We start from the raw sequence: 57,671 nt of genomic DNA, 5'->3' as shown, positions 1-57,671 counted from the left end.
AATGCCGCGACAAGTTCCCGGTCGGTCTCGCGACCCCGGCGACGATCTCGGGCTATGACGTCGCGCTGCCGCAAAAGGCCGGCTGGACCAACCGCACCTCGTACGTGATCGGCAAGAACGGCAAGATCGCCTATGTCCTGTCCGACATGGCGCCGGCCGGGCACATCACCGGCACGCTCGCCGCGGTGAAGGCGCTGAAAGCCAAGAAGGGCTGATCCGGCTACCCTCGCAGCATTGAAATGGGCTCCCCGGCGAAGGCCGGGGCCCAGTCGGGAAGGCCACGATCATCTCGCGAGGCCGCGCGCCTCCGTCGTTCCGCTCCTGGGCCCCGGCCTTCGCTGGGGAGCGCCCAAGCGGATCGCCGTCCCGGCGTCAGCCCAACCCCGCCGCCGCGATCGCCGCCAGCGCGGCGGCGAGGCGCGCGGGGCCCTGACCGCCAACGATCGCATACCGCAGGCCGCGCCGGTCGAGCTCAGCGCGCGACAGATCGAAGAAGCGCTGGCGCTCGGCCACGCTGCCAAACATCCGCGTACCGTCGTCGATCCACGGCAAATCGATATCGAGCAGCAGATACAGGTCGGCACTGCCGTGCCACGCGTCGAACCACGGATCGCGACGACCGAACAGCATGTCGGCCCACACCGCGGTCATCAACGGATCGGTATCGAGCAGCAGTGGGTCCGCGCCCGTCGCCAGCGCCGCAAGTGTTTGCGCATCGTGCTGCTGCGCGATCTCGACCAGATCGGCCATCGTGAACGCGGTTCCGTGCGTCTCGGCGAAGGTGCGGCCGTATTCGGGCACGAAGATCGTTCCGAAGTGCGCCGCCAGTTGCGGAATCAGCGTCGATTTGCCCGTGCTCTCGGGACCGTGCAGGCAGATCGTGCTCATGCGACGACCGCCGTCCGTCGCGCGACGCGGCGCCAGTCGATCAGCCCCCAGATCGCGAGCGCGAGGAAAATCGCATAAAGCAGCATCGTCAGCTTCAGGCCCTTGGCCGCGTAAAGCGCGACCGAGCCGATATCGACCGCGATCCACAGCCACCAACTCTCGAGCTTGCGCCGCGACTGCAGGATCTGTGCAACGACGCTGACGATCGCCAGCGTCGCATCGAGCCAGGGGAAGGACGCATCGGTGAAGCGGAACATCGCATAGCCCCAGCCCGCGCTGCCCACCGCCGCCGCCGCCAGCCACAGGAGGCGCTCGCGGTCCGGCAGGGTGCCGACCGCGATCTCGCCGGTTTGGGCTTTGACGCGCGACCAGTTCCACCAGCCGTAGATTTGCACGACGAAGAAGAACACTTGCAGCAGCGCGTCGCTATAAAGCTTGGTATGGACGAAGATGACTGCATACAGCGCGACCATCGCCAGCCCGAAGACGTAGTTCCAGATGCTGCGCAGCACGACGAGCGTGACATTGGCGAGCCCGAGCCCGAACGCCAGGATTTCCAGGGTGGTCATGCCGCCCGCGTAGCAGCGCGATTGCGCCAGCGTCGAGCATTGCGCGCACGCGGGGCGATTTTCCGCTTGATAGTCGCGAGACGGGGGTCTACGCGCTGCGCCCTGCAATGTGTCGGGGCGTGGCGCAGTCTGGTAGCGCACTGGTCTCGGGGTCCAGGGGTCGTAGGTTCGAATCCTATCGCCCCGACCATTGCAGCATTGGCCCCGAACAGCCGTGAGCGCGTCTCCGGCAGGCACCTGCGCAGACACCTCCAATGTCGAACGGCAGCGCGCCCGAATGGGGTGCCGTCGAAAACTGTGTCGGGCCAGATGAAGCGTTTGTCACCTTGGCGTCGCGATTGTGCCATGCCAAAGCACCGATGCGAGCCTAATCTTTTCACCCTGAGGACACCGATCGCATGAGCCGCTCGCCCGTTTTCTACGATGCTTCGGGACGGCGCCGCCGGCGGTTCGCCATGGCGGTCGCGGCGTTCGTGCTGCTGGTGGTGATGGCGGTGGCAGCGCTCGCGATTTCGATCGGTGCGGTGCCGCGCGCGCCCTTGCTCCCGGTCGAGGCCGAGCACGCGGCGATCACCAAATTGCCGCCGCCGCACGAGCCGCTGCTGCGCCGCGCGCGCCACGGGCTTAGCGGCTATGCGCGGCTGCTCGGTGCACCCGCGCGCGGCGTCGGGGTCGATCAGCCGCTCGCGATCGCCTTCCATGTGCCGTGGGATCCGTCCTCGACCGCGTCGCTGCGCCGCCATATCGGCGAGCTCGACTGGCTCGTGCCGGGCTGGGTGTCGGTGTCGGGCCCCAACCATCACATCACCGTGTTCCGCGACACCGCGGGCCGCGAGATCATCAACCGCGCGAGCCCACGCCCGCTGATCCTGCCGATGATCCAGAATGCGATCGACGGGAAATGGGATGCGGCCGGCATGGAAGCGCTGCTGCGCGACCCCAAGCTGCGCAAGAAGTTCCTGGATACGCTCGAGCCGTGGCTCGCCGCGAACGGGGCAGGCGGCGCGTTCTTCGATTTCGAGGAGCTTTCGCCCAAGGGACAGCAGGATTTCCTCGCCTTCCTGCGCGAGACCAAGGCGCGCTTCGCCAAGCGCAATTGGGTGATCGGGATCGCGGTGCCGGTCGGCGCGGCGGAAGACGAAGCGGGCGGCGAGCCCGGCTGGAACATCGGCGCGTTCGCCAAGGTCGTCGATCGCGTCGTACTGATGGCCTACGACCAGCACGAGATCAGCGGCGAGGCCGGGCCGATCGCATCGCAAAGCTGGTTCGAGCAATCGGTGTCGCGCGCGGTGCGCGACGTGCCGCGCGACAAGATCGTCGTCGCGATCGGCAATTACGCCTATAACTGGCACGACGGCACGGGCGAACCGCTCGCGATCGACGAAGCCTGGGAAGCCGCGCGCGAATCGAGCGCCATGCCGACCTTCGACCGGCAGAGCGGCAATAGCGGCTTTGCCTATGAGGAAGCGGGCAGCCGCCACGTCGTGTGGATGCTCGATGCGCCATCGGCGTACAACCAGATGCGCTGGCTGCAGAAAGTCGGTTTGAGCGGGATCGGGCTGTGGCGGCTCGGGTCGGAAGATCCGGGGCTGTGGTCGATCTTCGGGCGGGCGCATCGCACCTTGCCTGCGGCCTCGGCGATCGAGAACATTCCGGCGGGTACCGATGTCGATATCGACGGCAGCGGAGAGATCCTCAAGATCGCGGGCGTCCCCGTCAAAGGCGTGCGTCGCGCGCAAGTGACCAAGGACGGCGCGATCGGCAACGTCACCTTCCAGACGTTGCCCTCGCCCTATGTCGTCGCGCGGACCGGCTACAAGCCGGGTCTCGTCGCGCTGACCTTCGATGACGGGCCCGACCCGACCTGGACGCCCAAGATCCTCGACATCCTCAAGCAAAAGAAGGTGCCCGGCACCTTCTTCGTGATCGGCGAGAACGTGCTGACGCAGCGCAGCCTGATCAACCGCATGGTCGCCGAGGGGCATGAGATCGGCAGCCATACCTATACCCATCCCAATCTGGCGGGCGCCTCGCAGTCCGAGACGACCTTCCAGCTCAACACGACGCAGCGGCTGTTCCAGGCGTTCACCGGGCACACGCTGCGGCTGTTCCGCGCGCCCTATTTCGGCGATGCCGAGCCGAGCACCGCCGACGAAATCGATCCGGCGCTGATGGCGCAGGATCGCGGCTATATCTCGGTCGGCCTGCACGTCGATCCGGGCGACTGGAAACGGCCGGGCGTCCAGTCGATCATCGACGCGACGGTCGACGAAGTCACCGACCCCAACGGCAAATGCGATGCGGCCAATCCCGACCCGCAGTGCAGCCGCAACATCGTGCTGCTCCACGACGCCGGTGGCGACCGCTCGGAAACCGTCGCCGCGCTGCCGCAGATCATCGACCAGCTGCGCGCCAAGGGGTACACCTTCGTGCCGGTGTCGGCGCTTGCGGGGATTCCCAAGTCGGTCGCGATGCCGACGCTCTCGCCGTCCGACCGCGCGGCGGCGGAGACCGATCTGTTCATCTTCTCGGTGCTCGGCGGCGGCGTCGTCGCGCTCGGCTGGATCTTCTTCTTCGCGATCAGCATCGGCATCGCGCGCGCGGTGATCCTGTCGCTGCTCGCGCTGATCCAGGCGCGGCGCGAGAGCAAGACGGTGTTCCCGGCGATCGACCCCAACCGCTTCGTCACGGTGATGATCCCGGCGTTCAACGAGGAACTGGTGATCGAACGCGCGGTGCGCGGCGTGCTCGCCTCGACCGACGTGCGGATCGAGGTGATCGTGATCGACGATGGATCGAGCGACGATACGAGCGAAGTCGTGACCTCGGCGTTCGCGGGCGATCCGCGCGTACGGTTGCTGACGCTCGAGAATGGCGGCAAGGCGCGCGCGCTCAACCAAGCGCTGGCGCTTGCGACGGGCGAGATCGTCATCGCGCTCGACGCCGATACGCAGTTCGAGCCGACGACGATCGCGCGTCTCGCGCGGTGGTTCGACGATCCCAAGATCGGCGCGGTCGCGGGCAACGCCAAGGTCGGCAATCGCGTCAATCTGCTCACCAAGTTCCAGGCGGTCGAATATATCACCGCGCAGAATCTCGAGCGGCGCGCGCTTGCGCGGATGAACGCGATGACGGTGGTGCCGGGCGCGGTCGGCGCGTGGCGGCTGGCGGCGATCCAGCAAGTCGGCGGCTATCCGGACGATACACTTGCCGAGGATCAGGATCTCACCATCGCAATCCAGCGCGCGGGTTGGGCGGTGACCTACGACCAATACGCCATCGCCTGGACCGAATCGCCCGAGACGATCAAGGGCCTCGCCAAGCAGCGCTTCCGCTGGGCATTCGGCACGCTGCAATGCCTGTGGAAGCATGGCAGCATCATGGCGACCGGCCGCCCGGCGGGCCTCGCGCGCGTCGGCTTGCCGCAGGCGATCCTGTTCCAGATCGTCTTTGCGGCGATCTCGCCGATCATCGATCTCGCGCTGATCGTCAGCTTCGTGATGACCTATATCGCGGTGCAGGCGCATGGCTGGGCGCAGACGCAGCACGACGTCGACAAGATGCTGCTCTATTGGCTGGTGTTCACCGCGATCGACTTGCTCGCGGCGACGGTCGCCTTCGCGCTCGAGCGGCGCGAGCAGTGGCGTTTGCTGTGGCTGCTCATCCCGCAGCGGATCGGCTATCGCCAGATCATGTATTATGTCGTGCTGAAGGCGATCACGCAGGCGTTGCGCGGGCGCAGCGTCGGCTGGGGCAAGCTGGTGCGGACCGGGCGGGTGCAGGCGCGGTAAACGCGCCCATCCGCCTGTGACATAAGCGCGACATTCTAAACCGAAATCAAACAACTGGCGCAGCTTCGGGCGATGGCCGCTATCCTTCGCGCGCCGCAGGTTGCATCGCACGCCGAGTGACGGGTTCGGTGTAAGGCAAAGCGATGATCGTGCGGACATTCCAAGCAAGTGCGGCGGCGGGTGTGCTCGCCGCGCTGCTGCTGCCGGCGGGCGCGATGGCGCAACAGGTCGATATCGGCGCGCCCGCACCGCCGCCGACTGCCCCGGAGGCGCCCGCGGCGAACGATACCAAGAAACCCGCGACCGAAGCGCCTGCGGCAGCACCAACGCCCGCGCGCTATCGGCCGAACCATCTTGCGCACCCGCGCGATACCTCGCCCGGTTCGCAGATCGGCGATACGCAGAGCGCGGCACCGCCCGGCCTGTTCGGCGACTGGCGCAACAGCCGCACCTGGCTCGGCGCGCGCGGTGTCGACGTATCGGCGCGCTACGCGTCGGAGACCGCCTACAACCCGACCGGTGGGCGGCGTCAGGCGATCACCGAGACCGGCCAGTTCGACATGGGCGCCAAGATCGACATGGGCAAGCTCGTCGGGCTCGAGGGCGGGACGTTGCAGGCGACGCTGACGTGGCGGCGCGGCGACAATCTGTCCGACGTCGCCGGGCTGGGCACGCTCCAGCAAGTGCAGGAGGTCTATGGCCGCGGGCAGACCGTCCGTGTCACCGAATTGTGGTACGAGCAGAAGCTCGGCGATGCGGTCGAAGTGAAGCTCGGCCGCACCAATCCGGGGTCGGATTTCGCGGTCTTCTCGTGCCACTTCCAAAACCTGACCTTTTGCGGCGCGCAGCCGGGCAATCTGGTCGGCGATTACTGGCAGAACTGGCCGGTCGGGCAGTGGGGCGCGCGCCTCCACGTCGATGTGCGGCGCGGCGTGTATGTCCAGGCAGGCGTCTATGAGGTCAATCCGCTCAACCTGAAGAACAACTTCTTCGTCGCACGCTGGCACGGCGCGACGGGGGTGCTGATCCCGTTCGAGGCGGGGTGGACGCATGGCGGCGATGGCGGCCATGTCGGATCGTACAAGGTCGGTGGCTGGTACACGACCGCCAATGGCACCGACGTCTATCGCGACATCAACCGTCGCCCGATCGCGATCACCGGGCTCGCCCCGCTCGAACATTCGGGGCGCTATGGCGGCTATGTCAGCGTGCAGCAGCAGATCACCGGCACGTCGAAGGACGGCAAGTCACTCGACGGGCTCGGCGTGTTCGCCAATTTCACGCAGACCGACCGCGCGACCGCGGTGACCGACAATCAGGCGGTGGTCGGAATGTTCTACAAGGGGCTCGCGACGTGGCTGCCCGGCGACGTGCTCGGCGTCGCGTTCGGGCGGACCAACGTCAATGGGCGCGCGGCCGATACCGACCGGCTGACCCCGGGCAAGCCGGTGCGCGATGCCGAATATGCCGCCGAACTCTATTACAGCGTGACGCCGCTGCCGTGGCTCGAGCTGCAGCCCAACGTTCAGTGGATCCACCACCCCGGTGGCGTGCGCAGCGCCGACGAGGTCGTGGTGCTGGGGTTGAAGGGCGCGATTACGTTGTAAGAGAGGGGGAGGCGCCTTGGTCGCGCCTCCCCCGTGTCGCTTACTTTGCGAGCGCGTCGAGCAGCTTGTGCGCTGCAGCCGCCGACGAGGCCGGGTTCTGGCCGGTGATCAGCAAGCCGTCCTGAACGACGTGGACGCCCCAGTCGCTCGTCTTCTCATACTTGCCGCCAAGCGCGGTGAGTTCGTCCTCGACGAGGAAGGGCACGATCTTGGTCAGACCGACGGCTTCCTCCTCGCCATTGGTGAAGCCGGTCACGCGCTTGCCCTGGACGAGCGGCGTGCCATCGGCCGCCTTTACCCGGCGCAGAGCGCCCGGTGCGTGGCAGACCAAGGCGACGGGCTTGTTGGCCGCGACGAACGCTTCGATCAAGCCGATCGAGGTCGCATCCTCGGCCAGATCCCAGAGCGGCCCGTGGCCGCCGGGATAGAAGACGGTGTCGTAATCGGCCTGGTCGACCGAATCGAGCCGGACGGTGTCCGCGAGTTGCGCGGTTGCGGCGGCATCAGCCTCGAAACGACGCGTGGCGTCGGTCTGGCTGTCGGGCTCGTTGCTCTTGGGGTCGAGCGGCGGCTTCCCGCCGGCGGGCGAGGCGAGCGTGATCTCCGCACCCGCATCCTTGAACACGTAATACGGCGCGGCGAGCTCTTCGAGCCAGAAGCCCGTCTTCTTGCCGGTGTCGCCCAATTGGTCGTGCGACGTCAGTACCATCAAAATCTTCATGTCGGCTGCTTTCTGATCGCGGATCCAGTGCACGGACGCGGCGAATGTGCCGGGCGGACGTGTTCGCCCATATCCCGCACCGCCGTGGTCGTTTCCGTGCCCCCAGGAAATGGGCGTGGCGCAGCGGTGGCGCAAGGGGCGGGGGGCTTTTTGGGAGCCTTTGGGGCAAGCGCGAGACCACGCCGTCCTGCCCACCTGTGCAGCGCGGCGGCGGCGACACCCTTTGGGGGTGACACCGCCGCTCCGACAGGTGCTCAATAGGCGGCCGACACCGTCAGGAACCACTGTCGCGGTGCGATCGGATAGGCCGAGTAGCTGTTGGTCGCCGATCCGATCGACAGCGTCGAGACGCCCGTCTTGTCGAACAGGTTGGTGACGTTGAGCGAGACCTCGAGCTTGCGCAGCGGGGTGGCGCCGTCCGGCACCTTCGCCGCGAGCCGCAGCGAGGTCAGGAAGTAGGACGACACGCTCGCGTCGTTGGTGAAGGTGGCGAAGCGCCGACCGACGTAATCGCCGATCATCTGCACCTCGATCGGCCCCAGATCGAGCGTGGCGACGGTCTTGTTCATCCATTTCGGCGTTCCCGGCAGCTGCTTGCCGCAGGTCGGCACGACGCCCGCCGTGACGAGATAGCCGCCGATGCACGTGCCCGTCGCAGCGCCGATTCCGGTCGCGGTCGAGGTATAGTCGCTCTGGTATTTCGACAGATTGTACGACGCCGCATTGTACAGCGAGAAAACGCGGCCGAAGTGCAGCGTGAAGGCCGCGTCGACACCGTCGGTATGCACCGCGCCGACATTGACCAGGATCGAGGTTCCGCCGGTGATGCCGCCGCCGGCGATGCCGCCCGGATTGGTCGAGATCGCGAGCAGGCGATTGTTGAACACGACGTGGTAGTAATTGACCTGGGCTTCCAACCCGCTGAGCACGCCATCGAAGCTGCGATGGCTGCGCACGCCGCCTTCATACGTCCAGCTGCTCTCGGGCTTGCCTTCGCGTGCGAACGCATCGAACGCCGCCTGGCTGCCGGTGAACCAGGGGCCGCCGCCGCCCGCGAGATACGCCTGATACTGGCGCAAATTCTTCTGGACGTTGAAATAGAGCTGCTCGTTGCGCGTCAGATCATAGGTCGCGCCCGCCGAGGGGAGGAACCAGCGCAGCGTGTTGATCCGGCCTTGCGGAAGGCCGCCGGTGAGGCCCGAAAGCGACCCGAGGACGGGCTGCACGGGGAAACGGCCATCGGCCCATTGCGCGCTCGTCTTGAACCCGGCCTGGAGCAGCAGGCGATCGGTCGCCTGCCAGGTGTCCTGCAGATGCAACTGCAGCTGGTTGATCCGCGCCTCGCCCTGATATTGCGTGAAGAGCGGCTGCGCGACGTCGAGCGGGCGGATATAGGGCGTGCTCGAATCGGGGTTGGTGACGCTGACGCCGTACCAGCGGCGCCACTGCGTCGTGCTGTTGCGTTCGAACCAGCCGCCGAATTCGATCGTATGCGCGCCGAGCTTGGCATTGATCGCCGAGATCACGCCGCCGCGATCGATGCGATATTCGGTGGTGCGCGTGACCAGGCCGGACCCGCCGGTCGCCGCGACCAAGGCGGCGCCGGCGGCACTCTGCTGTGCGGTCGTGCGTGCGGTGCAGGCCGCGGGCGCGACGCCGTTGCTGTTCGCGCCGAAGCGGCAGTTGGTCGGCAAGCTGGCATAGCCCGGGTCGAGATAGGGCTGGATCGTCGTGATCGACTGCCCGAGCGGCCCCGCGACGACGCCCGCGCCGTCATTGTGATGGTAATAGCCCGTCGTCGACCAGGTCACGTTCGACGAGAGATGCGCGTCGTAGCGCAGATAGCCGAGGAAATCGGTGCGCTGCGCATCCGAATAATAATTGCGGTAATTGCTGCCGACCGCCGCCGGCGAATTGCCCTGCGCGCTGAGATACGACGTCCGATAGGTCGTGAAGTCGGGGTAGAAGAACGGCTTGGTGTAGGGCGTGTAGAGCTGCACTGCGGTGGCGGTGCCGCCGGCCGACGGCTTGAAGAAGACGGTCGAATCCTCGTTCGGCTGCGTCATGTCGTTATAGTCGAAATAGGCGGTCAGCTTGCCGATGCCGTCGTCGTGGACGAACTTGGCGTTGACCTGATAGCCGCCCTGCTTGCCGTTGAAGTCCCACGCGCGTGCGTCCTGGCGCGCCGCCGAGACATAGGCCGCGTTGCCGTTGCCGAACGTGCCGCTGTCGATCCGCACGAAGCTGCGCGAGGTCGAATAGCTGCCGACGGTCTGCGCGGCCTGAATGCCGAATGTCTTGAGCGGATCCGACGAATAGGTCTCGACCGTGCCGCCGAGGTTGCTGTTCGAGGCGGTTGCGAGATCGCCTGCGCCGGTCGAGACGATAACGCGGCCGACATTCTCCGAAATCACCGCGCGCTGCGGCGACAGGCCGTTGTAATTGCCATAGCTCTGGTCGCCGAGCGGCAGGCCGTCCATCGTATAGCCGAGCTGCTGCCCGCTGAAACCGTGGATGAAGATCTGCGCGTTCTGCTCGTTATAGCCCCACGGATCGGCGGTGATGTAGAGCACGCCCGGCAGCGTCTGGATCGCTTTCAGTGGCGAGATGCCCGGCAGGATCTTCTGCATTTCGCTGCCCGGCAGCGCGGTGGCCGAGCGGGTCGCCTTGGCGGTGACGACGATCGCCTCCGCCGCATCATCTTCAGCGGGGGCGGGCGCGGGGTCGGCGATCGGAGCCGCCGGCGTCGGCGGCGCGGTCTCGGCGTGCGCGGCGGTGAGTGGCAGGCCAGCGGCCAGGCTCGCGGCAAGCGCGAAGGTCGAGACGTAGGATTTGATCATGGAAGGCCCCCTGGATGTGCCGCTGCACTTGAGGGCGCCCTACGGGATGGCTGTGACGGTTGGACGGCAGTTTTCCAGCAGTTTCATTGCCGTCGTGCGTCAGACTCGTGACACGGCCTGCCGAAGCCGGGTGCCGCGATGCCCCAAACGAAAACCGCCGCCCGGGTTTCCCCGGACGGCGGCTCTCAATGCATCAGGTGGTAACCCGAACCCGGAGGATCACTCCTTGTTCAGATACTCGCCGGCATCGGCATCGGTGCCGGTGCCGCTCGTCACGACCGCGCCGAGCGCATCGTCACCCGTGCCGCCGGCATCGCGCGTCGAGCGGGCGAGCTCGGCGTCATGCTCTTCCTTCGCCGAGTTCGGCGCGACGATCGAGACTTCGGCCATGCGACGCTGCGAGACGCGCATCGCCGCATCGCGCGACGAAGCGGTGACGCGCAGGCGACCCATGCCCGCACCCGTGCCGGCCGGGATCAGACGACCCACGATCACGTTCTCCTTGAGACCCGTGAGCGTGTCCTTCTTGCCCTGCACCGAAGCCTCGGTGAGCACGCGCGTCGTTTCCTGGAACGATGCCGCCGAGATGAAGCTGCGGGTCTGCAGCGACGCCTTGGTGATGCCGAGCAGGACGGGCTTGCCCTGAGCCGGACGCTCCTTCTTGCCGATCTTGGCGTTCATCTCGTCCATCTCGTCGCGATCGACCTGCTCGCCGGCGAGCAGCGTGGTGTCGCCACCGTCGGTGATCTCGACCTTCTGCAGCATCTGGCGAACGATCGTCTCGATGTGCTTGTCGTTGATCTTCACGCCCTGAAGTCGGTAAACTTCCTGGATTTCCGACACGAGATATTCGGCCAAGGGCTCGATGCCGAGCACTTCGAGAATGTCGTGCGGATCGGGCGAACCACCGATCAAATTGTCGCCGCGCTTGACGTAATCGCCTTCCTGCACGTCGATGACCTTCGACTTGGGCACCAGATACTCGACGACCTCGCTGCCGTCCTCGGGCTGAATGCCGATCTTGCGCTTAGCCTTATAGTCCTTGCCGAACACGACACGGCCCGAGACCTTTGCGATGATCGCATTTTCCTTCGGCTTGCGCGCTTCGAACAGCTCGGCAACACGCGGCAGACCGCCGGTGATGTCGCGCGTCTTGGCGCTTTCGCGGCTGACACGCGCCAGGACGTCGCCGCCCTGAACCATCGCGCCATCCTCGACCGAGAGCGTTGCGCCCGCGACCAGCATGTACCGGCCGGATTCCTCGGCGCTTTCACCCGTGAGGGTCAGGCGCGGACGAAGATCCTCCTTCTTGCTGGCGATGCCGCGGTTTTCGGTCACGACCCGCTGCGAGATGCCGGTCGCTTCGTCGGCCTGCTCGGTGAGCGTCTTGCCCTCGATCAGATCGACATATTTCACGATGCCGCCATTCTCGGTGATCACCGGCATGGTGAACGGATCCCATTCGGCCAGACGATCGCCCTTCGACACGATGTGACCGTCGTCGAACAGCACGTATGCGCCGTACGGGAGACGATGCACCGCGCGCTCGCGGCCATCCATGTCCATGATCGCGACTTCGCCCGAGCGCGACAGCACGACGCGACGGCCGCGCTGGTCGGTGATGGTGCGCAGGTCGCGATATTCCATCGTGCCGTCCGAGAGCGCCTCGAGGTTCGACTGCTCGTTGAGCTGTGCCGCACCACCGATGTGGAAGGTACGCATCGTCAGCTGCGTGCCCGGCTCACCGATCGACTGGGCGGCGATGACGCCGACCGCTTCACCGATGTTGACCGGGGTACCGCGGGCGAGATCGCGCCCGTAGCACTTGCCGCACACGCCGATCTTGGTCTCGCAGACGAGCGGCGAGCGGATCTTGCACGACTGCGTGCCGATCGCCTCGATCTGCAGGATCATCGGCTCGTCGAGCAGCGTGCCCGAGGGGATGACGACCTCGCCGGTCTTGCTGTCGATGATGTCCTCCGCGGTCGTGCGACCGAGGATGCGCTCGCCGAGCGACGCGATCGTCGAGCCGCCCTGGACGATCGCGCGCATTTCCAGCGCGCGGGTCGTGCCGCAGTCGAGCTCCATGATCACGCAATCCTGCGACACGTCGACCAGACGACGCGTGAGGTAGCCCGAGTTCGCCGTCTTCAACGCCGTATCCGCGAGGCCCTTACGAGCACCGTGGGTCGAGTTGAAGTATTCAAGGACGGTCAGACCTTCCTTGAAGTTCGAGATGATCGGCGTCTCGATGATCTCGCCCGACGGCTTGGCCATCAGGCCGCGCATACCGGCAAGCTGCTTGATCTGCGCCTGCGAACCACGCGCACCCGAGTGGGCCATCATGTAGATCGAGTTGATCGGCTTCTCGCGACCCTTGTTGGGGCCGTCCTCGTAATGCTTAACCGCCTTGATCTCGTCCATCATGGCGTTCGCCACCTGGTCGCCGCAACGGCTCCATGCGTCGATCACCTTGTTGTACTTCTCCTGCTGCGTGATCAGGCCGTCCTGATATTGCTGCTCGAAGTCTTTCACCAGGCCCTTGGTCTCGTCGACCAGAGCGATCTTGGCGTCGGGAATGATCATGTCGTCCATGCCGAACGAGATGCCGGCCTTGAACGCGTGCTTGAAGCCGAGGCTCATGATCGCGTCGGCGAACAGCACCGTGTCCTTCTGGCCGGTGTGACGATAGACCTCGTCGATCACGTCGCCCACGTCCTTCTTGGTGAGGAGGCGGTTGACGGTATCGAACGGCACCTTCGACGACTGCGGCAGGCACTCGCCGAGCAGCATGCGACCAGGGGTGGTCTCATAGCGCTTGAGGTACTGATTGCCCTTTTCATCGGTCTGCGGGACGCGGCTGATGATCTTGGTGTGCAAGGTGACAGCACCGGCTTCGAGCGCCTGATGGACTTCCGACATGTCGGAAATCATCATGCCCTGGCCCGGCTCATTCTCCTTGAGCATCGAGAGGTAATACAGACCCAGCACCATGTCCTGCGACGGCACGATGATCGGCTTGCCGTTGGCGGGCGAGAGGATGTTGTTGGTCGACATCATCAGGACGCGCGCTTCGAGCTGTGCTTCCAGCGACAGCGGCACGTGGACCGCCATCTGATCGCCGTCGAAATCGGCGTTGAACGCCGAGCAGACGAGCGGGTGCAGCTGGATCGCCTTGCCCTCGATCAGCACGGGCTCGAACGCCTGGATGCCGAGACGGTGAAGCGTCGGCGCACGGTTGAGCATGACCGGATGCTCGCGGATCACCTCGTCGAGGATGTCCCAGACTTCCTTGCGCTCCTTCTCGACCCACTTCTTCGCCTGCTTGAGGGTCATCGAGAGACCCTTGGCATCGAGACGGGCGTAGATGAACGGCTTGAACAGCTCGAGCGCCATCTTCTTGGGCAGGCCGCACTGGTGCAGCTTGAGTTCCGGACCGGTCACGATGACCGAACGACCCGAGTAATCGACGCGCTTGCCCAGAAGGTTCTGGCGGAAGCGGCCCTGCTTGCCCTTGAGCATGTCGGACAGCGACTTGAGCGGACGCTTGTTGGCGCCCGTGATCGTGCGACCGCGGCGACCGTTATCGAACAATGCGTCGACGGCCTCCTGCAGCATGCGCTTCTCGTTGCGGACGATGATGTCCGGCGCGCGGAGCTCCATCAGGCGCTTCAAGCGGTTGTTGCGGTTGATCACGCGGCGATACAGATCGTTCAGATCCGACGTCGCGAAGCGGCCACCGTCGAGCGGCACCAGCGGACGCAGCTCGGGCGGGATGACCGGCACGACTTCGAGGATCATCCACTCGGGGCGGTTGCCCGAATCGATGAAGCTCTCGACGACCTTGAGGCGCTTGATGATCTTCTTGGGCTTGAGCTCGGACTTGGTGACCGCGAGCTCCTCAAGGAGCTCCTTGCGCTCGCCCTCGAGATCCAAGTCCTGCAGCATAATGCGTACGGCTTCAGCGCCGATGCCGGCCGAGAAAGCGTCTTCGCCATATTCGTCCTGCGCGTCGAGGAGCTCGTCCTCGGTCATCAACTGATACTTTTCGAGCGGGGTGATGCCCGGCTCGATCACGATATACGCTTCGAAGTACAGCACGCGCTCGAGCTGCTTGAGCTGCATGTCGAGCAGCAGGCCGATGCGCGACGGCAGTGACTTCAGGAACCAGATGTGCGCGACAGGTGCTGCCAGCTCGATATGGCCCATGCGCTCGCGGCGGACCTTCGAGACGGTGACCTCGACGCCGCACTTCTCGCAGACGATGCCCTTATACTTCATGCGCTTGTACTTGCCGCACAGGCACTCGTAATCCTTGATCGGACCGAAGATGCGTGCGCAGAACAGGCCGTCACGCTCGGGCTTGAACGTGCGATAGTTGATGGTCTCGGGTTTCTTGATCTCGCCGAACGACCAGCTGCGGATCTTGTCCGGGCTGGCGATGCCGATCTGGATCTGGTCGAAGGTCTCGGCCTTGACGACCGGGTTCGCGAAATTGGTCAGTTCGTTCATGGATGAACAGCCTTCCTAGAAATTCTTTGCCCTCGCCCGCTTTCGCGGGAGAGGCTGCGCAGACTTGGGTCGCGGTCTTCCCGCGGCCCTAGTCGAAGCCTCACCCAACCCTCTCCCGCGAAGGCGGGAGAGGGCTAGGCCGGCATATTACTCCGCCGCGATCGCGACGCCGTCGGTGTCGAACTGCTCGGTGGTGGTGAGCTCGATGTTGAGACCCAGCGAGCGCATTTCCTTGACGAGCACGTTGAAGCTCTCAGGGATACCGGCCTCGAACGTGTCGTCACCCTTGACGATCGCCTCATAGACCTTGGTGCGCCCGACCACGTCGTCCGACTTCACCGTGAGCATTTCCTGCAAGGTGTACGCCGCGCCGTAGGCCTGGAGGGCCCAGACCTCCATCTCGCCGAAGCGCTGACCACCGAACTGCGCCTTACCACCCAGCGGCTGCTGCGTGACGAGCGAGTACGGCCCGATCGACCGGGCGTGGATCTTGTCGTCGACCAGATGGTGGAGCTTGAGCATGTAGATGATGCCCACCGTCACGCGCCGATCGAACATGTCGCCGGTGCGACCGTCGAACAGCTCCGACTGACCCGACGAGTGCAGACCCGCCAGCTCGAGCATGTCGGACACATCGGCTTCGCGCGCGCCGTCGAACACGGGGGTGCCCATCGGCACGCCGGTCCGCAGGTTCTGCGCGAGTTCGATGATCTGGCTCGCATCGCGTGCCTCGATGTCCGCGGCGTAATGCTCGCCGTACACTTCGAGCAGTCGTGCCTTGACCGCGTCGGGCATGTCGCCCGCTGCGGGTTCGGGGTTGGCCTCACGCCACTCTTCGAGTTGCGTGTAGATCTGCTGGCCGAGGTTACGAGCAGCCCAGCCGAGATGCGTCTCGAAGATCTGACCGACGTTCATGCGCGACGGCACGCCCAGCGGGTTGAGCACGATGTCGACCGGGGTACCGTCGGCGAGGAACGGCATGTCCTCCGCCGGCAGGATCCGCGAGATCACGCCCTTGTTGCCGTGACGGCCGGCCATCTTGTCGCCCGGCTGCAGCTTGCGCTTCACCGCGACGAACACCTTGACCATCTTGAGCACGCCTGGCGGCAGCTCGTCGCCACGCTCGAGCTTGTCGCGACGATCCTGGAACTTGTCCACGATCACCTTGACGGCATCGTCATACTGAACCTTGACCGCTTCCAGATCGCTCTGGGTCTTGTCGTCGGCGACAGCGAACTTCCACCACTCGTGACGGTCGACCGAGTCGAGCACGTCCTGGTCGATGACCACGCCCTTCTTCGGGCCGTTCTTGGGAACGGCGGTCGCGGTCTGGCCGAGCAGCATTTCCTTGAGGCGCGACCAGGTCGCACGGTTGAGGATCGTGCGCTCGTCGTCCGAGTCCTTCTTCAGGCGCTCGATTTCCTCGCGCTCGATCGCCATCGCGCGCTCGTCCTTGTCGATGCCGTGGCGATTGAACACCCGGACCTCGACGACGGTACCGGCAACGCCCGGCGGCAGGCGGAGCGACGTGTCGCGCACGTCCGAGGCCTTTTCACCGAAGATGGCGCGGAGGAGCTTTTCCTCCGGCGTCATCGGGCTTTCGCCCTTCGGCGTGATCTTGCCCGCGAGAATGTCGCCCGGCTCGACCTCGGCACCAATGTACACGATGCCCGCTTCGTCGAGGTTGCGAAGCGCTTCCTCGCCGACGTTGGGAATGTCGCGCGTGATGTCTTCCGGCCCGAGCTTGGTGTCGCGCGCCATCACTTCGAACTCTTCGATGTGGATCGACGTGAACACGTCGTCCTTCACGATGCGCTCGGAGATGAGGATCGAATCCTCGTAGTTGTAGCCGTTCCACGGCATGAACGCGACGAGCGTGTTGCGGCCGAGCGCGAGCTCACCGAACTCGGTCGACGGACCGTCGGCGAGCACGTCGCCCGCCGTCACGACGTCGCCCACCTTCACCAGCGGACGCTGGTTGATGCAGGTGTTCTGGTTCGAGCGCTGGAACTTCATCAGCGTGTAGATGTCGACGCCCGACTGGCCGGCATCGATCTCGCCGGTTGCGCGGATGACGATACGCGCCGCGTCGACCTGGTCGACCACGCCCGCACGCCGTGCGGAGATGGCAGCACCAGAGTCACGCGCGACGGTCTCTTCCATGCCGGTGCCGACGAACGGCGCCTCGGCCTGGACGAGCGGCACGGCCTGACGCTGCATGTTCGAGCCCATAAGTGCGCGGTTGGCGTCATCGTTTTCCAGGAACGGAATGAGCGATGCGGCGACCGAGACGAGCTGCTTGGGGCTGACGTCCATCAACGTGATGTTGTTCGGGATCGCCATCAGGAATTCGCCAGCCTGACGCGACGAGACCAGTTCCTCGACGAAGCCGTTCGACGAATCGAGCTCGGCATTGGCCTGCGCGATCGTGTGCTTGGCCTCTTCCATCGCCGACAGATAGACGACGTCGTCGGTGACCTTGTGGTCGACGACTTTCCGATACGGCGTTTCGATGAAGCCGTACTTGTTCACACGGCTGAAGCTCGCGAGCGAGTTGATCAGACCGATGTTCGGGCCTTCCGGCGTCTCGATCGGGCAGATGCGGCCATAGTGCGTCGGGTGAACGTCGCGGACTTCGAAGCCGGCGCGCTCACGCGTCAGACCACCCGGTCCAAGTGCCGACACGCGGCGCTTGTGGGTGACTTCCGACAGCGGGTTGGTCTGATCCATGAACTGCGACAGCTGCGACGAGCCGAAGAATTCGCGGACCGCGGCAACCGCAGGTTTGGCGTTGATCAGGTCGTTCGGCATCACCGTCGACACGTCGACCGACGACATACGCTCCTTCACGGCGCGCTCCATGCGGAGCAGGCCGACGCGATACTGGTTCTCGAGCAGCTCGCCGACCGAACGGACACGACGGTTACCGAGGTTGTCGATATCGTCGATGTCGCCCTTGCCGTCCTTCAGATCGACCAGCGTCTTGATGACCGCGAGGATGTCCTCGGTGCGCAGCGTGGTGACCGTGTCCTCGGCGTCGAGGTCGAGGCGCATGTTCAACTTCACACGGCCGACGGCCGACAGATCATAGCGGTCGGGATCGAAGAACAGGCCGCTGAACAGCGACTCTGCGGTCTCGAGCGTCGGCGGCTCGCCGGGGCGCATGACGCGGTAGATGTCGGACAGCGCCTGCTCGCGCTCCTCGGCCTTGTCGACCTTGAGCGTGTTGCGGATCCACGCGCCGGTCGCGATGTGATCGATGTCGAGCAGTTCGATCCGGTCGATGCCGGCCTGGTCGAGCAGTTCGAGATTCTCGGCCGAGACTTCGTCGCCGGCTTCGATGTAGATCTGGCCGGTGGTCTCGTTGATGAGATCATAGGCGCTGTAGCGGCCGAAGATTTCTTCCGTAGGGATCAGCAGGTCGGTGAGACCGTCCTTGGCCGACTTGTTGGCGGCGCGCGGCGAGATCTTCTGGCCGTTGGGGAACACCACTTCGCCGGTCTTGGCATCGATGATGTCGTACATCGGCTTCTGGCCACGCCAGTTCTCGGCCTGGAACGGGATGATCCAGCCACCCTGGCCGCGGACGAAGGTCACGCGGTTGTAGAACTGGTTGAGGATCTCCTCGCCGGTCATGCCGAGCGCGTACAGCAGCGCCGTCACCGGCAGCTTGCGCTTGCGATCGATGCGGACGTTGACGATGTCCTTGGCGTCGAACTCGAAATCGAGCCACGAACCGCGATACGGGATCACGCGCGCGGCGAAGAGATACTTGCCCGATGCGTGCGTCTTGCCGCGGTCATGGTCGAACAGCACGCCCGGCGACCGGTGCATCTGCGAGACGATGACACGCTCGGTGCCGTTGATGATGAAGGTGCCGTTGCCCGTCATCAGGGGCATGTCGCCCATGTAGACGTCCTGCTCCTTGATATCGAGGACCGAGCGCGAATCGGTGTCGGCATCGACCTCGAACACGATCAGGCGCAGCGTGACGCGCATCGGGGCGGCATAAGTGATGCCGCGCTGGCGGCACTCGTCGGTGTCGAACTTGGGGGGCTCGAGCTCGTAATTGACGAAATCGAGTTCGGCGGTGCCGGCGAAATCGCGGATCGGGAAAACGCTGCGCAGCGTCTTCTCGAGACCCGAGACATAGCCGATCGACGGATCGGAGCGGAGGAACTGTTCGTAGGATTCGCGCTGAACCTCGATCAGGTTCGGCATCTGCACCACTTCGTGGATGTTGCCGAACACCTTGCGGATCCGGCGCTTTGCCGTGCCGCTCTCGGCGCGCCGCGTGGGCGTGCTACCGTCGATTGCCTTGGTTGCCATGGAGTTTTCTGCCCTCAAGCCTGAAATTCGGCCCGGAATCCACCGGGCGGGCGTGCAAATCGGAAACGACAAAAAGCCGCGTGTTGTCCGCGCAAGCGGAAAACAGCAGCTTTCATGCGTCTCGAGAAACCCTAACCATCAATACGATCGATGCACTGCGCGACGGCACATCATTTCCCGACGGTTTTGGTTGAGTGAGCGATATAGGTCGACGGCGCGAGCGTGTCAACGCAGTCGCGTGGCGTCGGGGGGGGGCTGCGGCGAACCGCTCGGCGCAGCAATCCTTGGCAGGCGGGGTTTTATCGCTATGCCCGGCGCTGTGAAACGCTTTGTCTTTGTATCCCTCCTCGTCGCCACCAGCCTGACGGCGTTTGGCAGCCCCGCGCTCGCCCAAAACAGCGTGCCTGCGCAACCCTTGCAGGGGCTCGATTCGTTCAGCCTGCCGTCGAACCGGCCGGCGCCGCGGATCTCGCCGACACCCGAGCCGACGACCAACCCGCGTCCGGTCGAGACCCAGACCGTCGCGCCGCCCGCCGTGGCGGCGACGGCCCGCGCGACCACGACGCCGCGCGCGACCGCGACGCCGGCGCGCGCCACGCCCACGGCGCGCGCGACGCCAGCGCCCGAGCGAACGCCAGCACCGCGTGCCAGCGCGACACCAACGCCAATTATTCCGGCGGCTCCGGTCGCCGTGCCGACCGTCGTGCCGTCGCCTGTCGCCGCGATACCGCCGACCCCAGCCCCGACCCCAGCACCGACGCCGCAGTCGAGCGCGGCAGCGGCGGCAGCGATCGCGCCAGCGGAAGGCGCAAGCGCGTGGCTGTGGCCTGCTGTCGGGGGCGGGCTCGCGCTGATCGTCGCGACTGGTCTGGGACTATGGTGGCGCCGGCGTGGCGCGCAGGACGTCGTGGCCTATGAGGACGAGCTCGTGGCCGAACCCGTTGCGCCAGCGGGTGTCGAATTCGCAGCCGTCGCGCCGGAAGCGGCTCCTCCGGCTGTGCCAGCAGCAAGCGCGGTTGCGGAGGCTCCTCTCCCGGTCGCGGTCGTGCCCGATGCCGCCCCGGCCGATCGCGCGTCGATTGTGTTCGAGCTGACCCCGAAGCGCGCTGGCACCAATTTGCTGAGCGCCGCGGTCGAATATCTGATCGTGCTCCGCAACACCGGCGATGTCGCAGCGACGGGGGTTCGGCTCGACATTCGCTTGCTGAGCGCGGGACAGCGGCAGGATGCGGTGATCGAGGCGCTGTTCGCTGCGCCGATCGCGCAGCCGATCACGACCCCGTTCGATCTGCCGGCTGGCGTCTCTGTCGAACTCGGCGGCATGGCGATGCATCCCAAGGCGACACTCGAGGTGATGGACGTCGGCGGCAAGGCGCTGTTCGTCCCCGTGCTGACGATCAACGCGCACTATGCTTGGGCGGGCGGCGGCAGCGGCCAGACCGCGCGCTCCTATGTCATCGGCATCGATCGCGGGGGAGGGGGCAAGCTCGCGCCGTTCCGCATCGATAGCGCTGCGCGGATGTACGATACGGTGAGCGCGATCGAATACACCGTGTCAGCATAGGATTTCCGCTCCCGCGCTTGGGGGTGCGGTGCGGGTCGGAACGAAAAAAGGGGCGACACCGCATGGTGTCGCCCCTTTTTCTTGGGCAAGCCGTCATGGGCAAAGCCCATGACGTCGGACGCGGCAAGCCGCGCCGGCCGGCTTCGCGGGAGTGCGATTTAGCCGAGGCTAAATCGTCGCTCCCGCTTCAGCTCACTTGACCTCGACGGTCGCGCCGGCTGCTTCCAGCTGCGCCTTGATCTTGGCGGCTTCGTCCTTCGACACGCCTTCCTTGATCGCCTTCGGAGCCGACTCGACCAGCGTCTTGGCTTCGGTCAGGCCGAGCGCGGTGATCGCACGGACTTCCTTGATGACGTTGATCTTCTTGCCGCCGTCGCCGGTGAGGATGACGTCGAATTCGGTCTGCTCTTCAGCAGCCGGTGCTGCAGCGCCGCCGCCAGCAGCAGGAGCCGCTGCAACAGCAGCAGCGGCCGAGACGCCCCACTTCTCTTCGAGCAGCTTCGAGAGATCAGCTGCTTCGATGACGGTCAGGGCGGAAAGCTGGTCAACCAGCGCGTTCAGGTCTGCCATGTGTATTCTCCAGTAAAATCAGTTCGGGTTTGAAATCTCGAAGCGCCTGAAATCAGGCGTCCGCCGTGTCCTTTTCCGCATAGGCGGCAAGCACGCGCGCGAGCTGGGCAGCTGGCGCCTGCGTGATCGTCGCGAGCTTGGTTGCAGGAGCAACCAGGAGGCCCACGATCTTCGCACGCAGTTCATCCAGCGACGGCATCGTCGCGAGGGACTTGACACCTTCTACGTCGAGGACGGTCGCACCCATCGCACCACCAACGATTTCGAACTTGTCGTTCGTCTTCGCGAAGTCGACGGCCACCTTGGCAGCCGCGACGGGGTCGATGGAGGTGGCCAGACCGACCGGCCCGGTGAGCATTTCGCTCAACGAAGCATAGTCGGTGTCGGCCAGTGCGATCTTGGCAAGCTTGTTCTTCGAGACCTTATAGCTCGCCCCTGCGTCACGCATTGCGTTCCGCAGCTTGGTCGACTGAGCCACCGTCATGCCGAGGTTGCGGGTGACGACCACCACGCCGACTTCGGCAAAATTGTGGTTCAGCTCGGCGACGAGCTCGGTCTTTTGAGCGCGATCCATGCCATTCTCCACGTTTGGCCGTGTCGCTTGCGCGGCACGACCGGTTACAAACCGGGCGCTGTTGCACCCGGAATTGTCCAGCGATGGGGAATGGGAGCGTCGCCCCGTTTGATGGAGGGCGGCAGACCGGTCGCGGCTGGGCCGAGAGCGGTTGTAATCCTGGTCCCCGTCTCGGCAGGAAATTAAGACCGGGCAAATCCCGATCACCTACTGTCTTGGACGGTCCCGCCGCGCCGAGGCGTGACGGGAGAGCGCGGCCTTTAGCGGATGAGCGGGGAAAGTCAACGCCCGCCTGATCGTCACACCCGCTTTCGCCGGGGTGCGGACGGCGGTTTTTCTTCGACTGCCTGTAGCTTTTGCATCGAAACTGCGGAACACTCGGTGTCAAGGACCGCACGAGTCCATGCAGGACGGAATCGAAAACCGCTTTAAGCAGGGGGCCGATTCAATGACCGAAGCTACCATCACCACCGCCGCAACGCTCGGCGCCGAGGCGCAGGACGATCTGCTCACCCGCGGCTTTGCGCGGCGCGATCTGGCGCGGATTGCCGCGGTGTTCGGCGTCGGCGCGCTGGCCGCGTCGGTCGGGCGACCGGCGTTCGCCTCGGGCGGCGTGCCCGATCCGGCGCCGACCGCCAAGGTCCGCATCGGGGCGAACGAATGCTGGACCGGCCCGCTTGCCCCCGGCCAAAAGGCCGCCGCTGCGATGATCGCGATGGGCAACCGCTATTCGCCGCATGACGAGCGAAGCGATTTCATCAAGGCTGTCATGTCGGTCGAGGGTGTACCGTTCGACCATGTCGCGCCCTGGCCGGGGTCGAGCGATCCGCTCTGCCGCGCGGTCGTCACCTATTGTTCGCCGACCAAGGGCCTCGTCACCGCCGACCCGACCTTCGAACTCGCCGGGCGCACCGCCGCATGGCTTGGCGCGCCGGTCAAGGCGGTGCCGCTGACTGCCGAGTATACGCACGACGTCAAGGCGATGCTCGCCGCCAACCCCGATGCCGGGCTCTATTACATCTGTACGCCCAACAACCCGACGGGCACGATCACCCCGCTCGCCGACATCGAATGGCTGATCGCCAACAAGCCGGCGGGATCGATGGTGCTGATCGACGAGGCGTATACGCACTTCGCCGGCGTGCCCGTTGCCTCGTCGCTCGCGGTAAAACATCCCGACGTGATCGTGATGCGCACCTTCTCCAAGCTGTTCGGCATGGCCGGGCTGCGGATGGGCTATGTCATCACCAACCCCGCCAATCTCACCAAGATGATGCGCTATGACGGCGGGATGCAGTCGGGCGCGTTGCCCGTCACCAGCCTGGCGTGCGCGACCGCCAGCCTGACCGCCGCCCCGCTGATCGCCGCACGCCGCGCCGAGATGCAGAGCGCGCGCGGGCTGACGCTCGATCATCTCAAGGCGCGCGGCGTGAGCGTGTTTCCGACCAACGCCAACATGTTCATGATCGACTGGAAGACGCGGGCTGCCAAGGACATGCAGGCGGCGTTTCGCAAGCAGAGCGTCGAGATCGGGCGGTCGTGGCCGATCTGGCCGACGGTCAGCCGCGTCACCGTCGGTTCGAGCGCCGAGATGAAGGCGTTCTGCACTGCGCTCGACAAGGTTATCGCGTAATCCTACCGCCTGACCGTCACCCCGGGCTTGTCCCGGGGTCTACCGTGACGCGCGCGCTGGGGTCGGGGTGCGTGCATCCCGGTGGGCCCCGGCACGGGGCCGGGGTGACGGTTGGGGGGCGTCTACGATTTCTCCGGCACGTCCTGCTCGATCCGCGTGTACCAGCGCGGATGGCCCGCCGCGTCGCGTTCGATATCGGGGACGCCGTGCGGGTCGTCTCCCGTCTCGACCCAGCCCGCGCCTTGGCAGTGGTTGCAGATCGCGCGCTTGCTGCGGAAGCTGACCAGGTCGATCTCGAGGTTCCACTGGCCGTGCCCCTTGCACACCGGGCACGCCGCATCGAGCGCGCCGTTGCGCGGCTGGAGCGGGATGATGTCGAAAGCGTGAGGGGATTCGGGGTCGGTACATTCGACGATCTGGCTGGCATGCGGCATCGCGGTAGTTTCTCCTTTCCGCAGCCAACGTGCTGCGGCGGTGTCGGCTCCGCCGCTAGCGTGATTTTGCGGCCGCGGGGAGGGTGGTCTGCGCGGCGATTGCGCGCGCCGCAGGCCGGCCCCACGAAATCATGTCGGGCGTGCAACAATCCGGCGGCGTCTGGGTTTCAGACGCGTGACGACACCTTCAGACCCCCTGCCGCCATCCATCCAACCCGCCAAAGGCTGGCACCGCCCAGCGCTCGCGATCGGCGCCGCCCTCGCTGCTGCGATCGGCGTGCTCGTGCTCGCGCTCGGCGCGTTCCCGGTCGGGCTGCTGCGCGGCGTGGTCGAGAACCGCGTGTCCGCCGCGCTCCACACCAAGGTCGCGGTCGGCTCGGTCACGCGCGATGGTGTCTTCTCCTACACGCCGGTCGTCGCGCTGCGCGATGTGCGGATCGCGCAGCCGGCCTGGGCCGGGCAGGGCGATTTCGTCCGCGTGTCGGCGCTGCGCGTGCGCGTGCCGGTGCTGGCGCTCCTCACCGGGCGGTTCCGGCCCGACCGCATCGCGATCGACGGCGCGCGGATCGCGCTGGTCCGCGACGCGAGCGGGCGCGCAAACTGGGAGCCCGACGGCAGCAAGCCAAAGCAAGGCGGAGCGAGCCGCCCGAGCCTCTCCGACCTCAGCGTCACCAACACGCAGATCGTGCTGCGCGATGCCAAGCGCCAGCTCGTCGTTGCAGGCCCGCTGTCGGTCGATGCGACTCACGGGTTGCGGCTCGCGGCGAAGGGCAGCTTCCGCGATACCCCCGCGACGCTCGCGCTGACCGGCGGTCGGATCGCGGGGATCGACCCGACCGCGCCATACCCGTTTGCGGTGAAGCTTTCCTCCTCGGCGCTCGATTTCGCGGCGCAGGGGACGATGCGGGGCGTGCTCGACACGCGCCACTTCAGCGCGACGCTGCGTGCGCAGGCACCGACGCTCAAGAACCTCGATTATCTGATCGAGGCGGGGCTGTTCGGGACGCAGCCGATCGACCTGAACGGCACGATCCGCCACGATGTGCGCGACTGGTATATCGACCGGCTCGCCGGCACGATCGGCCGCTCGCGCCTCACTGCGCGTGCGACCGTCCACAAATACGGCATCCGCACCGCGATCGACGCGCGGATCCACGCGTCGCAATTCGATTTCGACGATCTCGCCGACAGCAAGGGGCGCGCCGAAGCCGCAGCGCGGCTCGCGCGGATCGGCCCGCGCGTGATCCCGCCGACGCGGATCGACCTGTCGAAGCTGTGGAAGACCGACGGGACGATCCGCTTCGCGGCCGATCATGTGCTGTCGAAGGGCGGCACGGTGTTCGACAGCCTGTCGGGCACGCTCAACCTCGACAATCGGATGCTGACCGTCAGCGATGTCGTTGCCACACTCGCGAACGGGCGGATGACGGGCACGATCCGCGTCGATCATCGCAGCGGCTTGCCCAAGCTCGCGATCGACATGCGGCTCGCCGGGGTGACGCTCGAGCGCCTCGTCGGCAAGCCCGACATGATCGGCGGACAAGTCCGCGGGCATATCGTGCTCAGCGGGCAGGGCGAGACGGTGCGCGAGGCGCTCGCGCACGGCAGCGGCAAGGCGGCAATCGTCGCGACGCAGGGGCATGTCCAGCGGATGATCGCCGATGTGCTCGGGCAAAGCCTGAGCGGTGCGGTCGCGCATGCGATCAGCGGGCCGAGCGAAACCGTCCCGCTGCAATGCCTGATCGCCGACTTCCGCGGTTCGAACGGTGTGCTCGTGCCGCGCCCGCTCGAAATCGATACGGGCAGTTCGGTCGGGCGCGGGACGGGGCGGATCGTGCTCGACGGCGAACGGATCGCGCTGACGCTTGCGGGCACGACCAAGAGCCGCGCGCTGTTGCGGATCGCCGATCCGATCCAAGTCGGTGGCACGCTGAGCGCGCCGAGCATTTCGGTTGCGGGTGTCGGCGCGAGCGACAAGCCGAGCGCCGGGGGCGTGTTCAAGGTGCTCGGGCGCTCGCTTGGCCAGGCGCTCGGCATCACCAAGATCGATCCGAGCGCGGGCGGGTCGACGCCGCAGCGCTTCGATTGCCAGGCGGCGGTTACGGCGGCGCTGCGCTGAACACAAAAAAAGGGCGGCCCGGAGAACCGGACCGCCCTTTCTTTTAGCAGACGCGATTAGGCGTGCTGCAGGTTCACAGCCGACATCTTGCCGCGCTTGTCCTGCTCGAGCTCGTACTGGACGCGCTGGTCCTTATCGAGCGTCGCCATGCCGGCGCGCTCGACGGCGGTGATGTGCACGAACGCGTCTTCGCCGCCGCCTTCAGGCGCGATGAAGCCATAGCCCTTGTCTGCGTTAAAAAACTTTACGGTTCCGATGGTCATAACATGATCCTTCTTGTGGGGCCGACGCGAAGAGCCGCGTCAGCGGTTGCCGAAATCAGCAGAGAAAGAAGGAAGATGGTGCCGCAAAGCGCCCTAGACCGTCGATTTGCGAACTGTAGCAACGCCTATGTAGGGCAGGTGGCGGGGAATTGCAAATCGCGCTCGAAATCATGCGCGTCCCTCCTCCTGCACGGTGGGGCTTAGATAAAAAAAAGGGCCGGGGTTTCCCCCGGCCCTCAATTCTTTACCGAAAGTCGGAAGGCTTACGCCGCCGAAACCTCGGCGACGTCGACCTTGATGCCGGCGCCCATCGTCGAGCTGACGGCGACCTTCTTGACATACTTGCCCTTGGCGCCGGTCGGCTTGGCCTTGACGATCGCGTCGACCAGTGCGTCGAAGTTCGCGCGCAGGTCTTCCGCCGGGAACGACGCCTTGCCGATGCCCGAGTGGATGATACCGGCCTTCTCGACGCGATATTCGATCTGGCCGCCCTTGGCAGCTTCGACCGCGGCCGCGACGTTCATCGTGACCGTGCCGAGCTTCGGGTTCGGCATCAGGCCCTTGGGACCCAGGATCTTGCCGAGACGACCGACGATGCCCATCATGTCCGGGGTCGCGATGCAGCGATCGAAATCGATCGTGCCGCCCTGGACGAGCTCCATCAGGTCTTCCGCACCGACCACGTCGGCGCCAGCGGCACGGGCTTCGTCGGCCTTCGCGCCCTTGGCGAACACGCCAACGCGGACGGTCTTGCCGGTGCCCTTGGGCAGCGTGACGACACCGCGGACCATCTGGTCGGCGTGACGCGGATCGACGCCGAGGTTGAGCGCGACTTCGATCGTCTCGTCGAACTTCGAGGTCGCACCCGACTTGGCGAGGGCGATCGCTTCGTCGATGCCGTGGAGCTTCTCACGATCGAGCGTGATGGCCTTCTGCTTCTTGCTTACGAATGCCATGAGCTCAGCCCTCCACCACTTCGAGGCCCATCGCGCGGGCGCTGCCTTCGATGATCCGCGTCGCGGCTTCGAGATCGTTGGCGTTGAGATCCTTCATCTTCGCGGTCGCGATGTCGGCGAGCTGGGCGCGCGAGATCTTGCCACCCGAAACCTTGCCCGGCTCCTTCGAGCCCGACTTGATGTTGGCGGCCTTCTTGATGAGGTACGATGCCGGCGGCGTCTTGGTCTCGAACGAGAACGAACGATCGGCATAGACGGTGATCACGGTCGGCAGCGGCGTGCCGACTTCCTGGTCGCCGGTCGATGCGTTGAACGCCTTGCAGAATTCCATGATGTTGACGCCGCGCTGACCCAGCGCAGGGCCGATCGGCGGGGAGGGGTTGGCCTTGCCTGCAGGAACCTGCAGCTTGATATAGCCGGTAATCTTTTTTGCCATGTGGCGGTCTCACTCTCTTTCAAGTTTAGCGGTCCATGCGGCGGGGCCATAGCTCCGCCTCCCGCGATTCCCTGGCAAGCTGCCGGGGAAGGCGGGGCGCATAGCCGAAAGCGGTGCCCGAGGCAAATCGGAAGCGCGCGCTCGGGACGCGGCGGCACGACAATTGTACGCCGCCGATGCCGCAATCTGTGTTATGACGCGCGATCATCGAGCTTCTTGGCGTCCGATGACTGAGAGTTTTGCGCTCCCGCCGTGACCGGGAACGATTCATGACAGACACCCTCCAGCGTTTGCTGGTCAAGCTGAAGCGACGCAGTCGGTTCGACGCCGCTGACGAGGCGGCGTTGCTGGGGCTGCCCTTCACCGTCAAGACGCTCGAGCCGGGCCACTATCTCGTCCGTCAGGGTGAGCGCGCAGACTTCACCTGCGTGCTGCTCGAGGGCTTCGCCTATCGCCAGAAGATCGTCGGTGACGGCGGGCGGCAGATCATCGCGCTGCAAGTGCCGGGCGACGCGGTCGAGCTGCAGAACTCGCTGCTCAAGATCGCCGATCACAGCGTCCAGGCGCTGACCGCGATCACGATGGCGCGGATCCCGCGCGTCGACTTGCTTGATATCGCGGCAAGATGCCCCGCGATCGCGCACGCCTTCTGGCTCGACACGCTGGTCGACGGGTCGATCGCGTGGGAATGGATCGCCAATATCGGGCGGCGCGACGCGCAGATGCGGCTGGCGCATCTGCTGTGCGAATGCGCGGTGCGGCTCGAAGTGGTCAATGCGGCAAGCGGCGACAGCGACACGCTGCCGATGACGCAGGAACAGATCGGCGATGCGCTCGGGCTGACCCCGGTGCACGTCAACCGGATGCTCAAGCTGCTCGAGCTGGACGGGCTGATCGCGCGGCGCGCGCGGACGATCGTGATTCTCGACGCGGTGCGGCTGCGCTCAGTGGCCGATTTTCAATCGGCCTATCTGCATTTGAACTTGCTGGAGGATTGAGCCGGGGTCGCGCGTCTCGGCCTGTAATTACCCTCCACCGTCACCCCGGCCTTGTGCCGGGGCCCACCGTGCCGCGCGTGCTGCGGTCGTGGTGCGCGTATCCCGGTGGACCCCGGAACGAGCCCCGGGGTGATGCGTAAGGACGGAGCCTTGCGGGCAGGGACGCGGGAGTAAATCCCGCGTCTTGCGTCGGACGGGTTCGCGTGCCGCGACCCGCCGGCCGGTCGGGGCCGTCTCGCGGATAGCTTGCGCTATCTGCGTGCGGCCTTCCGACTTACGACTTGCTGCGTTCGACCTGCTCGAATTCCAGCTCGACCGGCGTCGCACGCCCGAAGATCGACACCGACACCTTGACGCGGCTGCGATCGAAATCGAGCTCTTCGACGATGCCGTTGAAGCTTGCGAACGGACCGTCGAGCACCTTGACCGAATCGCCGATCTCGAAGTCGACCTTGACCTTCTGCTTGGGCGCGGCAGCGGCGGCTTCGTCCTTGGTGCTGAGCATCCGCGCAGCTTCCGATTCCGGAATCGCCTGCGGCTTGCCGTTCGGCCCGAGGAAGCCGGTCACCTTCGGGGTGTTCTTGACGAGGTGATAGACGTCGTCGTTCATGTTGAGCTTGGCGAGCACATAGCCCGGCATGAACTTGCGCTCGACGAGGATCTTCTTGCCGCGGCGCGCCTCGGTGATCGTCTCGGTCGGGACTTCGATCTGCTCGACGAGCTGTTCGAGGCCCATGCGGGTCGCCTCGGCCATGATCGAATCGCGGACCTTGCCCTCGAAACCCGAATACGCGTGAATGATGTACCAGCGTGCCATGTGTCTTTTACCTAGATTATTTGGCGAGGCTGAGCAGCAGGTGGACGATCGCCTCGAAGCCGGTGTCGACGATGAAGAAGAACAGGCCGAGCAGCGTCGTCATGATGACGACCATCACGCCGGTCATGATCGTCTCGCGCCGGGTCGGCCACACGACCTTCTTGGTCTCGGCCTGGACCTGTCGGATGAATTCGAGGGGGGTCGTCTTCGCCACGGTCTGTGCACTCATGTTCTTTTTAGCCGAAACGGACATGGGCCCGCCGTCCGGACCTGCCAAGGCCCGATGACGAGAATTCCCAATTTCGGAATGATAGCGGCGTAGCGCGTGTGCGTTGCGAAATCAAGCGGCGGGCGGGGAGGCGATCACCGGAGTAAATCCGGTGGACTCGTCTGACGGGGTCGCTGTCGCGACCCGCCGGCCGGCCTAGCGCGTCTCGGGATTAGCTTCGCTAATCTCGTGCGCGCGGCGGCTGGCAGGGGAGCTCGGACTCGAACCGAGGGCCTTCGGTTTTGGAGACCGACGCTCTAACCAACTGAGCTACACCCCTATCAGGTGGGTTCGTTTAGCGAGAGGTTGCCTCCGCTGCAAGCACCCTCATGCAGCTTCGCGATTCTGCGCTGCACGCGCCGCCAGGACGCGCGCTTCCTCCACCGGGAGCGGGCGGCCGAAATAATAGCCCTGGACCTTGGTGCAGCCCAATTCCTGGACCATCAGATGCTCGTCCTCGGTCTCGACCCCTTCGGCCGTTGTCGCCATGCCGAGACTCTGCGCGAGTGCGACCACCGCGCGGATGATCGCGATCGCCTCGGGCACTTTCTTCGATGCGCTGATGACGAAGCTGCGGTCGATCTTGATCGTCGAGAAGCGCGTGCGGCTGAGATAGCCGAGCGACGAATAGCCCGTCCCGAAATCGTCGAGGCTCAAGCGCACGCCGAGATCGAGGATCCGTTCGAGCACCTTCACCGCGCCGGTATCGTCGCGCATGAACACGCTTTCGGTCACCTCGAGCTCGAGCCGGCGTGCGGGCAGCCCGCTGTTCGCCAGCGCCGAGGCGACCACCGCGACGAACCCCGGATTGTGGAGCTGTTCGGGCGAGACGTTGACCGCGACGCGGGCGTCACCCGGCCATTTCGCCGCTTCGGCACACGCCGAGCGCAGCACCCATTCGCCGATCGGCGCGATCAGTCGTGCATCCTCGGCGAGCGGGATGAACTTGACCGGCGAGATCGGCCCGAGCTCGGGATGCGTCCAGCGCACCAGCGCCTCGAACCCCGTCAGTCGGCCGCTCCCGGCATCGACGACCGGCTGGTAGGTGAGGTGCAGCTCGTCATTGGTCAGCGCCTTGCGCAGCGCTTGTTCGAGCACGCGGCGTTCTTCGGCCGCGACGTGGAGCTGTGGTTCGTAATGGTGGAATTTGCCGCCGCCGGCGTCCTTCGAGCGGTACAGCGCGAGGTCGGCCGAGCGAATCAGCATCTCGGTGGTGCGGCCATCGCGCGGGCCGGTCGCGACGCCGACGCTTGCGCCGGTGTAGAGCGTGTGATGATCGATATCGTACGGGCGGGCGAGTGCATCGACGATCGTCTGCGCGAGCGTCTCGAGTCGTTGCGTATCGCTCGCGTCGCGCACCACGACTGCGAATTCATCGCCGCCGAGCCGTCCGATGACTTCGTTCGGGCCCATCAGCGTCGTGAGGCGTTCGGCGACACGGCTCAGCAAGCGGTCGCCGATCGGGTGACCCAGCGTGTCGTTGACCGCCTTGAAGCGATCGAGGTCGATCATCATGAAGGCGCAGCGACTGCCCCATTTCTCCGCATCGGCCATCGCGTGCGACAGCGCTTCGTTGACGTGGAGGCGGTTGGGCAAGCCGGTGAGCGTGTCGAACCGCGCCATGCGGTTGATCCTGTCGGCCGAGGCGCGCTGTTCGGTGACGTCGGCGCCGACGCCGCGGAAGCCGAGGAATGCCCCGTGCTCGTCATAGCGCGGGTTGGCGGCGATTTCGTACCAGCGCTCCTGCTCGGCGACGTTGACCGGCAGCACGAGCCCGCGAAACGCCGCGCGGCCTTTGAGATTTTCGGCAAGCGTGCGCAGCGCAGGCGCGAAACTGCCCGAATCCCAGGTCTTCCCAGCGAGCACTTCGAGCAGCGACTTGCCGTTCACGCCGACGGGGTCGAGCCCGACTGACAAGGCGAAGCGCGGCGATGCACGCACGACGCGGCGCGCAGCATCGGTTTCCCACAGCCAGTCGGCGCTCTCGTCCTGCTTCGCTTCGCGCAGCAAAAGGCTGACGGTCTCGTCGCGCTCGGCAAGCGCGATCTCGCCCGAGCGGATGAGGACGAGCGAACGCGCCCGCGTGAAGCAGCCGATCATGAGCAGCGTGGTGAACAAGGCGACCGAGGCGGCAAGGACCGGCCCGGCGATGCGCAGGACCATGACCGAAATCGCCAGGCCGAGGATGCCGAGAAAGCTCAACGTCGCGAGCGGAAGTGCCGCCATCGCGACAGCGGATGCGGTCATCAGCACCGACAGCACGATCCACAGCCCGAGCGCCGTGCCGACATCGGGGTTGAACCCGAACGCGAGCGGCGGGACCGACCAGATTGTGGCGAGCGCGATGCCCTCGATCACGGTGTCGCGCACGGCGGCGAGCGTCGCCGCGCCGCGCTGCTTGGCGGCAAGCCGGCGGAAGGTGATCGCGACCGAAATCGCGGCGACCACCGCACCCCAGCAAGCGAGCGCCCAAAGCGGTGCGCTGCGCTGGAGAATCAGTGTGACCATCGCTGCACCGATCACGTTGGCGGCGAGCAGGAACAGCGCCAACTGCCCACCGGCATGGACTTGCGCGGCGCGGATCGGGGCCCAATCGGTGGTGTCCGCTGGATCGTACAGCCCAAGCAGTGCTCGCGCGTCGATATGCGGCTTGGCGAATTGGGATGTGTTTTCGGTGCTCACGCGCCCGCTATACCGCAAGGAGCCTTACCGGAAGGTTAGGCGCAGGCGTTTGCCGGGGAGGGGCGCGGCGTATCCGCGCGCGCCCCCAGCGGCGGGGCTTATGCCGCCAGGTCGTACGGCTTGATATCGCCGTTGAGATAGAGGTTGCGCGCCTTGGCGCGGCTGAGCTTGCCCGAGCTGGTGCGCGGGAGCGTGCGCGGCGGGATCAGTTCGATCACGCAGTTCATGCCCGTCACCGAGCGGACGCGCTCGCGGATTTCCTCGCGCAGGCGGACGCGCTCGGCATCGTCCGAGCTGCGGCACTGGACGAGCACGGCGGGGGTTTCCTCGCCGCCCGGCGTGGTGATCGCAAAGGCAGCGATGTCGCCGGCCTTGAAACCGGGGAGCTGCTCGACCGCCCATTCGATGTCCTGCGGCCAGTGGTTGCGGCCGTTGATGATGATCATGTCCTTGGCGCGACCAACGATGTAGACATAGCCGTCGCTCAGATACCCCATGTCGCCGGTGTCGAGCCAGCCGTCGACGAGGCACGCGTCGGTCGAAGCCTGGTCGCGGAAATAGCCGACCATCACCGAGGGCCCCGAGCACCACAATTTGCCGATCGCGCGCTCGGGGAGCGGGGTGCCGTCCTCTTCGCGGATCTCGACCTTCATGTCGCGTACCGGCTTGCCGCAATTGACGATCGCGCGGTAGCGCTGCGGCCGGTCCTCGCCGGCGGCGACGCCCGAAAGCTGCGTTTCCTCGACGAGTTCGACGCGGATGCCTTCGGTCGGGGGCATGATCGAGACGGCGAGCGTCGCTTCGGCCAGGCCGTAGCTCGGCAGGAACGCGCTCGCCTTGAAGCCGGCATCGGCGAAGGCGTCGACGAAGCTCTGCATCACGTCGGGGCGGATCATGTCGGCGCCATTGCCCGCGAGCCGCCAGCGCGACAGGTCGAAGCGCTCGGATGCCTTGGTCTGGCTCGACATGCGGCGTGCGCAAATGTCGTAGCCGAAGGTCGGCGAATAGCTGATCGAGGTGCCCGGGTTGCGGCTGATCATGTCGAGCCACGCGAGCGGACGCCGCGCGAAATCCTCGGTCTTGAGATAATCGGTCGAGACCTGGTTGGCGACCGGGGAGAGGAAGCAGCCGACCAGCCCCATGTCGTGATACCAGGGCAACCACGAGATGCAGCGATCGCCGTAGATGAGCTGCATGCCATGCGCGTGCGCCGCGAGATTGTTGAGCAAGGCGTGGTGCGTGATCGCGACGCCGTGCGGGAAGCGCGTCGAGCCGCTCGAATATTGCAGATAGGCGATGTCGTCGCCCTTGGCCTGCGGCAGCGCGACGTCGGGCGCGGCGCGCATCGCGAGCTCCGACCAGTCGATGCCGGTGATGCCCGCGACCGTCGCAGCGTCGGCGCCCATCTGCGCGAGTTCGGGCGGGTAGATCAGCAGGGTGGGATCACAGCTGGTGAGCTGGACGCGCAATTGCTCGATATACGAATCGCGGCCGCCGAACGATGTCGGCAGCGGCAGCGGGACGGGCCACGCGCCAGCGTAGATGACTCCGAAGAAAAGCGCGGCGAATTCGGGGCTGGTCTCGGCGACGACGGCGATACGGTCCTCGGGCCGGATTCCCGATGCGATGAGGCGACGCGCGACCACCTGCGCATCCTCGCGCAGTTCGGCGAACGGATAGGGCCGCGCGAGCGCGCCGCGGGCATCATGAAAATTCAGGCCACGGACGCCGGTTGCGGCATAATCGAGCGCTGCCCCCAGCGTTTCGAAATCGGCAAAACGACGCAAAAGCGTGTCTTCGGTCGGCGTCGCGAGCAGGGCAGGCGGAGCGGCTGCACCCTTCCGCTCGTCCGACTGCGTATCTATCGTCTTGAAATTCATTGGTCTTTGCGCCCTTGATCGCGGCATCCTGCGTTGGCCGCGCCTCTATGTCTCGTCTTCAGCACGCACCCCTGCTTATGCCAAGCGTTCAAAATCGGGACCGACTATGGCACAATGATGGCGTCATGCACGATCCAGCCCCGAAACGATCCGCTCGCAAAGAGATACGCGTTGCGCCGCCGTTAGATGCGGCGGCGCTCGAACGGCTCGCTTTGCGCTATGTCGAGCGCTTTGCGACGACGCGTGCCCGGTTGACGGCGTACCTCGTCCGCAAGATCCGCGAACGCGGCTGGGACGGGGCGCACGCGGCGCCCGAAGCGCTCGCCGAAAAGCTCGCCGAACTCGGCTATATCGACGATCGCGCCTTTGGCGAGGCGCGCGCCGCGGCGATGGGTCGGCGGGGCTTGGGCAAGCGGCGCGTGACGGGCGCACTGCATCATGACGGGATCGACGAAGCCGATAGCGCCGCGATCGTTCCCGCGGTTGAGGAGCGCGCGCTCGAGACCGCGCTGGCGTTTGCGCGCCGCAAGCGGATCGGCCCGTTCGCGCTGGCGCAGGCCGAGCGTCCGCTGCGTGAGAAGCATATCGCCGCGATGATTCGCGCCGGCCATGACTATGCCCTCGCCCGACGGATTGCCGCGATGGCCCCCGGCGAAGTTTTCGATACGCTCAGCTAATGAATCCTGTATAGTTCAAATAAAAGTACCGGTTCGGACCGAAGGGCGGAAGATATTGCTTCGCGCTCAGACCGTGCTTATTATTGTGCCGGGGGAAGTGGCGATGCGCAACGAAACGATTCCGGCGCTTGGGGCGCTGGATTGGAAAGAAGAGATGGAGTTTTCCGGCGCAGAGTCGTCGGATTCCGCGCGCGTCTATACTGGCGTGCTCAAATGGTTCGATATGACGCGGGGGTTCGGCTTTCTCGTCGCGGACGATGCGTCGGTCGGCGACATCCTGATCCATTTTTCGGTGCTGCGCCCGCATAACCGCCGCAGCCTGCCCGAGGGCGCGCGGCTCGAATGCCTCGCCGGAATGCGAGACCGTGGCTTGCAGGCGACCGAGATCCTGTCGATCGACCTTTCCAACGCGATCGAGCCGCTCCAGCGCCCGCGCAGCGACGCGCTGCGGAACGATGTGCTCGGCTTGCTCGACCAGGCCGGGCCGTTTGAACCGGTGACGGTGAAATGGTTCAATCGTCTCAAGGGCTATGGTTTCCTGATGCGCGATGGCGATTCGGGCGATATCTTCGTCCATGTCGAAACGCTGCGGCGCGCAGGCTTTGCCGAGGTCGAGCCCGGCCAACGACTGCGCGCGCGGATGAGCGCGGGCGACAAGGGGCCGCTTGCGGTGGCGGTCGAAGAGGAAGGCTGAGCGTACCCATGGTTGTTGCAGACGCGCGCGCGGCGGCGCTCGCTTTGGTGTTCGCGACCGCTGGATGCAGCGCGGCGCCCACGACTCACGCTGCCGAGGCGCCCGCCGGGACGATCGCGCTGACGATCGCCAGCAGCAACGGCACGCACGCCTTTGCGGTCGAACGCGCCAAGACCGAGGAAGCGCAGCAGCGCGGGCTGATGTTCCGCACTGATATTCCGCTCGATGGCGGCATGCTGTTCGCGCCGTACCCGCCCAAGGGGCCGCCGCGCGAGGCGAGCTTCTGGATGAAGAACACCCCGAGCCCGCTCGACATCCTGTTCATCCGCCCCGACGGGACGATCGCGCGGATCGCCGAAAACACCGTCCCGCAATCCGAAGCGCAGATCCCCTCGGGCGAGCCGGTCAGCGCGGTGCTCGAGCTGCGGGGCGGACGCGCGCTCGATCTGGGGATCAGCGAGGGCGATCATGTCAGCTGGCAGGGCGCCCGGCGAAGTGATCGCGGTTGAAGGCGGCGCGAGCCCGCGCTAAGCGCTACGCCATGGGCATCAATCTCAATCCTTTCACGTGGTGGACCGGCGCGAGCTGGGGCACGGCATTCGGTCTGCGCGGCAAGGCGCGTGTCGGCGAAGACGCGCTCGGCAACGTCTATTACGAGGGCGGTGCCGACACCGCGGGCAACCCGCGGCGCTGGGTGATCTATAACGGCGTCAACGATGCCAGCCGCGTGCCGCCCGAATGGTTTGGCTGGCTGCACCATCAAGTCGCAGACGTCCCCTCGCGCGCGCTGCCCGCGCCGCGCGCGTGGCAGATCCCCGCCGAGCCCAATCTAACCGGCACGCTTGCTGCGTATCGGCCGAGCGGTGCACTCGAAAAGGGCGGCGTGCGCGCCGCCGCGACGGGCGATTACGAAGCCTGGACGCCCGACGCGTGATTCGCCGCGCGTTGGTGGGCGTGGTGCTGGCGTCGCTGGCGGTAACCGCCTGCGGCCCGACCAAGACCGCCGCGCCGACGCAGCAGCCGACTCCCGAGACCGCGCTCGACGCCGACACCAGCGCTGCCAATATCGTTACGGTCGATGTCGGTGGCGGCGTCGACCCGAGCTTTGGCGCGACGCCGATGGCGCAGCGCGTCGCGACGCTCGGACTGCTCAACAAGCGCAACGGCGTGGCGCGCGACGTGACGCTCAAGCCCGGTACTGCGGTGCGCGTCGGCGATGTCGTGATCCGGCTGCGCGCGTGCGAGCAGACCGCGCCGTGGGAGCAGGAGCATTATACCGGCGCCTTCGTCCAGCTCGACGTGCAGGGCACCGACAAGGTGTGGCGTCGTCCGTTCTCGGGCTGGCTGTTCAAGGAACGGCCCGCGCTCAACGTCGTGCCGCACCCGATCTACGACGTCTGGGTCAAGAGCTGCGCGATGACCTTCCCCGAAGGCGGACCCGAGTCGGTTTCCGGCGGCGGTCCGGCCGAGTCGAGCGCGAAGCCGCGGTCGAGTGCGAAGAAATCGGCGACCGAGACCGACGAAGCCGATGAGCCGATCGCCGAGGATACCGCGGGCGACAGCAACGCGAGATAGGCCGCGCGGCTGATCTCGACCGCGCCCAACGAGGCGAGGTGATCGGTCATGAACTGGCAATCGAGCAAGCTGAACCCGCCGACGCGCAGCCGCGCGACGAGCCACGCGATCGCCACCTTCGACGCGTCGCGCGCGCGGCTGACCATGCTCTCGCCGAAGAACGCGTGGCCGAGCGCGAGCCCGTAAAGCCCACCGACCAGCGTCTCGCCGTCCCAGACTTCGATCGAATGCGCAAAGCCGAGCGTGTGGAGCGTGTTGAAAACCTGTTCGATCGGCCCGTTGATCCAGGTGTCGGGGCGATCCTCGGCCGATTCGGCGCACAAGCGCAGGATGTCGGGGAAGGCGCGGTCGGCGGTGACGCGGTAGCGCTCGGCGGCGATCGTCTTGCGCAGCGATTTCGAGAGGTGGAAACCGTCGAGCGGCAGGATCGCACGGTCGTTGGGCTCGACCCAATAGACGTCGTCGATGTCGCGCCCGTCGGCCATCGGGAAGACGCCGACCGAATAGGCGCCGAGCACGAGATTGGGATCGAGCGGCGTGACGCGCGGTCTCACGCGGCGAGGCGGCGCTCGATCGCCTGCCACAGACTGGCAAATGCCTGCGCCCCCGCCGAACGTGGCGCGAAGCTGCCGACCGCTTCGCGACGCACGGTGACTTGCTCGACCTGGCTCGCCATCGGGATCACCGGCCAGTCGGGGTGCCGCGCGATCGCGTCGGCGTGGAGCTTGCGGCGGCGGTCGACCATCGAATGGACCGGCATGACCTCGACCTTGGCGCCGAGATGCTTGACCACTTCGGCGAGCGCGCGTTCGGACAAAGGCGAGGGGATGACGGGAACGACGATCAAATCGGCGGCGCGCATCACCTGATCGCTCGTCTCGGTCAGGCCGGGCGGGCAATCGAGCAGCACGCGGTCATAATTCTTGCGCAGGCCGACGAGCAGTTTCTGCAGCCGCTTCTTCTTGTCGAGTTCGTGGAACAGCAGATCGAGCCCGCGCAGCGACGCATCCGCGGCGAGCAGGTCGAGCCGCGCGACCGCGGTCTGCTCGATCAGCTTTTCGGGTTCGACATCCTTGGCGAAGACCGATTGCGCTTGTTCGCGCGGCTTGGTGCCGGCGGCGCGGTTCGACAGGAGAAAGCTCGAGGCGGCTTGCGGATCGAGATCCCACAACAGCGTCCGGCGCGACGACAGCGTGGCCGCGCACCAGGCGAGGTTCACCGTCAGCGTCGTTTTGCCGACGCCACCCTTGAGGCTGTAGATCGCGATCGTCGACATGAAGGGTCCTTATCGTATCGAACGACCCATCGTGGCCAATCGCCGCGGCAGAGGCAAGGTTTGGAGGACGGAAAGCCCCGCCCCCGAGGGGGGAGGGGCTTTCCGTGAAAGGATCAGATATCGCAGAGCTGGGCGGGCTTGCCCGGCTGCGTGAGCGTGACGGCCTTGGGGTTGCCCGTCAGCACATAGCCATCGGCCTTGAGCGGATCGCCGGCCTTTTCGGCGGTGAGCTTGACCGGGGTCGCGTCGGGCTTCGACTTGACCAGCACTTGCTTGTCGCCTTCGAAGAAGGTGACGTAGACGAGGCTGTTGTCCTTGCAGCGCAGCGTCGCTTCGGACTTGATCGCGGGCGGCAGCTCGACCGGCGCCTTGTTGGCGAGGACCGACGCCATCGGGTCGGGCGTGACCGAGGTCACTTCGGTCGGCTTGCTGTCGCAGGCCGAAAGGGCAAGGAGCGCGAACGCGGCGGCGGGGAGGAGTCGAGTGGTCATGCCAACGGCTTCGCGCACGCAACATTGTGCGTCAAGAGGGTAGTGTTACTGCGACGTACACTTTCTTGCGTTGCAATAATTCGGTCATCCGAGGTTCATCTTCATTCATGAAACTCATCAAGATCCGGGATTCTGCCAAAGGCGATCTTGGTTCCGATGCGGTCGATTCGCTCGCCGTGCTGCGGGCCGAGGCTGACCGCGTTGCGCCCGAACTTTTCGTTGATCCGGTCCATCGCGCGGCTGAGCGCGAGCGTGCGGGTTTCGCGCGCGAGCGGGTCGTCGGGGTCGAGCAGGCCGAACAGCGAATCCTGTTCGCCACCGACAGGTTCGATCTCGGCAAGCGTCACACCGACCATGCGGATCTGGAAATCGCCGGGCCGCGTCCGGCCCGCCGCGATCAGCCGGGGAAAGAGCGATTCCAGCGCTGCGAGCACGACGAAGCTGTCCTGCGTCGCTGGCAGCTTGACCGAAGTCCGCCAGCTCGACTTGTCGTCCTCGAAGCGCGCGTGGAGCACCAGCAGCCGCGCGCGGCACTGCTTGCGGCGCAACCGGCTGGTCGCCTTGAAGGCGAGGCGGCGTGCGGTGAGGCGGACGGGCACGACGCCGCGCTTGCCGGGCGAGAGCACGTGGCTGTGGCCGATGCTGCGGCTTTGCGTCGCCTTTTCGGGCAGATCGACGCCGTGGAGCTGGTACCACAGCCGATCGCCATTGGTGCCGCCCCACGCGGTGCCCGCGTCGCGCGGGCGGCGTTCGCAATATTGCCGGATGTCGTTGATCCCATCCTGCGCGAGCCGCCGCTCCATCTTCGCGCCGATGCCGCTGATGTCGCGGAGCTGGAGGTCGTAGAGCCGCTGCGGCAAGCTCGCGGCTTCGAGCACGACGAGCCCGTCGGGCTTCTGCATGTCCGACGCGAGCTTGGCGAGCAGCCGGTTGGGGGCGATGCCGACCGAGCTCGTCAGGCATTCGCCGACATGCGCTAGGATCCCGGCCTTGATCCGCCGTGCGAGCGCGGTGGCGTCGGCGACGCTGTTTTCATTGTCGAGCAGGCGGCAGGCGACCTCGTCGATCGAGCAGACCTTGGTGACGGGGATATGCTTCCAGATCTCGGCGACGATCGCCTCGTGGAATTCGACATATTTGTCGTGGCGGGCGGGGACGACGATCAGCTCGCGGCACAACCGCTTCGCTTCCCAGACGGGCGTGCCGGTGCGGATGCCGAAGCGCTTGGCCTGAATGCTCGCTGCGATCGCGACGGTGGTATCGCTGTCGACGGGCGCGACGAGGATCGGCTTGCCGCGCAATTCGGGCGCGAGCTGTTGCTCGACTGCTGCGAAATAGCTGTTGAGATCGAGGAACAGCCAGCGCAGCGGCCGCGGCGGAAAAACGTGCGCGTCGCGCCCCGGGGGCGCCTCACAGGGAGGCACGGCGGCGCGCTCGCGGCCGATTTCCGCTCCGTAGGAATCGGCGGCGCGCTGAGCGGCGGACTCGGGAGCGGTCGTGAACATTGCAGGAACGTATCACGCGCTGCATGCCGGGAACAGGGGCTGCAATAGGCTCTCCCCGTATGCACGGGGCAGGGGAGGCACGCGATCGTCCGGGCGATGCGATCATGGAGATCGGCGAGAGTCTTCTCGTCATGGCCACCACAACATTTTCGATCCCGCCGGGTCGCACCGCGGGCTGCTGCTGATGCGGTGGGTCTCACTGATCAGCCGCGCCATTCCTCGTACAATCGCGCGTTCAGCAATTCGGACGGGGCGCCGGGCAGGGCTTGCAACGGGCGCGGGGAAGGATAGCATCGACGCCATGGCGCATCCGATCACCCGCTTCGCCGACTTCTGGCCGTATTATCTGCGCGAGCATGCGCGGCCGCAGACGCGCGCGCTGCATTATGCGGGCACTGGGCTGACGTTCCTGTTCCTTGCGGTTGCGCTGCAATGGGGCGGATGGTGGTGGCTGGCGCTGCCGATCGCGGGCTACGGCTTTGCCTGGGGCGCGCATTTCGGCGTCGAGAAGAACCGCCCGGCGACCTTCACCTATCCGCTCTGGTCGCTCGCGAGCGATTACCGGATGTTCTTCCTGTGGCTGAGTGGACGGCTGCGTCCGCATCTGCGCGCGGCGGGGGTAGCCTAGCGCGGTTGCTGGCCGCGACGATGTCGGCGTAGGCGCTCTTCTATCTGCTCTGTCTGCGAGATTTTCGCGCCAGCGGAGCCGCGCGTCATTGCTCCCCGGCGGAGGACTGAAAGGCGGATTTGTCGTCAGCAAAGCGGCCCTCCATTGCAGGGGCGGACAGGCACGCTATGTCTGCGCGATGCACACCACGCCCAACACGCTCGCACTCATCGGCAACACCCCGCTCGTCCTGTTGAAGGGGCCGAGCGAAGCCGCCGGTGCCGAAATCTACGGCAAATGCGAATTCGCCAACCCTGGTGCCTCGGTCAAGGACCGTGCCGCGCTCGGGATCGTCGAGGATGCCGAGGCGCGCGGGAGCATCGCGCCGGGTGGCACCTTCGTCGAAGGGACTGCGGGCAACACCGGGATCGGGCTCGCGCTGGTCGCCAATGCCAAGGGCTACAAGACGATCATCGTCATGCCCGAGACGCAGAGCCGCGAGAAGATGGACACGCTGCGCGCGCTCGGCGCCGAGCTCGTGCTTGTCCCGGCGGCGCCCTATTCGAACCCTGGCCATTTCGTCCACACCTCGCGCCGGATCGCCGATGAGACCCCGAACGCGGTATGGGCCAACCAGTTCGACAACATTGCCAACCGCAAGGCGCACATCACCGGCACCGCCGAAGAGATCTGGGCACAGATGGACGGGCGAATCGACGGCTTCACCTGTGCCGCGGGGACGGGCGGGACGATTGCGGGCGTTGGCCTTGGCCTGAAGGCCAAGGACGAGAAGGTCTGCATCGCGCTCAGCGATCCGCACGGCGCTGCGCTGTACGAATATTATGCGCATGGCGAATTGAAGTCGGAAGGGTCGTCGGTCGCCGAAGGAATCGGGCAGGGGCGAATCACCGCGAATCTCGAAGGCGCGCCGATCGACACGCAGTTCCGAATCTCGGATGCCGAGGGGATGGAATGGGTCACACGGCTGCTCGCCGAAGAAGGGCTGTGCCTCGGGCTTTCCTCGGGAATCAACGTCGCCGGCGCGGTTCGCCTTGCACGCCAAATCGGAACGGGCAGCCGAGTCGCGACGATCCTGTGCGACAGCGGTTTCCGTTACCTATCAACGCTCTACAACCGCGCATGGCTAGAGGCCAAGGGGCTGGTCGTTCCACCTTGGTTACTGCACGATTGATCGCGGGATCGACAACCGTGCCTTAACACGTTACATTTATGCCACAGCTTATGAAAATCATCGCCCAGGATCCGGCTCAGACGAGCCAGCGCGCCAAGGTCGGCATGATCGGTCTCGCCGCCGTTTTGCTGCTCATCGGCCTCGCTTCGGCGATTTTCGCGACTGCCAACCACGATCGGCAAGTCGCGGCGATCGGCAGTGCGCGGCCAGACGTCGTCGCCAATATGGTCGCGGCAAACATCGTCGATCCCAACGCGCCCAAAGAGCCGCTTGCCGAACTCGGCGTCGCGCCGAGCGCTGCCACGCCCGATGGCAATACCGTCGAAACGCGTCCTGCCGCAGCCAAGCATTGAGCGTGGGAGAGGTGGGGATTTTACGGGAAACCTACCCGCGACCTGCGGTTTGTACGGGGGTTCACCTGCGTTTTGCGCCCCATCTTCGAACACAGCGAGAACAACCTGATATGGCGCAAAAATCTTCGACGGTGATTCGAAGCGATTGAGCTCATTTCCCGGTAGATCCCCGGATTTCCCCTTGTGTCCCCGATTGGCCCCATGGTAACTGTTCGCTACAGGGACAGACTTATCTCGCCTGCGCGTCATGCGCTGACACTACAGGCACCGAAATTTGCGATTGGGCACTTTTCGGTTCGGGAGAGGCTTGTCCGCCGTGTGCGGGGGAAGCGTGGAAGACCGGAGCGATTATCAGGGGGAGGGACTGGGACTTGTCGATGACAAGGGCCGGGTCGCGATTCCTGCATCGCTGCGTCAGGCGCTCGCCGCCAACAGCCCGCGCGCCGACGGCAAGGACGGCGGCACCGTCATCATCGGCGTCCATCCCGAGCAGACCTGCCTGCGCGCGTACGATCCGGGCTATGTCCGCATCCTGAAGGCGGAGGTCGAGGATCTCCAGGCGCGCCACATCGCCGAGCACGGCAAGCCCGACTTCAACCTCAAGCGCCGCAACGCCAGCGGTGAAGCCGTGCCGTTCGATGGATCGGGCCGCTTCATCATGCCCGGCTTCCCGCGCGATTATGCGCGGATCGCCGAGAATGCGTTCTTCTGGGGTACGTTCGACTGGATCGACATCTGGGACCCCAAGACGCTGCTCGACGCGGTCGGCGTCGATGATGCGATGCAGGCGGCGTGCCGCTATCATTGCAAGACCAAGGGGATCGCGCTGTGAGCGACGCGATCCAGGCCGATGCCCCGCATATCCCCGTGCTGTTCGACGAAGTGCTCGACGCGCTCGCGATCGAGGCTGGTGAACGCCATGTCGATGCGACTTTTGGCGCGGGCGGCTACACGTCGGGCATGCTCGCGCGCGGCGCGCGCGTCTTCGCCTTCGACCGCGATCCCGATGCGATCGCGGCGGGGCGCGCACTTGTCGATTCCTCCGCCGGCGCGCTGACGCTGATACCGGCGACTTTCTCGGCGCTCGATAGCGAACTCGCAATGCGCGACGCCATGCCGGTGCAGGGCGTGACGATGGATATCGGCGTGTCGTCGATGCAGCTCGACCAGGCCGAGCGCGGCTTCTCGTTCCAGTCCGATGGCCCGCTCGACATGCGGATGAGCCAGGAGGGCATGAGCGCCGCCGACTTCCTCAACACCGCCGACGAAGCCGAGATCGCGCACGTCATCAAGGAATATGGCGAGGAGCCGCGCGCGCGCCGCGTCGCACAGGCGATCGTCTACAATCGCCCGATCGCGCGGACCGGCGAGCTGGCGCGGATCGTGCGCAAGGCGCTCGGCTACAAGCCGCATGACAAGAAGGATCCCGCGACGCGGACCTTTCAGGCGATCCGCATCCACATCAACCGCGAGCTGGGCGAGCTCGAGGACGGCCTCGCCGCTGCCGAACGCGCACTCGCGCCCGGCGGGCGGCTCGCGATCGTCACCTTCCACAGCCTGGAAGATCGCATGGTCAAGCGCTTCCTGCGCGAACGCTCGGGCTCGCTGCCGTCGGGGTCGCGGCATCTGCCCGAGGTCGCGGCGAAGCACGCCCCCAGTTTCGAAGAGGTCGGTCGCCCGGTGAAGGCGAGCGAGGACGAGATCGCGCGCAACCCCCGCGCGCGATCGGCAACGTTGCGGACGGCACGACGGACCGGTGCCGCCGCATGGTCAGAAGGAAGTTTGTAATGCTGGGTCTTGCGGGCAAGAGTCTCGGTTGGTTCCTCGCCGGCGTCGCGGTGGCGCTCGGCTTCCTGCTGGTGCCGTTGCAGGTTGCGGCCGAGCGCAAGCGACTCGACCGCACCGCCGCCGACATCGTCCGGGCGAAGCGCGACATCCGCGCGCTCGAAACCGAGTTCGACACCCGCGCCAACCTTGCCCAGCTCGACAAGTGGAATGCCGAGACGCTGGGGCTGGTCGCCCCTGCGGCGGACCAGTTCGTCGCCGACGAGAGCGCTTTGGCGTCGATCGAACCGACGCAGCGTGGCACGGCGCCGCAAATGGCCTCGTTCGTTCCAGCCGCTCCCGCTGCCGTGGCGATGAGCCAGCAGCCGGTGATCCAGCCTGCGGTCGCGACCGCCGTTGCACCGGCCGCGCCACGCGCCGCCGCCGCCGCCGCCGCCGCCGCCGCCGCCCCCGCGCAGCGGGTCGCACCAGTGTCGGGTGCGGTCGCGGCGCCCGTGGCCCGTACCGCGATGGCGTCGGTCAGCCGCGAGCGTCCCCGTGCCGCGGTCGCCTTGCTCGATCGCGCCTTGCTCGACGATAGCGTGATCGGCGATCTGCGCAGCAGCGCGCGCGCTGAAAAACGGACCTCTCGATGAGCACGTTGGTCGCCCGCCCCGTCCCCGCCCGTCGCTCGAACGATCAGCGGCATGCGCTGGTCGCGGTGGCGCATGTGCGGTTGATGATGCTGATGCTGCTGATCGCGGCGGGCTTCCTGTTGGTGATCGGGCGGATCGCGTTGCTCGGGCTGTTCGGCGGCCCGGCGGGCGCGGCGACGCTCGCGATCAATCCGGTGGTGCGCGGCGACATTCTCGACCGCAACGGCCAGCCGCTCGCGCGTACGATCGAGGCGTGGACGATCGGCGTGCGCCCGGGTGACGTGCTCGGCGACCGACAGGAACTGGCGGGGCGGCTCGCCGGGCTGATGCCCGAGCATGATTCGGCCTGGTATCTCGACCGGCTGACGATGAAGGCCAAGTTCACCTATCTCGACAAGCACGCCTCGCCCGCGATGGTGAATCAAGTCCACGCGCTCGGCGAACCCGGCATCGTCTTCGCGCGCGAGCCCGAGCGGCTCTATCCGCAATCGACGATGGCGGCGCACGTGCTCGGCTATATCGGGCCGACCGGCACCGATCCCAAGATTCTCGGTCGCGCCGGTGTCGAGCGCGCGTTCGAGCAGCGCCTCACCGATCCGACTCGCCGCGGCGACGCGATCGACCTGTCGATCGATGCGCGCGTGCAGGGCGCGATGGAGAGCGAGCTCAGCCGCGCGATGGTGATGTTCCAGGCGCGCGCCGCGACCGGGCTGGTGCTCGACGTGCGCACCGGCGAGGTGATCGCGATGGCGTCGCTGCCGGTGTACAATCCCAACAAGTTGACCGGCACCACCAGCGACGCTTTGCGCAACAACGTCACGCAATCGGTCTACGAGCTCGGCTCGACCTTCAAGCCGATCACGATGGCGACCGCGATCCAGACCGGCACGATCACCTCGATGGCGCGCCGCTTCGATGCGACCGCGCCGCTCAAGGTCGGCAGCTATACGATCCATGACGAGCGCGGCGATCCTAAGCGCTGGCTCAACATCCCCGAGACGCTGATCTATTCGTCGAACGTCGCGACCGCGCGGATCGCCGACGAGATCGGCAAGGACAAGCTTTCGGCGATGTTTACCGCGATGGGCTTTGGCGAGCGCCCCTCGATCGAGCTGCGCGAGCGCGCCGGGCCGATCTGGCCGCGCTATTGGGGGCGCACCACGGTGATGACGACGGCGTACGGCCACGGCATCGCGGTGACCCCGCTGCATCTCGCCAATGCCTATGCGACGATGGTCAACGGCGGCATCTGGCGGCCGACGACCCTGCTCAAGGTGGCACCCGGCCAGGCTGCGGCGGGGCGGCGTGTGCTGAGCGAGCAGACCAGCGCGCGGATGCGCCAGCTGCTGCGGCTCGTCTGCCTTTACGGCACCGGGCGCAAGGGCGATGCGCCGGGCTACCGCGTCGGCGGCAAGACCGGGACGGCCGAGGCGGCTTCGAACGGCGGGTACGACCATCATCGCAACGTCGCGACCTTCGTCGCTGCCTTCCCGATGGATGCGCCGCGCTACGTCGTGCTGGCGATGCTCGATTCGCCGCTGGGGACCAAGGAGACGGGCGGCTGGAAGACCGCGGCGTGGAACGCGGCGCCCGTGGTGGGCCGCGTGATCGCGCGCACGGGGGCGATCCTCGGTGTGATGCCCGATACGCGGCGCGAGGTGAATCTCGCCGATCTGCAACCGATGCTGAGCCTGGTCGCGGGTGCCAAGCCCCCGACCGGCGGAGAAGAGCAATGAAGCTTTCGGCGCTGGTTCCCGGCGCCCCGGATACGACCGTGACGGGCTTTGCGATCGACCATCGCAAGGTCGCGCCGGGTGTGGTGTTCGGCGCGTTCCAGGGTGCGGTCGTCAATGGCGAGGATTTTGTCCCCGCCGCGGTGGCCGGTGGCGCGATCGCGGTGGTGGCGCGGCCCGAGGCGGCGGTCGAAGGCGCGCTGCATGTCGCCGATGCCGAGCCGCGGCGAAAATTCGCCGAGCTGGCGGCACGCTTCTTCGCGCCTTTTCCGCGGATGGCGGTCGCAGTGACAGGGACCAACGGCAAGACCTCGACCGTGGAGATGGTGCGCCAATTGTGGCGGATGGCGGGGTTCCATGCCGCCTCGATCGGGACGCTTGGGGTGACAACGGGCGACGACCAGGTCTCGACCGGCCTCACCACGCCCGACGTAGTGACCTTCCTCTCGAACGTCGCGGGGCTGGCGCGCGAGGGGGTGAGCCATGTCGCGTTCGAGGCTTCGTCGCATGGCTTGTCGCAATATCGCACCGAAGGCCTGCGCGTGTCGGCGGCGGCGTTCACCAACCTCAGCCGCGATCATCTCGATTATCACGGCACGATGGAGGCGTATCTCGAGGCCAAGCTGCGATTGTTCTCCGAAGTGCTCGTCGAGGACGGCGTCGCGGTGGTGTGGTCCGATGATCCGATGGCGGCCCGCATCGCCGAGGTCGCGCGGTCGCGCGGGATCCGGGTGATCTCGGTCGGGACGCAGGGCGAGACGCTCAAGCTCGTCGGACGCGTGCCGACCTTGCTTGGGCAGGGGCTCGCGATCGAAGCCGAGGGTAAGACGTACAAGATCAATCTGCCGCTGATCGGCGCGTATCAGGCGGCCAATGCGCTGGTCTCCGCCGGGCTGGTGATCGCGGCCGGCGGGGATGTGGCGACGACGCTGTCGGCGCTGTCGCGCCTTCAGCCGGTGCGCGGACGGCTCGAGCGCGCGGTGATCGCGAAGAGCGGGGCGCCGGTCTATGTCGATTATGCGCATACCCCGGATGCGCTCGATGCGGCGATCTCGGCGCTCAAGCCGCACGCGGCGGGCAGGCTGATCGTCGTGATCGGCGCGGGCGGCGACCGCGACCAGGGCAAGCGTTCGGCGATGGGCGCGGTCGCGGCGGCGATGGCGGACCAGGTGATCGTGACCGACGACAATCCACGTTCTGAAGATCCGGCGGCGATCCGCGCGATGGTGCTCGAAGGCTCGCCTGGCGCGACCGAGATCGGCTCGCGTCGCGAGGCGATCGGCGCGGCGATCGCGGCGGCGGGGCCGCAGGACATCGTGCTGATCGCGGGCAAGGGGCATGAACAGGGGCAGATCGTCGGCGATCTGGTGCTGCCGTTCGACGATGTGAGCGTTGCGCGGGAGATGGCAGCGTGAGCGGCGTGCAATTTCCTCCCCTCCCCTTCAGGGGAGGGGCCGGGGGTGGGGCCGTGTCTCACCGAGCGGGTTGCCCGTTACAGCCCCACCCCAACCCCTCCCCTGAAGGGGAGGGGCTATGAGCGTCCTGTGGACCTCCGCCGACATCGCGGCCGCCATCGGCGGCGTCGCGTCCGCACCCTTCACAGCCACCGGCGTCACCTTCGACTCGCGCGAAGTCGGCCCCGGGGACCTGTTCATCGCGCTACCGGGCGAAGCAACCGACGGTCACCGCTTCCTGCCGCAAGCTTTCACCCAAGGCGCGGCGGGTGCGATCGTCTCGCAGCCGGTCGAGCATCCGCACGTGCTCGTCGCCGACACGACGGCCGCGCTCGACGCGCTCGCCCGTGCGTCCCGCGCCCGCACCGCCGCAAAAATCATCGGCGTCACCGGCTCGGTCGGCAAGACCGGCACCAAGGAAGCGCTGTTCGCAGCGCTCGATCGCGGCGCGCGCGGGGCGGCGCATCGCTCGGTCAAGAGCTACAACAACCATACCGGCGTGCCGCTCAGCCTGTCGCGGATGCCAGCCGAAACCCGCTTCGGCGTGTTCGAAATGGGCATGAACCACGCAGGCGAACTCAGCGCACTCACCCAGCTCGTCCGCCCGCACGTCGCGATCGTCACGACGATCGCGCCTGCGCACACCGCTTTCTTCCGCGACGAAGCCGCGATCGCCGATGCCAAAGGCGAGATTTTCCAAGGCCTCGAACCCGGCGGCGTCGCGATCGTGCCGTATGACAGCCCGCACCGCGACCGCTTGGTCGCCGCCGCCGCGCCGCATGCCGCGCGGACCGTGACCTTCGGGCTCGACAAGGGCGCCGATGTCCGCGCGATCGAATCGATGCGGCTGGCAAGCGGCGCGACCTTCGTGACCGCGGTGGTGGGGGAGCGCGAGCTGAGCTTCACGATCAGCCAGCCCGGGCAGCATTGGGTGTCGAACAGCCTCGCGGTGTTGGCAGCGGTCGACGCGGTCGGCGGCGATCTCGCGGCGGCAGGGCTTGCGCTTGCCGAGCTCGGCGGGCTCGCCGGGCGCGGCGCGCGTTTCGCGATGCCGCTCGGCGATGGCGACGCGCTGGTGATCGACGAAAGCTACAACGCCAATCCGTCGTCGATGCGTGCGACGCTTGCCGTCCTCGGCGCCGAGCGCGCGACGCGCAAGATCGTCGTGCTCGGCGAAATGCGCGAACTCGGCGAGCGTTCGGACGGCTATCATGCCGCATTGCTCGAGCCGATTCTTGCGGCCGGGGTCGAAGCGGGCATTCTTGTCGGTGAAGCGATGGCGCCGCTGGCAAACGTGCTTGAGGGGAAGGGTGATTTCGTCCATGTCGCCGACGCCGCCGCGGCGCGCGCCAGTCTTTTGAAGTTGCTGGCACCGGGCGATGCGGTACTCATCAAGGGATCGAACGGCGTAGGGCTCTCGGCAATTGTCGCCGACCTGCGAAGCAGGATACCGGAAACCCTGCGGGGCGGGACACTTTAATGCTCTATTTCATCGCCGATTATTTGGGTTTCCCCGGGCTACTCAATCTCATCCGGTACCAGAGCTTCCGCACCGGCGCCGCGGTCGCGACGTCGCTGTTCCTCGGCTTGCTGATCGGCCCACGCTTCATCGGCTGGCTGCGGTTGCGCCAGGGCAAGGGGCAGCCGATTCGCAGCGACGGCCCGCAATCGCATCTCGCCAAGCGCGGCACGCCGACGATGGGCGGGCTGATGATCCTGACCTCGATGGTCGCCTCGATCCTGCTGTGGATGGATCTTTCGAGCCCGTATGTCTGGGCGTGCACCTTCGTGACGCTCGGCTTCGGCGCGATCGGGTTCCTTGACGACTATGACAAGGTCCGCAAGGCGAGCACGGCGGGCGTGTCGAGCCGGATGCGGCTGATCGGCGAGTTCGTCATCGCCGGGATCGCCGCGATGCTGATCGTCCACCAGAACGGGACGCATCTCTATCTGCCGTTCTACACCGGGTCGGTGATCGATCTCGGCTATTTCTACGTCGTGTTCGCGGCGTTCACGATCGTGGCGTTCGGCAATGCGGTGAACTTGACCGACGGGCTCGATGGCCTCGCGACGATGCCCGTCATCATCGCGAGCGTCGCCTTCATGGCGATCGTCTATCTCGTCGGGCGCGCCGATTTCGCGCATTATCTTGGCATTCCGCATGTGCCGCACGCCGGCGACCTCGCGATCTTCTGCGGCGCGATCGTCGGGGCGGGGCTTGCCTTCCTGTGGTTCAACGCGCCGCCTGCCGCGGTCTTCATGGGCGATACCGGGAGCCTTGCGCTCGGCGGTGCGCTCGGCGCGATTTCGGTCGTCGCGCATCACGAGATCGTGCTCGGCATCATCGGCGGGTTGTTCGTCGTCGAGGCGATGTCGGTCATCATCCAGGTGTTCTTCTACAAGCGCACCGGGAAACGCGTCTTCAAGATGGCGCCGATCCACCATCATTTCGAGCAGCTCGGCTGGAGCGAGCCGACCGTCGTGATCCGATTCTGGATCATCGCGCTGGTGCTCGCGCTGGCGGGGCTTTCGACGTTGAAATTGCGGTGATCGTCTCGCCCCTCTGGCGCGGCAAGAGCTTCGCTGTGCTGGGGCTCGCACGCTCGGGCGCAGCGAGCGTGCACGCGTTGCTCGCTGGCGGCGCGCGAGTCGTTGCGTGGGATACGGATGAGCAGCGGCGCGACCACATCAGCGCTCGCGCAGTCGGGCAAGATCTGGTGTTGGCCGACCCGCTCGAGGTCGATCTTGCCGATTTCGACGCGCTGATCGTCTCCCCCGGCGTTCCGCTCAATCGTCACCCCGTCGCCGCGAAGGCGCGCGCCGCCGGCATTCCGATCATCGGCGATATCGAACTGTTCGCGCAGGCGCGGCCGGCGCTCCCCGCGCACAAGGTCGTCGGCATCACCGGGACCAACGGCAAGTCGACCACCACCGCGCTCGTCCACCACATCCTGCAGAGCGCGGGGATCTGCAGCCTGATGGGCGGCAATATCGGCCTGCCGGTCCTCGAACAGACCCCGTTGCCCGAAGGCGGCGTCTATGTGCTCGAACTGTCGAGCTACCAGATCGACCTTACCGTCAGCCTCGATTGCGAAGTCGCGGTGCTGCTCAACCTGACGCCCGACCATCTCGACCGCTATGACGGGTTCGCCGCGTACGCCGCGTCGAAGGCAGGGCTGTTCGCGATGCAGGCCACGACGCACGACGCCATCATCGGCATCGGCGATACCCCCTCGGCGCTGATCGCGCGGAGTTTGTCGGCGCGTGGCGAGCATCTCACCAAGATCGCGCCGGGCGTGTGCATGGACCAGTCGCGCTGGCCAAGCCTGCAGGGGCCGCACAATGCGCAGAACGCGCTCGCCGCAATCGCGGTGTGCCAGGCGCTCGGCGTGCCCGAGGCGATGATCGATCGCGGGCTCGAAAGCTTTGCCGGCCTGCCGCACCGGATGGAGCGCGTCGCGGTGCGGGGCGGCGTCACGTTCGTCAACGACAGCAAGGCGACCAACCCCGAATCGACCGCGCCCGCGCTCGCGGCGTTCACGCGGATCCACTGGATCCTCGGCGGCAAGGCCAAGTCGGACGATCTCGACGCCTGCGCTCCGTCGTTCGGCCATGTCGTCCACGCTTATACCATCGGCGACGCCGCGCACACGTTCGCCGCGATCCTCGACGGCAAGATCCCCGTGACGGTGAGCGGCGACCTCGCCACCGCCGTCGCGCAGGCCGCCGCCAACGCGCAGCCGGGCGACACCGTCCTGCTGTCGCCGGCGTGCGCCTCGTTCGACCAGTTCCGCGATTTCGAGGATCGCGGCGACCAGTTTCGCGCCGCGGTCGAGGCGCTGGCGTGACCGAGCAGCGCACCCCGCCGCCAAAGCTGTGGAAGAGCATGAAGCATCGCGGCGGTCGGGGAGACCGCTCGGCGCTCGGCATGTGGTTCTGGGATATCGACCGGATGCTGCTGCTGCTGACGCTGCTGCTGGTGGCGGTCGGGCTCGTTGCGGTCGGTGCGGCGTCGCCGGCCGCTGCGACACGCTATTCGGACGGCAAGCATGTCGTCCCGCCGCTGTTCTATCTGTGGTGGCAGCTCGCCTGGGTCGGCGTGTCGCTCCCCGTGCTGCTCGTCGTCTCGATGCTGCCCGTGCCGGTCGCGCGACGGATGGCGCTGATCGGCACCGTCGCGTGTCTGATATTGCTGATGCTCGTGCCGGTGATCGGCGTGCAGAAGAACGGCGCGACACGCTGGCTCAACCTCGGCGTGTCGCTGCTCCAGCCGTCCGAGTTCCTCAAACCCTTCTTCATCGTCACCGCCGCCTGGGTGCTGTCGATGCGCGCGCAGGACGAATCGCTGCCGGTGGTCATCATCACCGGCGGGATGACCGCGCTCGTCGCGCTGTTGCTGATGCTCCAGCCCGATTTCGGGCAGACCGTGGTGTTCTGCGCGGTGTGGATGGCGTTGCTGATGATCTCGGGCACGTCGCTCAAGGTGATCGGCGGGCTGATCGCCGCAGTGCCGCTGGGGCTGGGGGCGGCCTATATGTTCTACGGGACGGCACGCGCGCGGATCAACGCATTCCTGTTCCCCGATGCAGACGGCATCGGCGCGGCCGACCATTTCCAGACCAATGCCGCGCACGACACGATCACCGCGGGCGGCTGGCGCGGGACCGGCCCTGGCGGCGGCGCGATGAAGTTCCGGCTGCCCGAGGGGCATACCGACTATATCTTCTCGGTGATCGGCGAGGAATTCGGGCTGATCGCGTGCATGATCATCGCGTTTCTGTTCCTTGCGATCGTCGTACGGGTGTTCGTCAAGCTGCTCGACGAGCAGGACGAATTCCGCCTGTTCGCCGCCGCCGGGCTCGCGACGCAGTTCGGCGTGCAGGCGCTGATTTCGATGGCGGTCAACACCGGGCTCGCGCCGTCGAAGGGGATGACGCTGCCCTTCATCAGCTATGGCGGATCGTCGCTTGTCGCGCTGTCGATCGGGATGGGGTTGCTGCTGGCGTTTACCCGGCGCAATCCGTTCGTTACGCGATCCAAATATATCGCGCATCGGAGCGGCATATGATGGCAAAGCATTTCGTATTGGCAGCAGGCGGCACCGGCGGGCACATGGTCCCGGCCGCCGCCCTTGCCGCCGAGCTGATCCAGCGTGGGCATTATGTCGCGCTCGTCAGCGATGAGCGCGGCGTGCGCTTTCCCGGGCTGTTCGAGGGGATCCAGACGCATATCCTCCCTGCCGGACGCCTGACCGGTGGACCGATCGGCTATCTGAAGGCGGCGCGCGCGATGCTCAACGGGCGCGCGATGGCGATCGAGCTGTACAAGAGCTTCCGCCCCGATGCGGTGATCGGCTTCGGCGGCTACCCCGCGCTGCCGGCGCTGCTCGGCGCGTTCAACCAAGGCATTCCGACCGCGGTGCACGAACAGAACGCCGTGCTCGGCCGCGTCAACCGGCTCGTCGCAGGCAAGGTCGATGCGATCGCCACCTCCTACGCCGACGTTGCTCGGCTCAAGCCGAAGCTGCTGGCGAAGACGCATCTCGTCGGCAATCCGGTGCGCGACGCGGTGCTCGCCTTGCGCTCCAAGCCGTATCCGCTGCTCGAGGAGGACGGTATCTTCCGCGTCCTCGTCACCGGCGGGAGCCAGGGCGCGAGCGTCCTCTCGCAGGTCGTCCCCGACGGCCTTTCGATGTTGCCCGTCGCCTTTCGGCGGCGTCTGCAAGTCACCCACCAGGCGCGGATCGAGGATATCGAGGCCTGCCGCGCCAAATATGCCGAGCTGTCGATTGCCGCTGACCTTGCCACGTACTTGCCCGACATGCCCGAACAGCTCGCCTGGGCGCATCTCGTGATCGCCCGCGCAGGGGCCTCGACGCTCGCCGAACTGACCTGTGCTGGGCGTCCGGCGATCCTCGTGCCGCTCCCCTCGGCGACCGACGATCACCAGACCGCCAATGCGCGCGAGATGACGCAAGCGGGCGGCGCGCGGACGATCGATCAGCGTCACTTCACCCCGGTCGAGCTTGCCAAGCAGATGCAGAAGCTCGGGCTCGACCCCGAAGCGCTGCAGAACGCCGCCGGGCGTGCGCGGGCGTGCGGGCGGCCCGATGCCGTGCGCGACCTTGCCAACCTCGTCGAAAGCCTCGGCGATCCGCTCGGCGACATGCCGATCGGAAAGCCGCAGCCCGTAAAGGCAGCATTCGCATGAGGGGCGTCGCAACCGATATCGGGACGATCCACTTCGTCGGCATCGGCGGCATCGGCATGTCGGGCATCGCCGAGGTGATGAAGAACCTCGGCTATGCGGTGCAGGGGTCGGACGTGGCCGAGGGCTATGTCGTCGAAGGTCTGCGCGCGCGTGGCATCAAGGTGCTGATCGGGCACCATGCCGACAATCTCGGCGACGCCGCGGTGATCGTGACGTCGACCGCGATCAAGCGCGGCAACCCCGAAGTCGAGGCCGCGCTCGAACGGCGCATCCCGGTGGTGCGGCGCGCGGAGATGCTCGCCGAGCTGATGCGGCTGAAATCGACCGTCGCGGTCGCGGGAACGCACGGCAAGACGACGACGACGTCGATGGTCGCGGCGCTGCTCGATGCGGGCGGGGTCGATCCGACCGTGATCAATGGCGGGATCATCAATTCCTATGGCTCGAACGCGCGATTGGGCGCGAGCGACTGGATGGTGGTCGAGGCCGACGAGAGTGACGGCAGCTTCCTGCGTTTGGACGGCACGATCGCGGTAGTCACCAATATCGATCCCGAGCATCTCGACCACTATGGCTCGTTCGACGCGGTGAAGGATGCGTTCGTCGAGTTCGTCGAGAACGTGCCCTTCTATGGCGCGGCCTTGCTGTGCCTCGATCATCCCGAAGTGCAGAACATCATCCCGCGCGTCCGCGACCGGCGTGTCGTGACCTATGGTTTCTCGGCGCAGTCCGACGTGCGCGGGGTGAACGTGACGCCGATCCCGGGCGGCAACCGCTTCGAGGTGATCGTCCGTCACCGTGACGGGACGACGCGCTCGATCGAGGGGATCGAAATGCCGATGCCGGGGCGCCACAACGTCCAGAACGCGCTCGCCGCGATCGGCGTCGCGCTCGAGCTCGGGATCGACGACGCGACGATCCAGCAGGGGTTCGCCAAGTTCGGCGGCGTGAAGCGGCGCTTCACCAAGGTGGGCGAGACGGGTGGCGTCACGATCATCGACGATTACGGGCATCACCCGGTCGAGATCCGCGCAGTGCTGTCGGCAGCGCGCGAGGGTGTCGAGAATCGCGTGATCGCGGTGGTGCAGCCGCATCGCTTCTCGCGATTGGGCGATTTGATGGAAGAGTTCCAGGGCGCGTTCAACGATGCCGACATGGTGTTCGTGGCGCCAGTCTATGCAGCTGGCGAGGCGCCGGTCGAGGGGGTCGATGCCGAGGCGTTGGTCGAGGGGTTGAAGCGGCGCGGGCATCGCTCGGCGGCGACGATCGCCGGGCCCGAGGCGCTCGCGACGCGGTTGGCGGAGGTGGTGCAGCCGGGCGACATGGTGGTCTGCCTGGGGGCAGGGGATATTACCAAGTGGGCTGCAGGTTTGGCGGCTGGTATCGAGGGCGCGCGATGAGCGTGAGCGAGTCTTCTCTGTCTTCTCCTGCTGCTTCTTCCCCCCTCCCGCTCGCGGGAGGGGCCGGGGGAGGGCCTTCTTCTTCAGGCGTCGCCCAAGCTTCCAGGTCATTCCCTCCCCTAGCCCAGTCCGAGGTGAACGATGCCCCGCATCGTTCAGGTCATGCCGGGGGCATGACCGACCTCGGACTCGCAAGCGGGCGGGGGATTGAAGGTAGGGTCACCGACAATGCGCCACTCGCCCCGCTCGTCTGGTTCAAATCCGGCGGCGCGGCGCAGTGCCTGTTCGAACCCAAGGACGTCGCCGACCTCAGCGCCTTCCTCGCCGCGCTCGACCCCAGCATCCCCGTCCTCCCGCTGGGTCTCGGCTCGAACCTGATCGTGCGTGACGGCGGCGTTCCCGGCGTGGTGATCCGCCTCGGCAAGCCCTTCGCCAAGGTCGAGACGCTCGACGCGACGACTCTCCGCTGCGGCGGCGGCGCGAGCGGGATCCTCGTGTCGTCGAGCGCGCGCGATGCTGGCATCGGCGGGGTCGAGTTCCTGCGGTCTATCCCCGGCACGGTCGGCGGCTTCGTGCGGATGAACGGCGGCGCATACGGGCGCGAGACCAAGGACGTGCTCGTCGAGTGCGAGATCGTCTTGCGCTCGGGCGAGCGGCAGACGCTCGCAGTCGAGGCGCTGGGCTACACCTATCGCCACTCGACGCTGCCCGCTGGTGCCGTCGTCGTGAGCGCGACCTTCCGCGGTCATCCCGAGGACCCGGCAGTCATCCAGGCCGAGATGGACCGCATCGCCGCCGAGCGCGAGGCGTCGCAGCCGTTGCGCTCGAAGACCGGCGGTTCGACCTTCAAGAATCCGCCCGGCCACAAGGCCTGGGCGCTGATCGACGCCGCCGGCTGCCGGGGCCTGCGGCGCGGCGATGCGCAGGTCAGCGAGAAGCATTGCAATTTCCTGCTCAACCTCGGCGCGGCGACGAGCGCTGATATCGAGGCGCTCGGCGAGGATGTCATCGCGCGCGTGAAGGCGCAGTCCGGGGTGACGCTCGAGTGGGAAATTCAGCGGGTGGGTGAAGAGTCGTGAGTTTGCATGTCGCAGTCCTGATGGGCGGCTGGTCGGCCGAGCGCGAAGTGTCGCTGATGTCGGGCGCTGGCGTTGCCGATGCGCTCGAATCGCTCGGGCACCGCGTGACGCGGATCGACATGGGGCATGACGTCGCGGCAAAGCTCGCCGAGGCGAAACCCGATATCGTCTTCAACGCGCTCCACGGGACGCCCGGCGAGGATGGGGCGGTGCAGGGCATGCTCGATCTGATGGGGCTGACCTATACGCATTCGGGGCTCGCCACCTCGGTCATCGCGATCGACAAGCAGCTGACCAAGCTGTTGCTCGTCCCCGCCGGGATCCCGATGCCGGGCGGGCGGATCGTCAAGAGCGAGACGCTGTACGACGACGACCCGTTGCCGCGCCCGTATGTGCTCAAGCCCGTCAACGAAGGCTCGTCGGTCGGCGTGGCAATCGTCACTGCCGAGGGTAACTACGGCAACCCGATCGCGCGCAGCACGCCCGGGCCGTGGAGCGCGTTCGACGAATTGCTCGCCGAGCCGTACATCCGCGGCCGCGAGCTCACCACCGCG

The 57,671-nt window shown here is 66.3% G+C and carries 47 protein-coding genes, 2 tRNA genes and 1 pseudogene (2 of these 50 running past the window's edge); 29 read left to right on the top strand and 21 right to left on the bottom strand.

Translation table 11 applies throughout. The annotated features are described in order from the left end of the window. Positions 1-215 carry the 3' portion of a peroxiredoxin gene (locus IE187_RS06505; protein ID WP_189675506.1) on the top strand. 328 nt of this gene lie to the left of the window's left edge, so only the last 215 of its 543 coding nucleotides appear in the window; its start codon lies off the left edge, out of view; the stop codon is at positions 213-215. 157 nt (positions 216-372) lie between these two features. Here the strand turns inward: IE187_RS06505 and IE187_RS06500 are convergent, their stop codons facing one another. Together IE187_RS06500 and pnuC are read right to left on the bottom strand one after the other, a co-directional pair. Further along, positions 373-888 (bottom strand): AAA family ATPase, encoded by a 516-nt coding sequence (locus IE187_RS06500; RefSeq protein WP_189675505.1) that lies wholly within the window; start codon positions 886-888, stop codon positions 373-375. Next, positions 885-1,457 (bottom strand): nicotinamide riboside transporter PnuC, encoded by a 573-nt coding sequence (pnuC, locus tag IE187_RS06495; RefSeq protein ID WP_189675504.1) that lies wholly within the window; start codon positions 1,455-1,457, stop codon positions 885-887. Before pnuC ends, IE187_RS06500 begins: the two co-directional genes overlap by 4 nt. A gap of 113 nt (positions 1,458-1,570) precedes the next feature. On the opposite strand from pnuC, the gene IE187_RS06490 reads away from it, so the two are divergent. The 3 genes from IE187_RS06490 to IE187_RS06480 all read left to right on the top strand — a co-directional run bounded on the left by IE187_RS06490 (position 1,571) and on the right by IE187_RS06480 (position 6,855). Further along, positions 1,571-1,647, top strand: a tRNA-Pro gene (locus IE187_RS06490). 208 nt (positions 1,648-1,855) lie between these two features. Continuing rightward, the gene (locus IE187_RS06485) at positions 1,856-5,248 is read left to right on the top strand and encodes a trifunctional glycoside hydrolase family 18/polysaccharide deacetylase/glycosyltransferase family 2 protein (protein ID WP_189675503.1); all 3,393 of its coding nucleotides are present in this window, start codon (positions 1,856-1,858) and stop codon (positions 5,246-5,248) included. A gap of 143 nt (positions 5,249-5,391) precedes the next feature. Next, on the top strand, positions 5,392-6,855 hold the full coding sequence (locus IE187_RS06480) for a carbohydrate porin (RefSeq protein WP_189675502.1): 1,464 nt from the start codon (positions 5,392-5,394) through the stop codon (positions 6,853-6,855). 40 nt (positions 6,856-6,895) lie between these two features. Here the strand turns inward: IE187_RS06480 and IE187_RS06475 are convergent, their stop codons facing one another. From IE187_RS06475 to rpoB, 4 genes are all read right to left on the bottom strand, one after another. After that, positions 6,896-7,576 (bottom strand): type 1 glutamine amidotransferase domain-containing protein, encoded by a 681-nt coding sequence (locus tag IE187_RS06475; RefSeq protein WP_189675501.1) that lies wholly within the window; start codon positions 7,574-7,576, stop codon positions 6,896-6,898. Between the two features lie 254 nt (positions 7,577-7,830). Further along, positions 7,831-10,416 carry a TonB-dependent receptor gene (locus IE187_RS06470; protein WP_189675500.1) on the bottom strand — a complete coding sequence of 862 codons (2,586 nt, stop codon included), beginning with the start codon at positions 10,414-10,416 and terminating at the stop codon, positions 7,831-7,833. A gap of 219 nt (positions 10,417-10,635) precedes the next feature. Then, on the bottom strand, positions 10,636-14,928 hold the full coding sequence (gene rpoC / locus IE187_RS06465; RefSeq protein WP_189675499.1) for a DNA-directed RNA polymerase subunit beta': 4,293 nt from the start codon (positions 14,926-14,928) through the stop codon (positions 10,636-10,638). 147 nt (positions 14,929-15,075) lie between these two features. Then, a complete protein-coding gene (rpoB, locus tag IE187_RS06460) occupies positions 15,076-19,257 on the bottom strand; it encodes a DNA-directed RNA polymerase subunit beta (protein ID WP_133190064.1) in 4,182 nt (1,393 codons plus the stop codon). Between the two features lie 319 nt (positions 19,258-19,576). On the opposite strand from rpoB, the gene IE187_RS21285 reads away from it, so the two are divergent. Continuing rightward, a complete protein-coding gene (locus IE187_RS21285; protein WP_229839249.1) occupies positions 19,577-20,821 on the top strand; it encodes a hypothetical protein in 1,245 nt (414 codons plus the stop codon). A 192-nt stretch (positions 20,822-21,013) separates the two neighbouring features. On the opposite strand, the gene rplL is transcribed toward IE187_RS21285, so the two are convergent. Both rplL and rplJ read right to left on the bottom strand, forming a co-directional pair. Further along, positions 21,014-21,391 carry a 50S ribosomal protein L7/L12 gene (gene rplL, locus IE187_RS06450; RefSeq protein ID WP_010183774.1) on the bottom strand — a complete coding sequence of 126 codons (378 nt, stop codon included), beginning with the start codon at positions 21,389-21,391 and terminating at the stop codon, positions 21,014-21,016. A gap of 52 nt (positions 21,392-21,443) precedes the next feature. Next, positions 21,444-21,965, bottom strand: a complete 522-nt coding sequence (gene rplJ / locus IE187_RS06445) for a 50S ribosomal protein L10 (RefSeq protein WP_133190062.1) — start codon at positions 21,963-21,965, stop codon at positions 21,444-21,446. 448 nt (positions 21,966-22,413) lie between these two features. On the opposite strand from rplJ, the gene IE187_RS06440 reads away from it, so the two are divergent. Beyond that, the gene (locus IE187_RS06440) at positions 22,414-23,598 is read left to right on the top strand and encodes a pyridoxal phosphate-dependent aminotransferase (RefSeq protein ID WP_189675498.1); all 1,185 of its coding nucleotides are present in this window, start codon (positions 22,414-22,416) and stop codon (positions 23,596-23,598) included. A gap of 122 nt (positions 23,599-23,720) precedes the next feature. Here the strand turns inward: IE187_RS06440 and IE187_RS06435 are convergent, their stop codons facing one another. Beyond that, positions 23,721-24,032: a hypothetical protein gene (locus tag IE187_RS06435; RefSeq protein ID WP_189675497.1), complete on the bottom strand. Its 312-nt coding sequence runs from the start codon at positions 24,030-24,032 to the stop codon at positions 23,721-23,723. 175 nt (positions 24,033-24,207) lie between these two features. Between IE187_RS06435 and IE187_RS06430 the strand changes: the two genes are divergently transcribed. Then, the gene (locus tag IE187_RS06430) at positions 24,208-26,151 is read left to right on the top strand and encodes an AsmA family protein (RefSeq protein ID WP_229839248.1); all 1,944 of its coding nucleotides are present in this window, start codon (positions 24,208-24,210) and stop codon (positions 26,149-26,151) included. Between the two features lie 56 nt (positions 26,152-26,207). Here the strand turns inward: IE187_RS06430 and IE187_RS06425 are convergent, their stop codons facing one another. From IE187_RS06425 to rplK, 3 genes are all read right to left on the bottom strand, one after another. Continuing rightward, entirely contained in the window at positions 26,208-26,414 is a 207-nt protein-coding gene (locus tag IE187_RS06425) for a cold-shock protein (protein ID WP_133190054.1), read from the bottom strand. Between the two features lie 263 nt (positions 26,415-26,677). After that, on the bottom strand, positions 26,678-27,370 hold the full coding sequence (gene rplA / locus IE187_RS06420) for a 50S ribosomal protein L1 (RefSeq protein WP_133190052.1): 693 nt from the start codon (positions 27,368-27,370) through the stop codon (positions 26,678-26,680). A gap of 4 nt (positions 27,371-27,374) precedes the next feature. After that, positions 27,375-27,806 (bottom strand): 50S ribosomal protein L11, encoded by a 432-nt coding sequence (rplK, locus tag IE187_RS06415; RefSeq protein ID WP_133190050.1) that lies wholly within the window; start codon positions 27,804-27,806, stop codon positions 27,375-27,377. 269 nt (positions 27,807-28,075) lie between these two features. Here rplK and IE187_RS06410 point away from each other — a divergent pair, with 269 nt between their 5' ends. Continuing rightward, positions 28,076-28,804 (top strand): Crp/Fnr family transcriptional regulator, encoded by a 729-nt coding sequence (locus IE187_RS06410; RefSeq protein WP_189675496.1) that lies wholly within the window; start codon positions 28,076-28,078, stop codon positions 28,802-28,804. Between the two features lie 274 nt (positions 28,805-29,078). On the opposite strand, the gene nusG is transcribed toward IE187_RS06410, so the two are convergent. From nusG to IE187_RS06385, 5 genes are all read right to left on the bottom strand, one after another. Further along, positions 29,079-29,621 (bottom strand): transcription termination/antitermination protein NusG, encoded by a 543-nt coding sequence (gene nusG / locus IE187_RS06405; RefSeq protein WP_010185156.1) that lies wholly within the window; start codon positions 29,619-29,621, stop codon positions 29,079-29,081. Between the two features lie 16 nt (positions 29,622-29,637). Further along, on the bottom strand, positions 29,638-29,835 hold the full coding sequence (secE, locus tag IE187_RS06400) for a preprotein translocase subunit SecE (RefSeq protein ID WP_029625164.1): 198 nt from the start codon (positions 29,833-29,835) through the stop codon (positions 29,638-29,640). Between the two features lie 257 nt (positions 29,836-30,092). Continuing rightward, a tRNA-Trp gene (locus tag IE187_RS06395) sits at positions 30,093-30,169 on the bottom strand. A 47-nt stretch (positions 30,170-30,216) separates the two neighbouring features. Then, entirely contained in the window at positions 30,217-32,571 is a 2,355-nt protein-coding gene (locus tag IE187_RS06390; RefSeq protein ID WP_229839247.1) for a putative bifunctional diguanylate cyclase/phosphodiesterase, read from the bottom strand. Between the two features lie 98 nt (positions 32,572-32,669). Further along, complete coding sequence (locus IE187_RS06385) at positions 32,670-34,451, bottom strand: fatty acyl-AMP ligase (protein ID WP_229839246.1); 1,782 nt, start codon at positions 34,449-34,451, stop codon at positions 32,670-32,672. Between the two features lie 125 nt (positions 34,452-34,576). On the opposite strand from IE187_RS06385, the gene IE187_RS06380 reads away from it, so the two are divergent. The 5 genes and pseudogenes from IE187_RS06380 to IE187_RS21660 all read left to right on the top strand — a co-directional run. Then, complete coding sequence (locus IE187_RS06380; protein WP_133190044.1) at positions 34,577-35,128, top strand: regulatory protein RecX; 552 nt, start codon at positions 34,577-34,579, stop codon at positions 35,126-35,128. Between the two features lie 103 nt (positions 35,129-35,231). After that, the gene (locus IE187_RS06375) at positions 35,232-35,822 is read left to right on the top strand and encodes a cold-shock protein (RefSeq protein WP_438810916.1); all 591 of its coding nucleotides are present in this window, start codon (positions 35,232-35,234) and stop codon (positions 35,820-35,822) included. 8 nt (positions 35,823-35,830) lie between these two features. Then, complete coding sequence (locus tag IE187_RS06370; RefSeq protein WP_189675494.1) at positions 35,831-36,331, top strand: DUF192 domain-containing protein; 501 nt, start codon at positions 35,831-35,833, stop codon at positions 36,329-36,331. Positions 36,332-36,363: 32 nt separating this feature from the next. After that, the gene (locus IE187_RS06365; RefSeq protein WP_133190040.1) at positions 36,364-36,756 is read left to right on the top strand and encodes an NADH:ubiquinone oxidoreductase subunit NDUFA12; all 393 of its coding nucleotides are present in this window, start codon (positions 36,364-36,366) and stop codon (positions 36,754-36,756) included. Positions 36,757-36,941: 185 nt separating this feature from the next. Then, positions 36,942-37,175: pseudogene (locus tag IE187_RS21660) on the top strand (DUF2155 domain-containing protein); the annotation flags it as partial. A 35-nt stretch (positions 37,176-37,210) separates the two neighbouring features. On the opposite strand, the gene aat reads toward IE187_RS21660, so the two are convergent. The 4 genes from aat to IE187_RS06340 form a co-directional block, all read right to left on the bottom strand. Further along, positions 37,211-37,951: a leucyl/phenylalanyl-tRNA--protein transferase gene (aat, locus tag IE187_RS21275; protein WP_189675493.1), complete on the bottom strand. Its 741-nt coding sequence runs from the start codon at positions 37,949-37,951 to the stop codon at positions 37,211-37,213. Continuing rightward, on the bottom strand, positions 37,948-38,673 hold the full coding sequence (locus tag IE187_RS06350; protein ID WP_189675492.1) for a ParA family protein: 726 nt from the start codon (positions 38,671-38,673) through the stop codon (positions 37,948-37,950). The genes aat and IE187_RS06350 overlap by 4 nt, the downstream gene beginning before the upstream one ends. A gap of 113 nt (positions 38,674-38,786) precedes the next feature. Beyond that, complete coding sequence (locus IE187_RS06345; protein ID WP_133190034.1) at positions 38,787-39,164, bottom strand: hypothetical protein; 378 nt, start codon at positions 39,162-39,164, stop codon at positions 38,787-38,789. Positions 39,165-39,265: 101 nt separating this feature from the next. Next, positions 39,266-40,669 (bottom strand): Y-family DNA polymerase, encoded by a 1,404-nt coding sequence (locus IE187_RS06340; protein ID WP_229839244.1) that lies wholly within the window; start codon positions 40,667-40,669, stop codon positions 39,266-39,268. Between the two features lie 301 nt (positions 40,670-40,970). Between IE187_RS06340 and IE187_RS06335 the strand changes: the two genes are divergently transcribed. The 16 genes from IE187_RS06335 to IE187_RS06260 form a co-directional block, all read left to right on the top strand. Beyond that, entirely contained in the window at positions 40,971-41,297 is a 327-nt protein-coding gene (locus IE187_RS06335) for an Mpo1-like protein (protein WP_189675491.1), read from the top strand. A 178-nt stretch (positions 41,298-41,475) separates the two neighbouring features. Continuing rightward, positions 41,476-42,468: a cysteine synthase A gene (locus IE187_RS06330; protein WP_133190030.1), complete on the top strand. Its 993-nt coding sequence runs from the start codon at positions 41,476-41,478 to the stop codon at positions 42,466-42,468. Positions 42,469-42,518: 50 nt separating this feature from the next. Beyond that, the gene (locus IE187_RS06325) at positions 42,519-42,821 is read left to right on the top strand and encodes a hypothetical protein (RefSeq protein ID WP_189675490.1); all 303 of its coding nucleotides are present in this window, start codon (positions 42,519-42,521) and stop codon (positions 42,819-42,821) included. Positions 42,822-43,152: 331 nt separating this feature from the next. Beyond that, positions 43,153-43,653 (top strand): division/cell wall cluster transcriptional repressor MraZ, encoded by a 501-nt coding sequence (locus tag IE187_RS06320; RefSeq protein WP_133190026.1) that lies wholly within the window; start codon positions 43,153-43,155, stop codon positions 43,651-43,653. Further along, complete coding sequence (gene rsmH, locus IE187_RS06315; protein WP_189675489.1) at positions 43,650-44,609, top strand: 16S rRNA (cytosine(1402)-N(4))-methyltransferase RsmH; 960 nt, start codon at positions 43,650-43,652, stop codon at positions 44,607-44,609. Before IE187_RS06320 ends, rsmH begins: the two co-directional genes overlap by 4 nt. Next, positions 44,609-45,241 carry a hypothetical protein gene (locus IE187_RS06310; RefSeq protein WP_189675488.1) on the top strand — a complete coding sequence of 211 codons (633 nt, stop codon included), beginning with the start codon at positions 44,609-44,611 and terminating at the stop codon, positions 45,239-45,241. Before rsmH ends, IE187_RS06310 begins: the two co-directional genes overlap by 1 nt. Then, positions 45,238-46,977, top strand: a complete 1,740-nt coding sequence (locus IE187_RS06305) for a peptidoglycan D,D-transpeptidase FtsI family protein (protein ID WP_189675487.1) — start codon at positions 45,238-45,240, stop codon at positions 46,975-46,977. The genes IE187_RS06310 and IE187_RS06305 overlap by 4 nt, the downstream gene beginning before the upstream one ends. After that, the gene (locus IE187_RS06300; protein WP_189675486.1) at positions 46,974-48,389 is read left to right on the top strand and encodes a UDP-N-acetylmuramoyl-L-alanyl-D-glutamate--2,6-diaminopimelate ligase; all 1,416 of its coding nucleotides are present in this window, start codon (positions 46,974-46,976) and stop codon (positions 48,387-48,389) included. Before IE187_RS06305 ends, IE187_RS06300 begins: the two co-directional genes overlap by 4 nt. Positions 48,390-48,507: 118 nt before the next feature. Further along, on the top strand, positions 48,508-49,908 hold the full coding sequence (locus IE187_RS06295; RefSeq protein WP_189675485.1) for a UDP-N-acetylmuramoyl-tripeptide--D-alanyl-D-alanine ligase: 1,401 nt from the start codon (positions 48,508-48,510) through the stop codon (positions 49,906-49,908). Then, on the top strand, positions 49,908-50,978 hold the full coding sequence (mraY, locus tag IE187_RS06290) for a phospho-N-acetylmuramoyl-pentapeptide-transferase (RefSeq protein ID WP_133190014.1): 1,071 nt from the start codon (positions 49,908-49,910) through the stop codon (positions 50,976-50,978). Before IE187_RS06295 ends, mraY begins: the two co-directional genes overlap by 1 nt. Continuing rightward, positions 50,975-52,276, top strand: a complete 1,302-nt coding sequence (gene murD, locus IE187_RS06285; RefSeq protein WP_189675484.1) for a UDP-N-acetylmuramoyl-L-alanine--D-glutamate ligase — start codon at positions 50,975-50,977, stop codon at positions 52,274-52,276. The genes mraY and murD overlap by 4 nt, the downstream gene beginning before the upstream one ends. Before the next feature lie 38 nt (positions 52,277-52,314). Further along, positions 52,315-53,496, top strand: coding sequence for an FtsW/RodA/SpoVE family cell cycle protein (locus IE187_RS06280; protein ID WP_189675603.1), 1,182 nt, complete (start codon positions 52,315-52,317; stop codon positions 53,494-53,496). Next, positions 53,496-54,638: an undecaprenyldiphospho-muramoylpentapeptide beta-N-acetylglucosaminyltransferase gene (gene murG, locus IE187_RS06275; protein ID WP_189675483.1), complete on the top strand. Its 1,143-nt coding sequence runs from the start codon at positions 53,496-53,498 to the stop codon at positions 54,636-54,638. Before IE187_RS06280 ends, murG begins: the two co-directional genes overlap by 1 nt. Then, positions 54,635-56,038: a UDP-N-acetylmuramate--L-alanine ligase gene (gene murC / locus IE187_RS06270; protein ID WP_189675482.1), complete on the top strand. Its 1,404-nt coding sequence runs from the start codon at positions 54,635-54,637 to the stop codon at positions 56,036-56,038. The genes murG and murC overlap by 4 nt, the downstream gene beginning before the upstream one ends. A 173-nt stretch (positions 56,039-56,211) precedes the next feature. Beyond that, a complete protein-coding gene (murB, locus tag IE187_RS06265) occupies positions 56,212-57,117 on the top strand; it encodes a UDP-N-acetylmuramate dehydrogenase (protein ID WP_189675481.1) in 906 nt (301 codons plus the stop codon). Further along, a protein-coding gene (locus IE187_RS06260) for a D-alanine--D-alanine ligase (RefSeq protein WP_189675480.1) crosses the window boundary here: on the top strand, positions 57,114-57,671 show its 5' portion. Its footprint extends 387 nt past the window's final position; 558 of the gene's 945 nt are visible here — the first part of the coding sequence; its start codon is at positions 57,114-57,116; its stop codon lies beyond the right edge, outside the window. The genes murB and IE187_RS06260 overlap by 4 nt, the downstream gene beginning before the upstream one ends.

Origin of the sequence: Sphingomonas glacialis, assembly GCF_014653575.1 — a bacterium.
Classification (GTDB): Bacteria; Pseudomonadota; Alphaproteobacteria; order Sphingomonadales; family Sphingomonadaceae; genus Sphingomonas; species Sphingomonas glacialis.
Note: the sequence above shows the minus strand (reverse complement) of the source record. Positions and strands in the feature narration are given on the sequence as shown.

Coding starts and splice junctions, on each gene's coding strand:
- IE187_RS06500 (WP_189675505.1), bottom strand. CDS start 888: ATGAGCACGATCTGCCTGCACGGTCCCGAGAGCACGGGCAAATCGACG.
- pnuC (WP_189675504.1), bottom strand. CDS start 1,457: ATGACCACCCTGGAAATCCTGGCGTTCGGGCTCGGGCTCGCCAATGTC.
- IE187_RS06485 (WP_189675503.1), top strand. CDS start 1,856: ATGAGCCGCTCGCCCGTTTTCTACGATGCTTCGGGACGGCGCCGCCGG.
- IE187_RS06480 (WP_189675502.1), top strand. CDS start 5,392: ATGATCGTGCGGACATTCCAAGCAAGTGCGGCGGCGGGTGTGCTCGCC.
- IE187_RS06475 (WP_189675501.1), bottom strand. CDS start 7,576: ATGAAGATTTTGATGGTACTGACGTCGCACGACCAATTGGGCGACACC.
- IE187_RS06470 (WP_189675500.1), bottom strand. CDS start 10,416: ATGATCAAATCCTACGTCTCGACCTTCGCGCTTGCCGCGAGCCTGGCC.
- rpoC (WP_189675499.1), bottom strand. CDS start 14,928: ATGAACGAACTGACCAATTTCGCGAACCCGGTCGTCAAGGCCGAGACC.
- rpoB (WP_133190064.1), bottom strand. CDS start 19,257: ATGGCAACCAAGGCAATCGACGGTAGCACGCCCACGCGGCGCGCCGAG.
- rplL (WP_010183774.1), bottom strand. CDS start 21,391: ATGGCAGACCTGAACGCGCTGGTTGACCAGCTTTCCGCCCTGACCGTC.
- rplJ (WP_133190062.1), bottom strand. CDS start 21,965: ATGGATCGCGCTCAAAAGACCGAGCTCGTCGCCGAGCTGAACCACAAT.
- IE187_RS06440 (WP_189675498.1), top strand. CDS start 22,414: ATGACCGAAGCTACCATCACCACCGCCGCAACGCTCGGCGCCGAGGCG.
- IE187_RS06435 (WP_189675497.1), bottom strand. CDS start 24,032: ATGCCGCATGCCAGCCAGATCGTCGAATGTACCGACCCCGAATCCCCT.
- IE187_RS06425 (WP_133190054.1), bottom strand. CDS start 26,414: ATGACCATCGGAACCGTAAAGTTTTTTAACGCAGACAAGGGCTATGGC.
- rplA (WP_133190052.1), bottom strand. CDS start 27,370: ATGGCATTCGTAAGCAAGAAGCAGAAGGCCATCACGCTCGATCGTGAG.
- rplK (WP_133190050.1), bottom strand. CDS start 27,806: ATGGCAAAAAAGATTACCGGCTATATCAAGCTGCAGGTTCCTGCAGGC.
- IE187_RS06410 (WP_189675496.1), top strand. CDS start 28,076: ATGACAGACACCCTCCAGCGTTTGCTGGTCAAGCTGAAGCGACGCAGT.
- nusG (WP_010185156.1), bottom strand. CDS start 29,621: ATGGCACGCTGGTACATCATTCACGCGTATTCGGGTTTCGAGGGCAAG.
- IE187_RS06385 (WP_229839246.1), bottom strand. CDS start 34,451: ATGAATTTCAAGACGATAGATACGCAGTCGGACGAGCGGAAGGGTGCA.
- IE187_RS06380 (WP_133190044.1), top strand. CDS start 34,577: ATGCACGATCCAGCCCCGAAACGATCCGCTCGCAAAGAGATACGCGTT.
- IE187_RS06375 (WP_438810916.1), top strand. CDS start 35,232: ATGCGCAACGAAACGATTCCGGCGCTTGGGGCGCTGGATTGGAAAGAA.
- IE187_RS06370 (WP_189675494.1), top strand. CDS start 35,831: ATGGTTGTTGCAGACGCGCGCGCGGCGGCGCTCGCTTTGGTGTTCGCG.
- IE187_RS06365 (WP_133190040.1), top strand. CDS start 36,364: ATGGGCATCAATCTCAATCCTTTCACGTGGTGGACCGGCGCGAGCTGG.
- IE187_RS06350 (WP_189675492.1), bottom strand. CDS start 38,673: ATGTCGACGATCGCGATCTACAGCCTCAAGGGTGGCGTCGGCAAAACG.
- IE187_RS06345 (WP_133190034.1), bottom strand. CDS start 39,164: ATGACCACTCGACTCCTCCCCGCCGCCGCGTTCGCGCTCCTTGCCCTT.
- IE187_RS06340 (WP_229839244.1), bottom strand. CDS start 40,669: ATGTTCACGACCGCTCCCGAGTCCGCCGCTCAGCGCGCCGCCGATTCC.
- IE187_RS06335 (WP_189675491.1), top strand. CDS start 40,971: ATGGCGCATCCGATCACCCGCTTCGCCGACTTCTGGCCGTATTATCTG.
- IE187_RS06330 (WP_133190030.1), top strand. CDS start 41,476: ATGCACACCACGCCCAACACGCTCGCACTCATCGGCAACACCCCGCTC.
- IE187_RS06325 (WP_189675490.1), top strand. CDS start 42,519: ATGAAAATCATCGCCCAGGATCCGGCTCAGACGAGCCAGCGCGCCAAG.
- IE187_RS06310 (WP_189675488.1), top strand. CDS start 44,609: ATGCTGGGTCTTGCGGGCAAGAGTCTCGGTTGGTTCCTCGCCGGCGTC.
- IE187_RS06305 (WP_189675487.1), top strand. CDS start 45,238: ATGAGCACGTTGGTCGCCCGCCCCGTCCCCGCCCGTCGCTCGAACGAT.
- IE187_RS06300 (WP_189675486.1), top strand. CDS start 46,974: ATGAAGCTTTCGGCGCTGGTTCCCGGCGCCCCGGATACGACCGTGACG.
- IE187_RS06295 (WP_189675485.1), top strand. CDS start 48,508: ATGAGCGTCCTGTGGACCTCCGCCGACATCGCGGCCGCCATCGGCGGC.
- mraY (WP_133190014.1), top strand. CDS start 49,908: ATGCTCTATTTCATCGCCGATTATTTGGGTTTCCCCGGGCTACTCAAT.
- IE187_RS06280 (WP_189675603.1), top strand. CDS start 52,315: ATGAAGCATCGCGGCGGTCGGGGAGACCGCTCGGCGCTCGGCATGTGG.
- murG (WP_189675483.1), top strand. CDS start 53,496: ATGGCAAAGCATTTCGTATTGGCAGCAGGCGGCACCGGCGGGCACATG.
- murC (WP_189675482.1), top strand. CDS start 54,635: ATGAGGGGCGTCGCAACCGATATCGGGACGATCCACTTCGTCGGCATC.
- murB (WP_189675481.1), top strand. CDS start 56,212: ATGACCGACCTCGGACTCGCAAGCGGGCGGGGGATTGAAGGTAGGGTC.